At 67.6% G+C, this 55,125-nt stretch carries 59 protein-coding genes, 2 pseudogenes and 1 riboswitch (2 of these 62 cut by a window edge); of the genes and pseudogenes, 41 read left to right on the top strand and 20 right to left on the bottom strand.

Going from position 1 to position 55,125, the window contains the following annotated elements; genetic code table 11:
• Window positions 1-389, bottom strand: partial view of an MOSC domain-containing protein gene (locus OY559_RS06170; RefSeq protein WP_277729181.1) — the 5' portion only. Its footprint begins 103 nt before the window's first position; only the first 389 of its 492 coding nucleotides appear in the window; its start codon is at window positions 387-389; the stop codon falls past the left edge of the window.
• A 76-nt stretch (window positions 390-465) separates the two neighbouring features.
• Here OY559_RS06170 and OY559_RS06165 point away from each other — a divergent pair, with 76 nt between their 5' ends.
• From OY559_RS06165 to OY559_RS06145, 5 genes are all read left to right on the top strand, one after another.
• Window positions 466-1,047, top strand: a complete 582-nt coding sequence (locus OY559_RS06165) for an N-acetylmuramoyl-L-alanine amidase (RefSeq protein ID WP_277729180.1) — start codon at window positions 466-468, stop codon at window positions 1,045-1,047.
• Window positions 1,048-1,167: 120 nt separating this feature from the next.
• A complete protein-coding gene (gene tesB / locus OY559_RS06160; RefSeq protein ID WP_277729179.1) occupies window positions 1,168-2,085 on the top strand; it encodes an acyl-CoA thioesterase II in 918 nt (305 codons plus the stop codon).
• 10 nt (window positions 2,086-2,095) lie between these two features.
• Complete coding sequence (locus tag OY559_RS06155; RefSeq protein ID WP_277729178.1) at window positions 2,096-2,593, top strand: putative signal transducing protein; 498 nt, start codon at window positions 2,096-2,098, stop codon at window positions 2,591-2,593.
• 84 nt (window positions 2,594-2,677) lie between these two features.
• Window positions 2,678-3,892: an RNA polymerase sigma factor gene (locus OY559_RS06150; RefSeq protein ID WP_277729177.1), complete on the top strand. Its 1,215-nt coding sequence runs from the start codon at window positions 2,678-2,680 to the stop codon at window positions 3,890-3,892.
• A 112-nt stretch (window positions 3,893-4,004) separates the two neighbouring features.
• On the top strand, window positions 4,005-4,424 hold the full coding sequence (locus OY559_RS06145; protein WP_277729176.1) for a hypothetical protein: 420 nt from the start codon (window positions 4,005-4,007) through the stop codon (window positions 4,422-4,424).
• A 46-nt stretch (window positions 4,425-4,470) separates the two neighbouring features.
• Here OY559_RS06145 and OY559_RS06140 read toward each other — a convergent pair.
• A pseudogene (locus OY559_RS06140) lies at window positions 4,471-4,606 on the bottom strand (hypothetical protein); the annotation flags it as partial.
• A gap of 77 nt (window positions 4,607-4,683) precedes the next feature.
• Window positions 4,684-5,196: pseudogene (locus OY559_RS06135) on the bottom strand (calcium-binding protein); the annotation flags it as partial.
• 141 nt (window positions 5,197-5,337) lie between these two features.
• On the opposite strand from OY559_RS06135, the gene OY559_RS06130 reads away from it, so the two are divergent.
• The 4 genes from OY559_RS06130 (at window position 5,338) to OY559_RS06115 (ending at window position 8,468) form a co-directional block, all read left to right on the top strand.
• Window positions 5,338-5,922 carry a phosphatase PAP2 family protein gene (locus tag OY559_RS06130; protein ID WP_277729175.1) on the top strand — a complete coding sequence of 195 codons (585 nt, stop codon included), beginning with the start codon at window positions 5,338-5,340 and terminating at the stop codon, window positions 5,920-5,922.
• 1 nt (window position 5,923) lies between these two features.
• Window positions 5,924-6,646 (top strand): arginyltransferase, encoded by a 723-nt coding sequence (locus OY559_RS06125; RefSeq protein ID WP_277729174.1) that lies wholly within the window; start codon window positions 5,924-5,926, stop codon window positions 6,644-6,646.
• Window positions 6,647-6,785: 139 nt separating this feature from the next.
• Complete coding sequence (locus tag OY559_RS06120) at window positions 6,786-7,172, top strand: hypothetical protein (protein ID WP_277729173.1); 387 nt, start codon at window positions 6,786-6,788, stop codon at window positions 7,170-7,172.
• 123 nt (window positions 7,173-7,295) lie between these two features.
• Window positions 7,296-8,468 carry an endonuclease/exonuclease/phosphatase family protein gene (locus tag OY559_RS06115; protein ID WP_277729936.1) on the top strand — a complete coding sequence of 391 codons (1,173 nt, stop codon included), beginning with the start codon at window positions 7,296-7,298 and terminating at the stop codon, window positions 8,466-8,468.
• On the opposite strand, the gene OY559_RS06110 is transcribed toward OY559_RS06115, so the two are convergent.
• Window positions 8,458-8,763: a hypothetical protein gene (locus tag OY559_RS06110; protein ID WP_277729172.1), complete on the bottom strand. Its 306-nt coding sequence runs from the start codon at window positions 8,761-8,763 to the stop codon at window positions 8,458-8,460. The genes OY559_RS06115 and OY559_RS06110 overlap by 11 nt on opposite strands.
• Before the next feature lie 10 nt (window positions 8,764-8,773).
• Complete coding sequence (gene purT / locus OY559_RS06105) at window positions 8,774-9,958, bottom strand: formate-dependent phosphoribosylglycinamide formyltransferase (RefSeq protein WP_277729171.1); 1,185 nt, start codon at window positions 9,956-9,958, stop codon at window positions 8,774-8,776.
• Between the two features lie 119 nt (window positions 9,959-10,077).
• Between purT and OY559_RS06100 the strand changes: the two genes are divergently transcribed.
• Genes OY559_RS06100 through OY559_RS06065 form a run of 8 tightly spaced genes read left to right on the top strand, consistent with a single transcriptional unit; the run spans window position 10,078 to window position 14,544 of the window.
• Complete coding sequence (locus OY559_RS06100; protein WP_277729170.1) at window positions 10,078-10,941, top strand: SPFH domain-containing protein; 864 nt, start codon at window positions 10,078-10,080, stop codon at window positions 10,939-10,941.
• Between the two features lie 15 nt (window positions 10,942-10,956).
• Entirely contained in the window at window positions 10,957-11,232 is a 276-nt protein-coding gene (locus OY559_RS06095; protein ID WP_277729169.1) for a hypothetical protein, read from the top strand.
• The gene (locus OY559_RS06090; RefSeq protein WP_277729168.1) at window positions 11,229-11,426 is read left to right on the top strand and encodes a type II toxin-antitoxin system antitoxin; all 198 of its coding nucleotides are present in this window, start codon (window positions 11,229-11,231) and stop codon (window positions 11,424-11,426) included. Before OY559_RS06095 ends, OY559_RS06090 begins: the two co-directional genes overlap by 4 nt.
• On the top strand, window positions 11,423-11,602 hold the full coding sequence (locus tag OY559_RS06085; protein WP_277729167.1) for a DUF4177 domain-containing protein: 180 nt from the start codon (window positions 11,423-11,425) through the stop codon (window positions 11,600-11,602). The genes OY559_RS06090 and OY559_RS06085 overlap by 4 nt, the downstream gene beginning before the upstream one ends.
• 11 nt (window positions 11,603-11,613) lie before the next feature.
• On the top strand, window positions 11,614-12,414 hold the full coding sequence (locus tag OY559_RS06080) for an alpha/beta hydrolase (protein WP_277729166.1): 801 nt from the start codon (window positions 11,614-11,616) through the stop codon (window positions 12,412-12,414).
• 7 nt (window positions 12,415-12,421) lie between these two features.
• On the top strand, window positions 12,422-12,967 hold the full coding sequence (locus OY559_RS06075) for a PH domain-containing protein (RefSeq protein ID WP_277729165.1): 546 nt from the start codon (window positions 12,422-12,424) through the stop codon (window positions 12,965-12,967).
• A gap of 9 nt (window positions 12,968-12,976) precedes the next feature.
• Window positions 12,977-13,795: a M15 family metallopeptidase gene (locus tag OY559_RS06070; RefSeq protein WP_277729164.1), complete on the top strand. Its 819-nt coding sequence runs from the start codon at window positions 12,977-12,979 to the stop codon at window positions 13,793-13,795.
• Between the two features lie 29 nt (window positions 13,796-13,824).
• A complete protein-coding gene (locus OY559_RS06065; protein WP_277729163.1) occupies window positions 13,825-14,544 on the top strand; it encodes a DUF4328 domain-containing protein in 720 nt (239 codons plus the stop codon).
• Window position 14,545: 1 nt separating this feature from the next.
• On the opposite strand, the gene OY559_RS06060 is transcribed toward OY559_RS06065, so the two are convergent.
• From OY559_RS06060 to OY559_RS06040, 5 genes are all read right to left on the bottom strand, one after another.
• Window positions 14,546-15,220 carry a DNA-3-methyladenine glycosylase family protein gene (locus OY559_RS06060; RefSeq protein ID WP_277729162.1) on the bottom strand — a complete coding sequence of 225 codons (675 nt, stop codon included), beginning with the start codon at window positions 15,218-15,220 and terminating at the stop codon, window positions 14,546-14,548.
• Between the two features lie 4 nt (window positions 15,221-15,224).
• Entirely contained in the window at window positions 15,225-15,593 is a 369-nt protein-coding gene (locus OY559_RS06055; protein ID WP_277729161.1) for a DUF423 domain-containing protein, read from the bottom strand.
• Between the two features lie 145 nt (window positions 15,594-15,738).
• Complete coding sequence (locus OY559_RS06050; protein ID WP_277729160.1) at window positions 15,739-16,899, bottom strand: polyketide cyclase; 1,161 nt, start codon at window positions 16,897-16,899, stop codon at window positions 15,739-15,741.
• 185 nt (window positions 16,900-17,084) lie between these two features.
• Complete coding sequence (locus tag OY559_RS06045) at window positions 17,085-17,726, bottom strand: response regulator (protein WP_142123895.1); 642 nt, start codon at window positions 17,724-17,726, stop codon at window positions 17,085-17,087.
• On the bottom strand, window positions 17,723-18,964 hold the full coding sequence (locus tag OY559_RS06040) for a sensor histidine kinase (protein WP_277729159.1): 1,242 nt from the start codon (window positions 18,962-18,964) through the stop codon (window positions 17,723-17,725). Before OY559_RS06040 ends, OY559_RS06045 begins: the two co-directional genes overlap by 4 nt.
• 180 nt (window positions 18,965-19,144) lie before the next feature.
• Between OY559_RS06040 and OY559_RS06035 the strand changes: the two genes are divergently transcribed.
• The 8 genes from OY559_RS06035 (at window position 19,145) to OY559_RS06000 (ending at window position 26,662) form a co-directional block, all read left to right on the top strand.
• Window positions 19,145-19,741, top strand: coding sequence for a GNAT family N-acetyltransferase (locus tag OY559_RS06035; protein WP_277729158.1), 597 nt, complete (start codon window positions 19,145-19,147; stop codon window positions 19,739-19,741).
• Complete coding sequence (minC, locus tag OY559_RS06030; protein ID WP_277729157.1) at window positions 19,738-20,511, top strand: septum site-determining protein MinC; 774 nt, start codon at window positions 19,738-19,740, stop codon at window positions 20,509-20,511. The genes OY559_RS06035 and minC overlap by 4 nt, the downstream gene beginning before the upstream one ends.
• Before the next feature lie 45 nt (window positions 20,512-20,556).
• Window positions 20,557-21,366: a septum site-determining protein MinD gene (gene minD / locus OY559_RS06025; protein WP_277729156.1), complete on the top strand. Its 810-nt coding sequence runs from the start codon at window positions 20,557-20,559 to the stop codon at window positions 21,364-21,366.
• A gap of 2 nt (window positions 21,367-21,368) precedes the next feature.
• Window positions 21,369-21,623 carry a cell division topological specificity factor MinE gene (gene minE / locus OY559_RS06020; RefSeq protein WP_277729155.1) on the top strand — a complete coding sequence of 85 codons (255 nt, stop codon included), beginning with the start codon at window positions 21,369-21,371 and terminating at the stop codon, window positions 21,621-21,623.
• Between the two features lie 92 nt (window positions 21,624-21,715).
• Window positions 21,716-22,210: a hypothetical protein gene (locus OY559_RS06015; protein ID WP_277729154.1), complete on the top strand. Its 495-nt coding sequence runs from the start codon at window positions 21,716-21,718 to the stop codon at window positions 22,208-22,210.
• A 179-nt stretch (window positions 22,211-22,389) separates the two neighbouring features.
• The gene (locus OY559_RS06010) at window positions 22,390-24,372 is read left to right on the top strand and encodes a M2 family metallopeptidase (RefSeq protein ID WP_277729153.1); all 1,983 of its coding nucleotides are present in this window, start codon (window positions 22,390-22,392) and stop codon (window positions 24,370-24,372) included.
• 72 nt (window positions 24,373-24,444) lie between these two features.
• Window positions 24,445-26,001, top strand: coding sequence for a trypsin-like serine peptidase (locus OY559_RS06005; RefSeq protein WP_277729152.1), 1,557 nt, complete (start codon window positions 24,445-24,447; stop codon window positions 25,999-26,001).
• 130 nt (window positions 26,002-26,131) lie between these two features.
• Entirely contained in the window at window positions 26,132-26,662 is a 531-nt protein-coding gene (locus OY559_RS06000; RefSeq protein WP_277729151.1) for a metal-dependent hydrolase, read from the top strand.
• 156 nt (window positions 26,663-26,818) lie between these two features.
• Here OY559_RS06000 and OY559_RS05995 read toward each other — a convergent pair whose 3' ends face one another.
• A complete protein-coding gene (locus tag OY559_RS05995) occupies window positions 26,819-27,229 on the bottom strand; it encodes a hypothetical protein (protein ID WP_277729150.1) in 411 nt (136 codons plus the stop codon).
• Window positions 27,230-27,247: 18 nt separating this feature from the next.
• Window positions 27,248-28,501: a multidrug effflux MFS transporter gene (locus OY559_RS05990; protein ID WP_277729149.1), complete on the bottom strand. Its 1,254-nt coding sequence runs from the start codon at window positions 28,499-28,501 to the stop codon at window positions 27,248-27,250.
• A gap of 201 nt (window positions 28,502-28,702) precedes the next feature.
• Window positions 28,703-28,824: riboswitch (glycine riboswitch) on the top strand.
• A gap of 40 nt (window positions 28,825-28,864) precedes the next feature.
• Here OY559_RS05990 and gcvP point away from each other — a divergent pair.
• Window positions 28,865-31,768: an aminomethyl-transferring glycine dehydrogenase gene (gcvP, locus tag OY559_RS05985; RefSeq protein ID WP_277729148.1), complete on the top strand. Its 2,904-nt coding sequence runs from the start codon at window positions 28,865-28,867 to the stop codon at window positions 31,766-31,768.
• 161 nt (window positions 31,769-31,929) lie between these two features.
• Here the strand turns inward: gcvP and OY559_RS05980 are convergent, their stop codons facing one another.
• Window positions 31,930-32,835 carry a LysR family transcriptional regulator gene (locus tag OY559_RS05980; protein ID WP_277729147.1) on the bottom strand — a complete coding sequence of 302 codons (906 nt, stop codon included), beginning with the start codon at window positions 32,833-32,835 and terminating at the stop codon, window positions 31,930-31,932.
• A gap of 127 nt (window positions 32,836-32,962) precedes the next feature.
• On the opposite strand from OY559_RS05980, the gene OY559_RS05975 reads away from it, so the two are divergent.
• Window positions 32,963-33,727 (top strand): SDR family NAD(P)-dependent oxidoreductase, encoded by a 765-nt coding sequence (locus tag OY559_RS05975; RefSeq protein ID WP_277729146.1) that lies wholly within the window; start codon window positions 32,963-32,965, stop codon window positions 33,725-33,727.
• A 190-nt stretch (window positions 33,728-33,917) separates the two neighbouring features.
• Here the strand turns inward: OY559_RS05975 and OY559_RS05970 are convergent, their stop codons facing one another.
• Window positions 33,918-34,346 carry a VOC family protein gene (locus OY559_RS05970; protein WP_277729145.1) on the bottom strand — a complete coding sequence of 143 codons (429 nt, stop codon included), beginning with the start codon at window positions 34,344-34,346 and terminating at the stop codon, window positions 33,918-33,920.
• Between the two features lie 182 nt (window positions 34,347-34,528).
• Between OY559_RS05970 and OY559_RS05965 the strand changes: the two genes are divergently transcribed.
• From OY559_RS05965 to OY559_RS05905, 13 genes are all read left to right on the top strand, one after another.
• Window positions 34,529-36,622 carry a catalase gene (locus OY559_RS05965; protein ID WP_277729144.1) on the top strand — a complete coding sequence of 698 codons (2,094 nt, stop codon included), beginning with the start codon at window positions 34,529-34,531 and terminating at the stop codon, window positions 36,620-36,622.
• A gap of 38 nt (window positions 36,623-36,660) precedes the next feature.
• Window positions 36,661-37,119 (top strand): hemerythrin domain-containing protein, encoded by a 459-nt coding sequence (locus tag OY559_RS05960; RefSeq protein WP_277729143.1) that lies wholly within the window; start codon window positions 36,661-36,663, stop codon window positions 37,117-37,119.
• Window positions 37,120-37,158: 39 nt separating this feature from the next.
• Window positions 37,159-38,382, top strand: coding sequence for a helix-turn-helix domain-containing protein (locus OY559_RS05955; protein WP_277729142.1), 1,224 nt, complete (start codon window positions 37,159-37,161; stop codon window positions 38,380-38,382).
• Between the two features lie 34 nt (window positions 38,383-38,416).
• Window positions 38,417-39,091: a Vgb family protein gene (locus OY559_RS05950; RefSeq protein WP_277729141.1), complete on the top strand. Its 675-nt coding sequence runs from the start codon at window positions 38,417-38,419 to the stop codon at window positions 39,089-39,091.
• A 119-nt stretch (window positions 39,092-39,210) separates the two neighbouring features.
• Window positions 39,211-39,975: a DUF899 domain-containing protein gene (locus OY559_RS05945; protein ID WP_277729140.1), complete on the top strand. Its 765-nt coding sequence runs from the start codon at window positions 39,211-39,213 to the stop codon at window positions 39,973-39,975.
• 12 nt (window positions 39,976-39,987) lie between these two features.
• Complete coding sequence (locus tag OY559_RS05940) at window positions 39,988-40,623, top strand: hypothetical protein (protein WP_277729139.1); 636 nt, start codon at window positions 39,988-39,990, stop codon at window positions 40,621-40,623.
• Window positions 40,624-40,729: 106 nt separating this feature from the next.
• Window positions 40,730-41,170, top strand: a complete 441-nt coding sequence (locus OY559_RS05935; RefSeq protein WP_277729138.1) for a hypothetical protein — start codon at window positions 40,730-40,732, stop codon at window positions 41,168-41,170.
• A gap of 13 nt (window positions 41,171-41,183) precedes the next feature.
• On the top strand, window positions 41,184-41,624 hold the full coding sequence (locus tag OY559_RS05930) for a 3-dehydroquinate dehydratase (protein ID WP_277729137.1): 441 nt from the start codon (window positions 41,184-41,186) through the stop codon (window positions 41,622-41,624).
• Window positions 41,605-41,823, top strand: coding sequence for a hypothetical protein (locus OY559_RS05925; protein ID WP_277729136.1), 219 nt, complete (start codon window positions 41,605-41,607; stop codon window positions 41,821-41,823). The genes OY559_RS05930 and OY559_RS05925 overlap by 20 nt, the downstream gene beginning before the upstream one ends.
• A 75-nt stretch (window positions 41,824-41,898) precedes the next feature.
• Window positions 41,899-42,411 (top strand): RNA polymerase sigma factor, encoded by a 513-nt coding sequence (locus tag OY559_RS05920; protein ID WP_277729135.1) that lies wholly within the window; start codon window positions 41,899-41,901, stop codon window positions 42,409-42,411.
• Window positions 42,411-43,442: a FecR family protein gene (locus OY559_RS05915; RefSeq protein ID WP_277729134.1), complete on the top strand. Its 1,032-nt coding sequence runs from the start codon at window positions 42,411-42,413 to the stop codon at window positions 43,440-43,442. The genes OY559_RS05920 and OY559_RS05915 overlap by 1 nt, the downstream gene beginning before the upstream one ends.
• A gap of 121 nt (window positions 43,443-43,563) precedes the next feature.
• Window positions 43,564-46,602, top strand: coding sequence for a TonB-dependent receptor (locus tag OY559_RS05910; RefSeq protein WP_277729133.1), 3,039 nt, complete (start codon window positions 43,564-43,566; stop codon window positions 46,600-46,602).
• A gap of 95 nt (window positions 46,603-46,697) precedes the next feature.
• Window positions 46,698-48,098, top strand: coding sequence for a CehA/McbA family metallohydrolase domain-containing protein (locus OY559_RS05905; protein WP_277729132.1), 1,401 nt, complete (start codon window positions 46,698-46,700; stop codon window positions 48,096-48,098).
• Window positions 48,099-48,583: 485 nt separating this feature from the next.
• On the opposite strand, the gene OY559_RS05900 is transcribed toward OY559_RS05905, so the two are convergent.
• A complete protein-coding gene (locus OY559_RS05900) occupies window positions 48,584-48,889 on the bottom strand; it encodes a hypothetical protein (RefSeq protein ID WP_277729131.1) in 306 nt (101 codons plus the stop codon).
• Window positions 48,890-49,051: 162 nt separating this feature from the next.
• The gene (locus OY559_RS05895; RefSeq protein ID WP_277729130.1) at window positions 49,052-49,552 is read right to left on the bottom strand and encodes a pyridoxamine 5'-phosphate oxidase family protein; all 501 of its coding nucleotides are present in this window, start codon (window positions 49,550-49,552) and stop codon (window positions 49,052-49,054) included.
• A gap of 214 nt (window positions 49,553-49,766) precedes the next feature.
• Here OY559_RS05895 and OY559_RS05890 point away from each other — a divergent pair, with 214 nt between their 5' ends.
• The gene (locus tag OY559_RS05890; protein ID WP_277729129.1) at window positions 49,767-50,126 is read left to right on the top strand and encodes a glycine zipper 2TM domain-containing protein; all 360 of its coding nucleotides are present in this window, start codon (window positions 49,767-49,769) and stop codon (window positions 50,124-50,126) included.
• Between the two features lie 180 nt (window positions 50,127-50,306).
• On the opposite strand, the gene ispH is transcribed toward OY559_RS05890, so the two are convergent.
• From ispH to OY559_RS05870, 4 genes are all read right to left on the bottom strand, one after another.
• Window positions 50,307-51,257 (bottom strand): 4-hydroxy-3-methylbut-2-enyl diphosphate reductase, encoded by a 951-nt coding sequence (gene ispH, locus OY559_RS05885; protein WP_277729128.1) that lies wholly within the window; start codon window positions 51,255-51,257, stop codon window positions 50,307-50,309.
• A gap of 196 nt (window positions 51,258-51,453) precedes the next feature.
• A complete protein-coding gene (gene lspA / locus OY559_RS05880) occupies window positions 51,454-51,954 on the bottom strand; it encodes a signal peptidase II (protein WP_277729127.1) in 501 nt (166 codons plus the stop codon).
• An 84-nt stretch (window positions 51,955-52,038) separates the two neighbouring features.
• Complete coding sequence (gene ileS / locus OY559_RS05875) at window positions 52,039-54,870, bottom strand: isoleucine--tRNA ligase (protein WP_277729126.1); 2,832 nt, start codon at window positions 54,868-54,870, stop codon at window positions 52,039-52,041.
• Window positions 54,867-55,125: the 3' end of a bifunctional riboflavin kinase/FAD synthetase gene (locus OY559_RS05870; RefSeq protein ID WP_277729125.1), read on the bottom strand. Its footprint extends 689 nt past the window's final position; 259 of the gene's 948 nt are visible here — the last part of the coding sequence; its start codon lies beyond the right edge, outside the window — the gene reads right to left on this strand; the stop codon is at window positions 54,867-54,869. The genes ileS and OY559_RS05870 overlap by 4 nt, the downstream gene beginning before the upstream one ends.

Genomic DNA, 55,125 nt, shown 5'->3' with positions numbered 1-55,125 from the left:
AGTGCGTCTTCCATGCGCGAGCAGGGGTCGCATTCCTCGGTGCCCTCGAACACGGCGGTGCCGATGCGGAAGCGGCGCTCCTTCAATGCGACCAGTGGAATGCCCGACACCACCACGTTGCGGCGAAGCAGCGCCGCCTGCAGGTCATTGCGCTGTGCCAGCGCCGCGATCACCGGCAGGTGCTCGGCCTGGATCAGGGTGATGCCGCGCTTGCCGCTGCCGCCCTTGTAACGGTCCCCGACCAGCCCGCCGCCGGTGACGGCTTCGACGGCCTCGGTGGCGACCATGACCTCATCGCGTGCCGGCCGCAGGCCGATCCATTCCACCTGGCCGGCACGCGGCAGGGTGGCCATGAGCTTGGCCAGCGGGGATTCGGGGTTGAGCGGCATGGGGAACCGGCGCTGCGGAAAGGCCGCCAGTTTACCGGACCGGCCTGTTCCCCGCCCCGCCTGCTAGCATCCAGGCATGAGCACCGACCTGCCCGACTTCGCCCCCCGACTGGACCCGCTGCCGTACGAGGACAAGCTGGAGGCCCGCCCGCTGCAGCAGATCGACCTGGTCGTCATCCACTGCACGGAACTGCCCGACCTGGCGATGGCGCGGCACTACGGCGAACGCATCCTGCACGCCTCCGGCACCGGCAACAGCGGCCATTACTACATCGACCGGGACGGCAGCGTGCACGTCTACGTACGGCCGGAACGCATCGCCCACCATGTGCGTGGCTGCAACCCGCGCTCGGTCGGCATCGAACTGGTGAACACCGGCCGCTACCCGGACTGGCTGACCGTCGGCAGCCAGAAGATGGAAGAGCCCTATACCGACGCACAGATCGATGCGCTGACCACGCTGCTGGACCACCTGCGACAGGAGTTGCCTTCGCTGCGTTATATCGCCGGCCATGAGGATCTGGACACCGCGCGCGAACCCGCCAGCGACGACCCCACCATCACCGTGCCGCGCAAGATGGATCCAGGCCCGCTGTTCCCGTGGGATGCCGTGCTGCGTGCCATCCCGCTGGAGCGCCTGAAGCCCCATGCAGTGTAGGAGGGGCTTCAGCCCCGACGCTTTCGCTTTCGTCTGCACCCGGCGACAAGGCATCGGGGCTGAAGCCCCTCCTACAGGGTGATCGCTATAATTTGCCGGTCTTTGCCATAGGCGCCGCCCTTGCCCCCTGCTCCCGAACCCGTCGTCTCCGAACTGATCGAGCTGCTGTCGCTGGAGCGGCTGGAAGACAACCTGTTCCGCGGCCAGAGCCGCGACATCGGCACCAAGTACGTCTTCGGCGGCCAAGTGCTGGGCCAGGCGCTGTCGGCCGCACAGGCCACCGTGGATGGCAGCAGCGGCGAACGCCGCGCGCATTCGCTGCATGCCTACTTCCTGCGCGCCGGCAACATCGAGGCGCCGATCGTCTACGAAGTGGACCGCACGCGCGACGGCGGCAGCTTCTCGGTCCGCCGCGTCACCGCGATCCAGCACGGCCGCGTGATCTTCTTCTGCGCGGCCTCGTTCCAGGCCGGGGAAGACGGCGCGGAACATCAACTGTCGATGCCGGAAGTCCCGCAGCCGGAGGACATCGCCACCGCCCCGCCGGTGCCCGCCGAGGTGATGGCCACCCTGCCGCCGAAGGTGCAGCGCTGGATGTCGCGGCGCGGCCCGTTCGAGTTCCGCCATGTCTACCCCCGCGATGAACTGAATCCGCCCAAGCGCCCGCCGTTCCAGCAGGTCTGGTTCCGACTGAGCGAGCCGGTCGGCGACTCGCCCGAACTGCATCGCGCCCTGCTCGCCTACGCCTCCGATTTCCAACTGCTGGGCACCGCGACGTATCCGCATGGGATCAGCTACTACCAGCCGAACGTGCAGATGGCGTCGCTGGATCATGCGCTGTGGTTCCACCGCCCATTCCGCGCGGACGACTGGCTGCTGTATTCGATCGACAGCCCCAGCGCGAGCGGTTCGCGCGGACTGGCGCGCGGGCAGATCTTCGATCGCCAGGGCCGGCTGGTCGCCAGCACGGCGCAGGAAGGCCTGATCCGCGTAGTGCCGGACGCTGAAGCGGCCTCGCCCGTGCCGGCAAAGGACTGAGGACACACGCATGCGGCAAGTCTTTTCCAGCCAGCGCATCGAAACCGTCGAAGGCGTGGCCAAGATGCTGACCGAGGCGGGCATTCCCGTCTTCATCAGCAACGGCCGCTCCTACCACAGCAAGCGCGGCGGACAGTTCAGCTATACCGAACCGGTGAAGGCACAGCTTCAACCCGCGCTTTGGGTCCGCCATGCCGAGGACCAGCCCCGCGCCCGCGCCCTGCTGCGCGAAGCGGGCCTGCTGGAAACCACGCGCCCGGGCCAAGGGCCCACGCTGACGTTCCGCACCGACCAGGAAACGGACGCCACGCCGCAGCGGTCGTGGGCCTGGCGCATCCGTCTGATCCTGCTGGCGCTGATCGCCCTGGCTGCGGCCGTGATGTGGATGCGGCGCCCCGTGCCTGCGTCCGCACCTGTGCCGCAACCACAGGAAACACCCGCGCCCGCACCGGCGGATGAAGTCCCGGAAGAAGACCGTATCCGCATCCAGCCCGTCAGCGGCGGTTGAGCCTGCCACCTGCCGTGCCGGTTGCGGTCACATCCGCCCTCCCGGCCCGTCAGGGTCATCAGGCCACCCGATGACCCCGACCCGATGAATGCCCTTGCCCTCGACCTGATGCTGCAGACCGAGCTGCCCGCCGCCGCGCGCGGCAGCCACGACGCCTACGGCCGTATCGTCAACGCGTGCCAGAACACCGTCACCGCGATTGCGTTGGCGATCACCCGCGACGTGCAGGCGAGTGAAGACATCGCACAGGAAGCCTTCCTCAAGGCCTGGCAGCAGCTCGACAAGCTCAAGAACACCGCCAGTTTCCTGCCCTGGCTGCGCCAGATCACCCGCAACCTGGCCCGCGACTGGCTGCGTGCGCAGCACGGCCGCCCCATGTCGGGCGAAGTGGCCGAGATCGCGATCGGCATGGCGGCCGATCCCGACCCCACGCCAGCCGAACGGTTGCTGCAGACGGAAGAGGAAGTCGTCGCGAACGACATCATTTCGTCCCTGCCCGAAGACAGCCGCGAGGCGCTGCTGCTGTTCTATCGCGAAGGCCAGAGTTCACAACAGGTCGCCGAGCTGCTGGGACTCAGCGACGCCGCCGTGCGCAAGCGCCTGTCGCGCGCCCGCGCCTGCGTACGCGAAGAATTGCTGAAGCGCTTCAGCGACTTCGCGCGCACCACGGCGCCCGGCGCAGCCTTCACCATGATCGTGTTGGGCGGCCTGGTCGGCGCAATGCCAGCGGCAAGCGCGGCGACGGTCATCGGCTCCGGCGTGCTCGGCACCGGACTGGTGGGCAAGCTGGGCACCGGCGGCCTGACCACGGGCGGCGTCACCGGCGGCGTGGCCGGCGGCTCGCTGGGCGTGATCTTCGAACAGATCACCCAGCACCCGGCCGCCCTCGGCGGTGTCCTGGGCGGCGTGATCGGTGGCCTGGTCGGCTATGCCTTCACCTGGTGGTATCTCGCGCGCTTCTGCCAGACCGCGCAGGAACGCCAGCAGGTACGCCGCTTCATGGCCCTCAATGCGACCTCCGGCTCGGTGTGGCTGTTCTGTCTCATGCTGGCGACGGTCATCGCGACCGGCTGGGTGGCGATCGGCCTGGTCACGCTGGCGGGCATGTGCGTGATCAACTACCAGTACCTGGTCACCCTACCCCGGATCATGGACCCGATCCTCGCCCATCCAGCCAACACGCAACGGCGGCGGGGTTACGACTACGTGATCGGCAGGAAGGCCGTGGCACTGACCAGCGCACTCGCCATCGGCGCCATCCTGTATGCGCTCGTCAACAGCGGGCGACTGACGCTGTAGCACCCGGCCAGGCCAGGGTGGGTCACACATCGGGGCGCCGGTCGTCGTGCCTGCATGACCCGGAAGAATGGAGACACGATGGACGCCCTGGCGATTGGGAGGAACGGCAGGCGTGGCCGCACTGGGAACGCTCATCGGCATCAGTGCGGTGTGGTTCGGCATCCGCGAACCGCTGAAGGATCCGCTGGACGCACGCGAACGGCGGGATCTGGTGCGTTACGGCGTGTTCTGCACCGTACTGATCATCGCGTTCGTCGTGGGCATCGTCGTACTGACACAGGTGCGCGGATGGATACCGCACATGGGGCTGACGCTGGTCTACATGGGCGGCATCTGCTGGGCCAGCGCCCTCTGGTTGCCGCGCATCCTGAAGCGGCGGCAGGCGCGCGACGCGATGCGCGACCCGGAAGGCATGCGCCGGCAAATGGAACGCCAGCGCTTCTGGCGGCTCTGGAGTCTGGTGCTTGCCGTCGGACTCGCGAGCGCGGGCGTGTTCGCCGGATTGGTGGTGTCGGGCCGCCTTTCTTTCTGACGACCCGGCCCGTGCGCACCCGGAGACCCGGGTGCGCACGTGTTGCTCAGCGTCGGGACGGCTTGCCGGCGGCCAGTTCTTCCCGGGACAGGACGCCATCCTTGTTGCTGTCCAGCGCATCGAAACGACCGGCCAGGCGGCTGTTGTCCTTCACTTCATCGCGCGACAGGCGGCCATCCTTGTTCTTGTCCGCCGTGGCGAAACGCTCATCCATGCGGGCCTGCATGCGCTGCTGGAACTCGGCGCGGCGTTGCACGTCCGCCTGGTCGATCTCCGCACGGGTCAGCTTGCCGTCCTTGTCGGCATCGGCCTTGGCGAACCACTCGTCGCGACGTTGCTTGCCGCGCGCCTCACGGTCGGCGCGATCGATCACGCCATCCCGGTTCGCATCCATCGTGTCGAAGCGTTCGGCGAAACGCGGCTGCGCCGCGGCTTCGGCACGGCTGACCTTGCCGTCGCCATCGGTATCCAGCTTCCTGAAACCGTCGCCGTGACGCGATCCACCGTGACGACCATGTCCGCGCGCGCCCTTGTGCTGCGGGCGTTCGTCGGCAGTCAGCTTGCCATCGCCGTTCTTGTCCAGATCGGCGAAACGCTCGGCCAGGCGTGGATGCGCGGCCGCTTCGGCCTTGTCGATGGCACCATCGGCATTCCTGTCCAGACTCGCACGCGCCGGCTTCTGCGCGTCGCCAGCCTGTGTGGCGGCCAGCGCGGAGCCGGCGCCAAGGGCGGCCAGCACGGCCACGAAAAGCAGGGTCTTGCGGTTCATCATGTTCTCCTGGAGACGCGGCGCCGGTTGCGCCACTGACACCGAAAACGCGCCGCTGTCGCCCCCGTTGACGTGCCGACGGCCGTGTTCAGCCGGCGGACGGTCGCGATCCACGCGACACCGGCGCCGCAGTATGCTGACCGCATGCCTGCCCCACTCGCCCGCGCCCTCTCCATCTTCGGCCACCCGATGCTGGTGCTGCCGATGGCGGTGCTCGCCATCGCGCTGGCGCGGGGAGATCGCCGTACGGCGGTGTGGTCGGCACTGGGTTTCGGCGCATTCGCCGCGCTGGTGATGGGCTTCTCGTGGTGGCAGGTCCGTCGTGGCCGCTGGGGACACGTGGACGCCAGCGCGCGGCATGAGCGCAGCACCTTGAATCGCTTCCTGCTGGCCGCGCTGGCGGCCGGCGCCGTGCTGGTCGCATGGCGCGGTACGCTGCCGCTGCTTGCACTCGGGTTGGCGTTGTCGGCCTTCATGATCCTGGCGGCCATGCTCATGGCGCGCTGGTGCAAGCTGTCCCTGCATCTCGCGTTCGTTGTGTTCGCCGCACTCCTGCTGCACAAGGTGGGGACGGTGTGGATGGTCGTCGCGCTGGTGTTCGCCATCGCCATCGCATGGTCGCGTCTTGCGCTGGAACGCCACACACCTCGCGATCTCCTCGCAGGCGCGCTGGTGGGCGCAGTGGCGGGCCTTGCGTTCTGGCCACTCGCGGCACGCTGGGGAGGATGACGTGGGCGAGAACAACCAGCCTATCGACGACCTGCGCCTGTTCCATACCGGCGAGCATCCCTGCGGCTACTGGCCCGACCGCGTCGCGCGCGACCTGGTGCTGGATCCGCGCGACCCACGCCTGCCGCAGCTGTACCCCGATGCGCTGGGCTGGGGCTTCCGTCGCTCGGGCGATATCGTCTACCGCCCGCATTGCCGGCAATGCCGTGCATGCGTGGCGGTGCGGATCCCGGTGGACGACTTCGCCCCGGACCGCAGCCAGCGCCGCTGCGCGAGACGCAACGCGCGCGTGGAAACGCGGATCGTCGCCGCACTGCGTGGCGAAGAACACCTGGCGCTCTACCGGCGTTATCTTGCCGCCCGCCATCCCCTGGGCGGCATGGACGACCACGGGGCGACGGAGTTCGATCAGTTCCTGGTGGGCAGTTGGTCGCGTGGCCGCTTCGTGGAGTTGCGCGAGGACGGTCAATTGCTGGCAGTGGCGGTGACGGATGTCATTCCGGGCGCGCTGTCGGCGGTCTACACCTTCTACGACCCCGCGCTGGAAGCCCGCAGCCTGGGCACGCTCGCCATCCTGCGACAGATCGAATGGGCGCGCCGCGATGGTTACAAGCACCTGTACCTGGGTTACTGGATAGATGGCCATCGCAAGATGGACTACAAGCGGCGTTTCCAGCCGCTCGAATGCTTCGATGGTCGCGGCTGGGTGCGTGATCGCATGTAGCCCGTCGCAGCTCCTCGGCGGCGATGAATGTGAGATGCAAATGTGAATAGCCAGAACGTGACGGATGCCACAGAATCCGCTCGCCGACGCCTCTGCGCGGATCGGCGCTGATACATCCACACAACGCTCCGGAGCCTGCATGAAGTTCAACATCCTCGCCCTCGCGGCACTCGCCACCCTGTCGCTGGCCGCCTGCAAGCCTGCCGACGACACAGCATCCACTGCGGACGCTCCGGTAGTCGAAGACACCACTGCCGCAGCGGACGCCACCACCGCGCCCGCCCCGACGTCCGACACGGTCGATGCCGGTACCGGCGTTGCGGAATGCGACCAGTACCTGGAGAAGGTCTACGCCTGCATCAGCGACAAGGTGCCGGAAGCGCAGCGCGACATGATGAAGCAGGGCATCGAACAGTCGAAGGCCAGCTGGTCCGCCGTCGCCGACAAGACGGCGCTGGCCGCACAGTGCAAGACCGCGATGGACCAGGCCAAGACCGCGTACGCGGCGATGGGCTGCTCGTTCTGACGTTGTACCGGGCCGACCTCGTCGCTGGCCTGCGGCGCCCCGGTCTTCCGGGGCGTTTTTTTTACGCCTGTCACAGCGGCATGACAGAATCCACGCATGCGCACCCTTTTCCTGCTGCTGACGATGACGCTCACTGCCTGCCACTCACCCAAGAAGCCAGGCGAGCCTGCCGCCCGGCAGGCCGTGGCGATGCGCGTGGCGACCTACAACACGTCACTGTTCTCCGATGACGCAGGTGGCGTGATCCGGCAACTGGAAGGCGACAGCACGCATGCGCGCAAGATCGCAGCGGTGCTGCAGAAGGTGCGTCCGGACCTGGTGCTGCTCAACGAATTCGACTACGACGACGCACATCGCGCCGCCGACCTGTTCCAGCAGCGCTACCTCGAAGTCGCCCAGCCCAGCGGCGGCGAACCGCTTCGATATCCGTACCGATACCTCGCGCCGGTCAATACCGGCGTGTCCAGTGGGCTGGACCTGGACCGCAACGGCAGCGTTGGCGGCGTGGGACGCGAGCGCGGCAACGATGCCTGGGGTTACGGACTGCACCCCGGCCAGTACGGCATGCTGGTGCTGTCGCGTTTCCCGATCGACGAGGCCCAGGTGCGTACGTTCCAGTTGCTGCGCTGGAGCGCGCTGCCTGGCGCCGTCAATCCGGCGGATCCGACCACGGCCACGGCGTTCTATACGGACGCGACCTGGAAGCAGTTGCGGCTGTCGTCGAAATCGCACTGGGATGTGCCGGTGCGCACGCCGGGCGGCGTGATGCATTTCCTCGTCTCCCACCCCACGCCGCCGGTGTTCGACGGACCGGAGAACCGCAACGGCATCCGCAATGCGGACGAGATCCGGCTGTGGCGCGAATACCTGACGCCGGGCGATGCGCCCTGGCTCTGCGACGACCAGGGCCGCTGCGGTGGCCTGGCGGCCGACGCGCGCTTCGTCATCGCGGGCGATCTCAACAACGATCCGGCCGACGGCGACGGCCAACACGAGGCCATCATCGAGCTTTTGGAACACCCGCGCGTGATGCGCATGCCCACGCCGCGCAGCGAGGGCGGCGAGGAGACCGCGCTCGCCTACGCCGCCAAGGGCTTGCAGCGCCGCGGCGCACCCGCGCATGTCACCGGTGATTTCGGGCGTCGCAACGGCGCGCTGCGACTGGATTACGTGCTGCCGTCCACCGGCTTCACGTTGACCGGCAGCGGTGTGTTCTGGCCGAAGCAGGGCCAGCCGGACGCCGCCGTCGCCGATGGCAGCGACCATCACCTGGTATGGGTGGATCTCACGCTGTAGGCGTGGACGACGCGACCGCCGCCGCACGCGGCCCGAAACCGAATATCGATTCGTTCTGCGCCGAGACGATCATCCGGATCATGCTGCCCGGCACCATCAGTTCCACCTGTACGTCATGGCCTTCGGCGTCCTTGCCCACCAGCGTCATTTCGGTGAAGGCGCCGCCGGTATCGATCTCCCTGCAGAAGATGTGCGGGCCTTCGGGCTGGTTGGTCAGGTAGGGCTTGATCGCATCGCCCAGGGCCTCCAGCGCCTGCGGGAAGAAGAACACGGCATAGCCGGTGTTTCCGTTCATGGCGGGCGCCTTATTCCAGTTCGATGGTGATGGCGGCGGCGGCATCGCGTGCAACGGTCCGTGCCGCGTCGATGCTGTCCGCGCGCGCCAGCGTGACGCCCACGCGACGATGCCCTTCCACACGCGGCTTGCCGAACAGGCGAAGTGAAGTATCCGGCGTGGCCAGCGCAGCTTCCACGTTGCCGAACACCGGCACGCCATGGCCATGGGCCAGCATCGCGCAGGAGGCGGAAGGACCGTTCTGGCGGATCACCGGGAGCGGCAGGCCCAGGATGGCCCGCGCATGCAGTGCGAACTCCGAGAGTTCCTGCGACACCAGCGTGACCAGTCCGGTGTCGTGCGGCCGCGGCGAGACCTCGCTGAACCACACCTCATCGCCTTTCACGAACAGCTCCACGCCGAACAGGCCCCACCCACCGAGATCACCCGTCACCGCGCGGGCGATCTGCTGTGCGCGTTCCAGCGCGCGCGCCGACATGGGCTGCGGCTGCCAGCTCTCGCGGTAGTCGCCGTCCTTCTGCCAGTGCCCGATGGGGTCGCAGAACGAGGTGCCGCCGGCGTGGCGCACGGTCAGCAGGGTGATCTCGTAGTCGAAGTCGATGAAGCCCTCGACGATGCAGCGACCGGCACCGGCGCGACCACCGGTCTGGGCATAGTCCCAGGCCGTGTCGATGTCCACTTCGTTGCGCAGCGTGCTCTGGCCCTTGCCGGACGACGACATCACCGGCTTCACCACGCAGGGCAGGCCGATGGCTTTCACCGCATCGCGATACTCATCGAGCGTATCGACGAACCGGTAGGGCGAGGTCGGCAAGCCAAGGGTTTCCGCGGCCAGTCGGCGGATGCCTTCACGATCCATCGTCAGCCGTGCGGCCCGCGCGGTCGGAATGACGCGAGCGGCGCCCTCGGCTTCCAGTTCCACCAGCGTCTGCGTGTGGATGGCCTCGATCTCGGGCACCACGAGGTGGGGTTTTTCCCGTGCGATCAGCGCGCGGATCGCCGCCGGGTCCAGCATGTCCAGCACGTGCGAACGATGGGCCACCTGCATGGCCGGCGCATCGGCGTAGCGGTCGGCGGCGATGACTTCCACGCCCAGTCGCTGCAGCTCGATGGCCACTTCCTTGCCCAGTTCGCCGGAACCCAGCAGCAGGACGCGGGTGGCGTGGGGCGTAAGCGGGGTGCCGAGGGTCGTCATGCGCGGTGGTCCGTGGAAAGAGGGCGCCAGTTTACCGGGCGGGCCGACGGACGGCGGATGCAGCCGTTGACATCTGATATCAAATTGATATCTTTCAGGCTCTACCAAGGGGATGTGCCATGAGAGAAAACGCCAAGTCGTCGCTGCCCGGAATTCCGGTCCTGTTGGGAGTCCTGCTGCTGGCCCTGGGGGCCGCCGCCATCTTCATCACGGCCGCCGCCAACAAGCAGCCTGCCGGCCTGCTGCTGGGCGCCCTGCTCGGCGCCACCGCCATCTTCATCATGGCCGGGCTGTACAAGCTGGAGCCCAACCAGTCCGCCGTACTCAGCCTGTTCGGCAAGTACGTCGGCACGGTGAAGGACAACGGCCTGCGCTGGAACAACCCCTTCTTCACCAAGCGCAAGATCTCGCTGCGCATCCGCAACTTCGAAAGCAGCCGACTGAAGGTCAACGAGCTGGATGGCAGCCCTATCGAGATCGCCGCCGTGATCGTGTGGCAGGTCGTCGACTCGGCCGAAGCCGTATTCAACGTCGACGACTACGAGAGCTTCGTGCACATCCAGTCCGAATCCGCGCTGCGCGCGATGGCCTCCAGCTATCCCTACGACCAGCACGAAGATGGCCAGATCGCGCTGCGCAGCCATCCGCAGGAGATCTCGCAGCACCTGCAGGAGCAGATCGCCGAGCGTCTTGGCAAGGCCGGCGTCGACGTGATCGAAGCGCGCATCAGCCACCTCGCCTACGCGCCTGAAATCGCCCAGGCCATGCTGCAGCGCCAGCAGGCCAACGCGGTGATCGCCGCCCGCACCCGCATCGTCGCCGGCGCGGTGGGCATGGTGGAGATGGCGCTGGCCGAACTGCAGAAGAACGACGTGGTGAAGCTGGACGAGGAGCGCAAGGCGCAGATGGTCAGTAACCTGCTGGTCGTCCTGTGCGGCGAGCGCGGCACCCAGCCCATCGTCAACACCGGCTCCATCTACTGACGCGGGCGTACGCGCATGCACGCCCTCGTCCCGCTGATCCTTGCCGCCTCCGGTCTGCCCGCCCTGTTGATCGGCGCATGGATGAGCCGCGAACCCGATACCCGCTCGCGCGGCATGGCCCTGCACTGGGTGCTGGTGGGACTGGCGATCCAGGCCGGCGCCGTGGGCGTGTACTGGGCCGGCAACGACGATGGGCGGGTGCATGGCATCGTGATCGCGATGGTCGTGCTGGTGAATGCACTGATCGTGTCGATGCTGCTGCAACTGCGCCGCAACAGGAACAATCCGTGAGCGAGAAGCAGGACAAGAAGGCCTATCCGCTGCGCATCAATGCCGAGGTCCTGGCCGCGGCGCAGCGTTGGGCGGACGACGAACTGCGCTCACTCAATGCCCAGATCGAATACGTGCTGCGCGATGCATTGCGCAAGTCCGGACGGTTGCCGAAGGGCGATGCGTCCACCAACACCAGGAAGGAATCGCCATGAACCACCGCTGGAGCCACAAGGTCGTCGAGGTTCCCTACAAGATGTTCGCCGGCAAGCTCACCGACCGCATCCAGCAGGAGCTGGACAAGATGAGCACGCAGGGATGGGAACTGGTCAGCACCCTCTTCATCGAACATGAAGTGTCAGTGCGCCTGTTCTTCAGGAAGCCGGCCTGAGCGCCGACGCCGTGGCCGGGCTGGTTCGACGGATCAAGCGCATCTGGGTCGCGCTGGGCCTGGCAGCCACTGTCGTGTTCACCGTCTGGTGCCTGCTGGCGTACCGTGCGAATGCGGACGGCCGCCGCGCCTCACTGACCGACGATCGTGTTGCCGTAGTGCACGGCGATGGCCGTTGGGAGTTCAGGCCACGCGCCACATCCATGCATGCGACGGGACTGCTGTTCTTCTCCGGCGCACTGGTCGACCCTCGCGCCTACGCCCGACTGGCCCGGAATGCCGCCGAAGCCGGCTATCCCGCCGCCGTCATCGAATTGCCGCGCCGCGGCGCACTGGGGGGCGCGGAAGGGTCGCCCGTCCTGGAGCGGGGCCGCGCCGCCATGGCGGCCATGCCCGCGGTACGCTGCTGGATCATCGGCGGGCATTCGCGAGGAGGCGAAGTGGCGTCGCGCCATGTCCTCGCACATCCGGAACGCAGCACGGCGCTGCTGCTCGTGGCCACTTCGCATCCTCGCGATGTGGACCTGTCTGCATTGCAGCTGCCGGTCACCAAGCTCGTGGGCGGTCGCGATGGCCTAGCCACGCCCGCGCGCGTCGCACGCAACCGGCATCTGCTGCCGCCCGATACACGCTGGATTGAAATCGCGGGCGGCAACCATTCGCAGTTCGGCGACTATGGATTCCAGCCCGGGGATGGTATCGCGCGCGTGCCACGTCAGGTCCAGCAGCAGCGACTGGACGAAGAAGCCCTGCGGCTGCTGGCTGCCATCGACAGCCTCCACACCTGTACTCCCTTCACCGACGCGCACTAGGAACGCCATGCACCAGAAGCAGGAATTCGATGTCGCCCCGCTGCCGTCCCACGTCGCCTGGTGGCTGTGGCTGCCGGTGCTTGCCGCCGTCGGCGCGGTGATCGTGGCGATGACGATGGAATCACGCACCCCGCCGCCCTTGGTTGCGTGGCTGGCGGTGCCGTTCGTGCTGGCCGTCGGCCTGGTACTGACGTTCGCCCTGCGGCGCCGCCGGATCGTGCTGGACAACCGCGAGTTGCAGGTGCTGGCGACGTTCTATACCAGGAGGCTCGCCGTGGAAGCCTTCGACCTCGACAAGGCGCGCGTACTTAGTTTGGAAGAACACACCGACCTGGCTCCAATGCTCAAGACGAATGGCTTCAGCCTGCCCGGCTTCAAGGCGGGACATTTCCGCTTGCGCAACCTCACCAGATCCTTCTGCCTGATCACCGACCGGACCCGGGTCCTGCTGTTGCCGCAGCGTGATGGCAGCCTCCTGATGCTCAGCCCGACCCGCCCCGCGGAGGTGCTGGCACGCCTGCGCGAACTGGCGGCACCCACGCCGCGCCGCTAAGCTGCGGGCATGCACCGCCTGCCCTCCCGACCGCTGAAATCGATCCTGCTCAACACCGCGCAGATCGAACTATGGCCTGCCGACCTGCTGCGCGTGCGCAGCAACGCGGACGCGCGTGCTGTCGCGACCGCGCATACCGTATTGCGCCGCAAGCACGACGGCCGCTACCTGGCCGCGATCTCCCATCGCGCGTTGCAACCGCTCGTGCCATGCCTTCGTCGGGAACCGGGGCTGGATGACGCATGGGATGCGCTGGACAGGCTTGAAGCTGGCACGCGCGGTCCTGATGCGGGCGCGCCGGATTCGTTGCCACTGCATGCCCTGCAGGATCGTCTCCACGCACTGGGACTGGATGAGGCTTACGGCGAACGAACGGGATTGCCTCTGGTTGCGGAACCCGCTGCCCTCGCTTTCGCCGGGTTCGACCGCTACCGCCGGCCGCTGTGGCTGACCGCCGTTGCAGCACGAGCCTGGCGCGCAATGCAGGCGGCGGCCGCACGCGAGGACATATCGCTGGATGCGATCTCCGGTTATCGCAGCCACGACTACCAACTCGGCATCTTCGAACGGAAGCTGGCGCGCGGGCTGACCGTGGAGCAGATCCTGACCGTCAACGCCGCGCCCGGCTACAGCGAACACCATGGCGGCAATGCGCTCGACATCGGCACGCCAGGCGAACCACCGGCCGAGGAATCATTCGAGCGCACATCGGCGTTCGCATGGCTCACCCACCACGCCGGCGACTTCGGCTTCACCATGAGCTACCCGCGCCACAACCCTCATGGCATCGTCTACGAGCCGTGGCACTGGCGCCACGGCCTCGCGTGACGTCGCGGGAACCACCAGGGAACAGCACGATGGACCAGCCGTACCAACCTCCTGCCGCGGAACTCACCGAGGTCCCCGACGTCGCGCGCGGGCGTCCCTTCCGCGATGCCACCCTGCTTACGCGCATGGCCATGGCCCTGCTGCTCGCAGGCACTGCGATCTCGGTGGCCGCGATCATCGTCTATCTCCTGCAGAACGTGGTGCTGGATGAAGTCGTCGCGGGCACGCGCGAATACGACGACACGCCGTTGCCACTGCTGGCTGCGATGATCGGCACCGGCCTTTTGCAGATGCTGGTCATGCTGGCCAGTTACATCGTCATCGGCATGTGGCTCTACCGCATGTCCTGGAACGCGCACAGCCTGGCCGGCGCACGTCAGCTGACCGTGACGCCCCGCTGGGCAGTGCTCTGGTACTTCATTCCGTTCGCCAACTTGTGGATGCCGTTCGTGGCGATGCGCGAGACCTGGAAGGCCAGCGCATCTCCGCACGATGTGGCGAACGCACGCAGCCACCCGACACTCCCGCTGTGGTGGATATTGTGGCTGGCAACGGGCGTACTGTCGTGGGCTGCCATGCAGACCAGCCTGACCATCAAGGACGCGCGGGACGAGATCGACAGCAACGTCGCGATGATCGCCAGCGATGCGGGCAACATCGTGCTCAGCCTGGTGCTGCTGTATATCGTCGGTCGCCTCTGGCGGATGCAACAGGATGCGCACGCCCGGCGCAGGGCGGTAACAGCCTGACTCAGTCCTGCGAACGCTTCGTCGGCACCTTCGCCTCGACACCGAAGTCCGCGATCCGCCACAGGTACTGCGCTGCGTAGGTCCGGTAGGGACCCCATTTCTCGCCGCGCGCCGCCAACTCCTTCGGCGTCGGCATGGCGTCGAGCTTGTCGACGAACTGCGCGCCCTTGCGTACGCCAAGGTCGTCGATGGGCAATACGTCCGGTCGCCCCAAACGGAACATCAACATCATCTCCACCGTCCAGCGGCCAATGCCACGGATCGGCACCAGCGCGGCGACGATGTCGTCCTCATGCATCGTGGACATCTGCCGCAACGTGGGGATTTCGCCCCGCTGCTCACGCGCCGCGAGGTCGCGCAATGCCAGCGTCTTGTTGCCGGAAACGCCGCAGGCCCTCAGCGCGATGTCGTCGATGCGGCCCAACGTATCGAAGTGCAGGCGGCTGCTGCCGATGGCGGCCTCCACGCGTCCCACGATGGTGGCAGCGGCCTTGCCACTGAGCTGCTGATAGAGGATCGCCCTGGCCAGCGCATCGACCGGATCGAAGGTCTTCTTCCATGTGGGCTGTGGTTCGATGTAGCCGATCCGCTTCATCCATGCACCCAGCCTGCGGTCACGCCTGCTCAGGTGATCCCAGGCATGTTCCGTATCGAAGCCGCGCGCGTGACGGGGCATGGGGTCAGCGCCGGACCGCGTCCAATGCCCACAGCAACCAGCCCAGCATCAAGGTGATGCCGCCCGCCGGGGCGAGCCGGGTGCCGAGACCGCCCAACACGCTCGCCACCAGGCTGCCCGAAAAGAGCAGCGTGCCCAGCAGCAGCAGGCACAACGCCACTTTGCCCATGCGCCGCGTGGTGCCGGGCGCCAGCGCCGCCAGAGCGAGCCCATGCCCGAAGGCGAACAACGCGGCAGTCTGCAGGTGCGACTGCGCGAGTCCGGTACCCACGCCGTGCGAGGCGTACGCCGACAGGCCGACAGCCGCAGCGGCGAACACGGCCCCGGAAAACGCGAGGAAAGAAGGCTTGCGCTGGCGACGGTCGTAGTTCATGGGTGCTGGAGACCTCGTGGAAGGGCCGGCATCCTGCCAGGGGCGGAAAGAAGCGCGGGGATCCGCGCTCCCACAAACGCAACGCGCCGCATGAAGCGGCGCGTTGGCGTGGCACTCGTCATTGCGGACGATGGTCCGGGCAGTGTTACTGCTTGACCGCCCAGTAGATGTCGAACTTGCCGCCCGCCTCGAAGGAGCCATCGACCCCCGACTTCCAGGACTCGTACGGACGATCGACCACTTCGTGGCCGGCGGTGACGGCCCAGGCGCGCAGCGCATTGCGCTGGTTGTCGAGCTCGGCCATGTAGCCGGTGTAGCTGGCGAACGCCGACTTGCGGGCTTCGGTACGGACGTATTCGACCGGAGCGCCCGAGGGGATGGTGACCTTCAACTCGCCCGCGGAAGCGACCGGCGCAGGCGCATCGACAGGCGCTGCGTCACCTTCGGCGGCGGCCTCGGTCTTCGGCGCCGCGCTGCCCTTGCGGACCGGCTGCGCCACGTCGAACGCGTACTTCTCGGTGCCGAAGTCGGTGGTGATGATGCGCAGCGGACCGGCGGCGACCAGGCCGTTGGCCTCCATCACGCGCTTGATCCACTCCTGGTTCTGCTTGATCGACGCCTTGATGGCGTCGTTGGTGCGGTCGATGTTGCCGGCGTTGACGACCAGCAGGTCTTCGGCCGGCACCTCGACGACCTTCAGGTCGACCAGCGGGCTGCCTTCGGTGCGGTAATCGAAATTCGGCACGGTGGCCAGCATGTTGGTCAGCTTCGACAGGCCGGCCTTGACGGCGTCGCCGACATGGCGGCTCACGTACATGCCGGCGTAGCGGCCGATCAGGTTGAAGCCGTACTTCACCTCGTAACTCTGGGTGATCTTCACGTTGCGGTTGTTCTTGCCGCTCGGCTCCAGCGTGAAGACGCTGCGCTTGTCGCTGCCCATGCGCTTGTCGGTGATCGCGTACACGATCTTGCCGGTGCCACCGCTCGGTGCCGGACGCTCGCTCTCGACGATCTCCCAGCTGCCCTGGCCCCAGCCCGCATTGGCGGAGTTGAAGTCCACCTTCGCGCCGACGCCGGCGTTGTCTTCCCCGCCCGAGTAGCTCAGTTCGTTGGCCGCGCTCGGGATCAGCGGGTTCCAGTCCTTCAGTCGACGCACGTTGTTCAGCGTGTCGAACACGATGGTCATGCGACGGTTGGTCTCGACGCTTTCCTGCAACTCGCGCGAGGACGGCAGGACCAGGCCGATCACCAGAAACAGCGCCAGAACCAGCGCCAACGCAATCACGAACTCGATCAAACGGGTCATTCAGGAGTCTCCGGGGGCCGGTGCCTCGGCCGTGAAAAAAATGCAACGCGCATCCTAGCAGGGTTGGCAGCCTTCGGGCAGCCCACCTGACACCGGTTGGCCGCCCTATTCCGGGGCGTATGGAAAGAGGTCGTCGGCGGCCGCGGCGCACCTGTGCGCTGCAGCAATGGACCCTGCCGGCGGCCTCAGACCAACTGCAGTTCGAACGCCTTGAGCACCGCCCGCGTGCGGTCGCGCACGCCCAGCTTGGAGAGGATGTTGGAGACGTGGTTCTTGATGGTCCCCTCGGCCACGCCCAGCGAGTTGGCGATCTCCTTGTTGGAGAAGCCGCTGGCCATCAGCCGCAGGATCTCGGTCTCGCGGTCCGTCAACGGGTCCGGGCGGTCCAGGCTGACGAATTCGTTGCGCATGTGCTCCAGGCCGGACAGCAGGCGCTGGGTGACGGCCGGCTGCACCAGCGAGCCACCGCCGGCCACGGTGCGGATGGCGCCGACCAGTTGCTCCAACGACACGTCCTTCAGCAGGTAGCCCTTCGCGCCCGCCTTCAGCCCGGCAAGGACGAGCTGGTCGTCGTCGAACGTGGTCAGGATGATGGTGGGAGGAAGCTGGCCCGTCCTGGCCAGTGCCTGCAGCGCCTCCAGACCCGACATCACCGGCATGCGCATGTCCATCAGCACCACGTCGGGGTTGACCTGGGGCACCAGGTCGACGGCCTGTTTGCCGTCCGCGGCCTCGGCCACCACCTCGATGCCGTCGTCCAGCGCCAGCAGGGAACGGATGCCCTGGCGCACCAGGGTTTGGTCGTCGACCAGACAGACACGGATCACGGGGTTCCTCCGGAGCTGAGCTCGGGTGTGGGTTCGGGTTGGGGAAGGGAACGCGGTGCGAGGCCGGGAATGGCCTCGTTGACGGGCAACGCGATGTGCAGGCAGAAGCCGCGCCCGGGCTGTGTCTCGATGCGCAGGTCGCCACCGTACTGGGAAAGGCGCTCGCGCATGCCGGTCAGACCGTTGCCGGCGACCACCTGCCCACTGCCGGCACCGTCATCGCGGGCGTCGATCAGTATCCTGGCCCCATCGCGCCGACAATGCAGCCACAGGTTGCGGGCGTCGGCGTGGCGCACGGCATTGGTGATGATCTCCTGGGTGCACCGCAGCAACACATGGGCCCGGTGCGGATCTTCGAGGGTCAGGGGCTCCTCGATGTCCATATGGATGGCCAGTGAAGGGACCTTTTCGGCCAGCGGGACCAGCGCCGCCCCCAGGTCGATGGCGCCGCTGTCGCGAAGCTGGCTGACCGCCTCGCGCACGTCCGTCAACAGCAGGCGTGCCAGCGTGTGCGCCTGGCGCACATGTTCCTGCGCGCGCCCCTCGGTCATGTGGCCGGCCACCTCCAGATTCAGGCTCAGCGCGGTCAGGTGGTGCCCGAGCAGGTCATGCAGTTCGCGGGAAATCCGCGTGCGCTCGTTCACGCGGGCGCTTTCGGCCAGCAACACGCGGGTGGCACGCAGCTCCGCATTGAGCCGGCGCTGCTCTTCGCGCGCCTGGGCCTGCTGGCGCGCCACGTAGGTGGTGATCAGCACGAAGGCCGAAAACCCCACATAGAACATCGACTGGAACAGGGCCTCCCAGAAATTGAAATCGTCGCGCGCCATGAACGACGGCACCAGCAGGACGTGCGCGGCCAGCAGCCAGGCCACCGCGAAGCGCAGTTCCAGCAGCCAGGGCAGTACGCCGGCCATGATCAGCAGCAGCACGGCGCCCAGCCCGGTCTGGGTGTAGAACCCCACCCCGATCGCGGTTGCCGTCAGCACCATGGCCAACGGCACGTTCCATGCCACCGGCACGCCATCCCGGCGGCCATCCAGCGCGCGCGTCGCCAGCCAGTACACGACGCCAAACGTGAAGTAACACAATGCGGTCAGCGGCAGGTTCACGCCCTGCTCGTCCGTTCCACTGGACGGCGGCAGCACCCACACATTCAGGATGATGGGGATCCCCACCAGGGCCCACGTGTAGAGCCCGGCGGCGCGCAGCAGGCGGGTATGGCTGAGTCGTCCCAACATCCGGGCATCTTAGGCGGAATCGTGCGCGGCCATGTCCCAACTAAAGTCATGCCCGCGTTGGAACGGGGGAAGGCCGGGTTCATCCCCCGCTCACCCGCCGCCTCGCCCGTCGCTGCGGCACCATGCGATAATCCCCGCTTGGCCGTGCGCCACCCTGCAAGACCCGTTCGGAGTCAGGTAATGTCGATTGTCATCCGCGACGTGCGCGAGCACGAGCTGGATTCCGTCCTAGCCCTCAACAACAATGCCGGACTGGCGATCCTGCCGCTGGATTCGGCCAAGGTCCGCCGCTTCTACGAACAGGCCGAGTACTTCCGCGTCGCAGAACGCGACGGCAACCTCGCCGGTTTCCTGGTCGGCTTCGGCTCGGATGCCGGGCACGACAGCAGCAATTTCGCCTGGTTCCGCGAGCGCTATCCGCAATTCTTCTACATCGACCGCATCGTGGTGGCCAGCCGCCGCCGCGGCGGCGGCGTGGGCCGCGCGTTTTACGCCGACGTGCAGAGCTTCGCCGAGCTGCGCTATCCGCAACTGGCCTGCGAAGTCTTCCTCGACCACGGCGCCGATCCGGCCCTGCTCTTCCACGGCAGCTTCGGTTTCCGCGAAGTGGGCCAGAACGTGATGGCCGAGGCGGAAGTCCGCGCCAGCATGCTGATGAAGGAGCTCTGCAGCTACCCGTGGGTGCGCGACACGTACGGCGACGCCCTTCCCGATGTCCCGTGGGCCCGCACCCGCCTGCTGGCCGACGCCAGCGCGCAACGGCCGACGGGTACATGAGCGTGACGCGAGCCTCCATGGACTACGAACAGGCCGGCGAACTGAAGATCGGCCAGGTCGGCATCGCCAACCTCCGCATCCGCACCCTCGATGTCGACCAGTTGATCCGCGAGATGCGCGAGCGCGTGGAGCGCGCGCCCAAGCTGTTCGGCCGTGCGGCCGTGATCGTCGACTTCGGTGGCCTGACCCGGCTGCCGGACGAAGCAACCGCACGTGCATTGATCGACGGCCTGCGTGGTGCCGGCGTCCTGCCGGTGGCGCTGGCCTATGGCACGCGTGAAACCGAAACCCTCTCCGAACAGCTCGGCCTGCCCCTGCTGGCCAAGTTCCGCGCCCAGTACGAGCCGGTGGCGCAGGCCGCACCCGCACCCGCGCGGGCCCAACCAGAGCCCGCCCCCGCCAAGACGGCCCCGGCACCCACGGCGAAAGCCGCGGACACCAAACCCGGCCTGGTCCAGAAGACCCCCGTACGCTCCGGTCAGCAGCTGTATGCCGAGAACCGCGACCTGACCGTGCTCAGCACCGTGGGCGCCGGCGCGGAAGTCATCTCCGACGGCTCCATCCACATCTACGGCGCGCTCCGCGGCCGCGCCCTCGCCGGCGCACGCGGCAATGCCGATGCGCGCATTTTCTGCCGCGAGTTCCATGCCGAGCTGGTCGCCGTCGCCGGTCACTACAAGGTGATGGAGGAAGTACCCAAGGAACTGCGCGGCAAGGCCGTGCAGATCTGGCTGGACCAGGACCAACTCAAGATCGTCGCGCAGGAATGATGCGCGCCATTACCCCGAATAGAAGAACGACCAAGGAGAACACCGTTGGCTGAAATCATCGTAGTCACGTCCGGCAAGGGCGGCGTGGGCAAGACCACCACCAGCGCCAGCATCGCATGCGGCCTCGCCCGTCGCGGCAAGAAGGTCGCGGTCATCGACTTCGACGTCGGCCTGCGCAACCTCGACCTCATCATGGGCTGCGAACGCCGCGTCGTGTACGACTTCGTCAACGTCACCCAGGGCGAAGCCACCCTGAAGCAGGCCCTGATCAAGGACAAGCGCTTCGATACGCTGTACGTGCTGGCCGCCTCGCAGACCCGCGACAAGGACGCGCTGACCAAGGAAGGCGTGGAGAAGGTGCTGAAGGACCTGTCCGACGACGGTTTCGACTACGTCGTGTGCGACTCGCCGGCCGGCATCGAGAAGGGCGCGTTCCTGGCGATGTACTTCGCCGACCAGGCCATCGTGGTGGTCAACCCGGAAGTGTCCTCCGTGCGCGACTCCGACCGCATCCTCGGCCTGCTGGATTCCAAGACCCGCAAGGCCGAGAACGGCGAGACGCTGAAGGCCAACCTGCTGCTGACGCGCTACAACCCGGCGCGCGTGGAAGGCGGCGAGATGCTCAGCATCAAGGACGTGGAAGACGTGCTGGGGCTGAAGACCCTGGGCGTGATCCCCGAATCCGGCGATGTCCTGAATGCCTCCAACAAGGGCGAGCCGGTCATCCTCGACCTGGAGTCGCCGGCCGGCCAGGCCTACGACGACACCGTGGGCCGCCTGCTTGGCGAGGACCGCCCGATGCGCTTCATCTCCCTTGAAAAGAAGGGTTTCTTCACCAAGTTGTTCGGAGGTTGAACATGGGCCTGTTCGATTTCCTCAAGGCGAAGAAGAACACCGCCGAGACCGCGAAGAACCGCCTGCAGATCATCATTGCGCAGGAGCGCAGTTCGCGTGGCGCTCCCGACTACCTGCCGCTGCTGCGCCGCGAGCTGCTGGAAGTCATCAAGAAGTACGTCAACGTCGACGTCGATGCGGTCAAGGTCGACCTGATCAAGGACGGCGACCATGACGTGCTGGACATCTCGGTCGCGCTGCCGGAAGGCAATCCCTGACGCAGCCTACATGGTAGAGCGGAGCTCGCTCCGCTCGAACGACATCCGGTTGTTTCCAGAATGCAGCGGAGCAAGCTCCGCTCTACCCGTCCATGACGCCTGCCCCCGCTCCCGTCGCCATCGAAACCGTTGACGTGCTGCGGGTACGCGACCTGCCGTTCGACGCCGCCGATACACTGCTGTCCTCCTACGGACTACAGCTGCACCGCGTGGATGACGATGCGCCGATCCCCGGCAGCTTCTGGGGCGAGCCCGAAGCCGGCGTCATCGCCCACAACGTCTATGCGCGCGGCGATACGCCCGTGCATTCGATGCTGCACGAGGCCTGCCACCTGATCGTGCTTCCGCCCGAGCGGCGGGCGCTGGTGCATACCGATGCCACCGACTCGGTGATCGAGGAAGACGCCACCTGCTGCCTGCAGATCATTCTGGCCGACGCGCTGCCGGGCGTGGGTCGCGCGCGCCTGATGGCCGACATGGATGCCTGGGGCTACACCTACAGGCTCGGATCGACGCAGGCGTGGTTCGAGCAGGATGCCGAGGATGCCCGCGCGTTCCTGAAAGATCACGGATTGCCGCATCGCTGAAGCCGCTCCCCTGTAGGAGCGCCCTTGGGCGCGATGCTCCTGGCTTGTTGATGGATCTGTAGAAAGAGCATCGCGCCCAAGGGCGCTCCTACGGGGGAAATGCGCGCCGCACTTGCACCCCCTCCCCCGCTCTCACTACCCTTCCGGTTCCTGCGCCCGCGCACCCTGAAGGACGTCCCGTGAAGCATCGCCACCTCCTGCTCGCCCTCGCCGTCGGCGCGAGCATCGCCACGCTCGCTGCCTGCAAGAAGGATGAGCCTGCCACCGAAACGGCCACGCCTGCCGCGCCGAAAGGCGAGACCGCCGACCAGTTCATCGCGCGGGTCAACGACGAACTCAAGAAGATGTACCCGGAACTGACCGCTGCGCAGTGGCTGTCCAGCACCTACATCAACGACGACAGCCAGCTGCTGGCCGCGAAAGGCAACGAGCGCTACCTGACCCAGCTCAACAGCTGGATCGAGCAGGCGAAGAAGTTCGAAGGCCAGAAGATGTCGCCCGAGACCGCGCGCGCCATCCAGCTGCTGAAGCTGGCCACCGCGATGCCGGCGCCGAAGGATCCGGCCAAGCTGGCCGAGCTGACCCAGATCGCCACCAAGATGGAAGGCACCTACGGTGCGGGCACCTATTGCACCGGCGAAGGCGACGACAAGAAGTGCCGCCAGCTGGGCGAACTCGAGGATGTGCTGCGCAGCAGCCGCGACTATGACGCCCAGTTGGATGCGTGGCAGGGCTGGCACACCATCGCACAGCCGATGCGCACCGATTACACGCGCTTCGTCGAGCTGGTGAACGAAGGCTCGAAGGAAATGGGCTTCGCCGACGCCGGCGAGATGTGGCGCAGCGGCTACGACATGACGCCCGCCGAGATCGCCGCCGAAACCGACCGCCTCTGGGGCCAGGTCAAACCGCTGTACGAACAGCTGCACTGCTACACCCGCACCAAACTGCAGGCCACGTATGGCGTGGAGAAGGGCCAGGTCAACGGCCTGTTGCCGGCGCACCTGATGGGCAACATGTGGCAGCAGGACTGGGGCAACCTGTGGGACGTGCTGGAACCGTACAAGGGCGCCGGCAGCCTGGACATCACCGGCGCACTGGAGAAGCAGTACCAGGCCGACTACCAGGCCGCGCTCGGCAAGGCTGGCCCCGGCCCGGGCACCGACAAGCTGTTCCAGGCCGAGCGCGAGGCGCAGCTGCAGGTCGCCAAGCAGATGACCGAGCGCGCGCAGGAGTTCTACACCAGCCTCGGCATGCCCAAGCTGCCGGAGAGCTACTGGACCAAGACGCAGTTCATCAAGCCGATGGACCGCGACGTGGTCTGCCACGCCAGCGCGTGGGACATGAACATGGCCGGCGACGTGCGCACCAAGATGTGCATCAAGCCGAACGAGGAAGACTTCACCACCATCTACCATGAGCTGGGCCACGTCTATTACTATCTGGCCTACAACAAGCTGCCGCCGCTGTTCCAGACCGGCGCGCACGATGGTTTCCACGAAGCGATCGGCGACACCATGGTGCTGGCGATGACGCCGGACTACCTGAAGTCGATCGGCATGGTCGACGCACCGCAGCAGAGCAACGAGGCGCTGATCAATGCACAGATGCGCATGGCGCTGGCGAAGGTGTCGTTCATGCCATTCGGCCTGATGATCGACCGTTGGCGCTGGGGCGTGTTCGACGGCAGCATCAAGCCGGCCGACTACAACAAGGCCTGGTGGGAACTGAAGGCCAAGTACCAGGGCGTGGCACCGGCCACCGCGCGCGGCGAGGACTTCTTCGACCCGGGCGCGAAGTACCACGTGCCGGGCAACACGCCGTACACGCGCTACTTCCTCTCGCACGTGCTGCAGTTCCAGTTCTACAAGGGCCTGTGCGATGCGGCCGGCTACAAGGGCCCGCTGTACAACTGCAGCTTCTACGGCAACAAGGCGGCGGGCCAGAAGTTCTGGGCGATGCTGGAAAAGGGCGCGAGCCAGCCGTGGCAGTCCACGCTGAAGGAACTCACCGGCGGCGAGAAGATGGACGCCGGCGCGGTGCTGGAATACTTCGCCCCGCTGCAGGATTGGCTGAAGCAGCAGAACGAAGGGCAGACCTGCGGCTGGCAGGTACCTGCGGCGGCAGCGACACCGACGCCTGTGGCACCCGCGAAGTCGTAAGCTCCGGCAACGGGACGGGCCGGTGACGGCCCGTCTTTTTATTCAGAACACACGGCCACAAGGATGTCATTGATGAAAGCGCGCTACCCCCTGTCGACCCTGCTGCTTGTCTTGCTGGCCTCGCCTCACTGCGCCATCGCACAGACCAGTGCGCAGGTTGGCAGCGAAACCAGCCGCACGCCAACGTTGGCGCCATCGCAATGGAAGCTCGCCGCCTTCCCGTCACGCAGCGTCACTCCGCTGCGCTACCGGGAACTACCCATCAGCCGGTTGCTCGACGTGCAACGTAACAACACGGTCCAGCGCATCAAGGCCACCCAGATAGGCGTGGGCCGAGGGCTGGCGGGTGAAGGCGTCGACCGCACGACGCCAGTGCTGCGCTGGATTCCCCTGAAGACCGGCGGCGCGGTCGCACGCATGCAGGTCACTTCGCCGGATGCCCTCGGCCTGCGCGTGGGACTGCAACTGCAGGGACTGCATCCGCATGTCGAACTGCGCTTCGGCGGCTCCGACGCGCCTTCACAAGCGGTTGCGACGGTGGACGCATCCGAGGCCCAGCGACTGGTGGATGCGCAAGGCATCTACTGGACACCCGGCACCGACGGCGCCACCCAGATCATCGAGATCTATCGTCCCGCACACGTCAAGGCATTGCAGGCACGCCCGCAGGCACCGAAGCTGTCGCACTTGCTGACCAACAGCCGCAACGATTTCAAGCTGCTCAAATCGCTGGGCGACGCTGGAAGCTGCAACATCGACGTGGTCTGCAAGGTTGCCGAGTACGGCCCTGCCTTCGTGCAGGCGAAGAACGCCGTGGCCCACATGACCTTCGTCGAGAGCGACGGCAATGGCTATGTCTGCACCGGCACACTGCTCAACGACACCGTCCCCTCGACGCAGGTGCCCTACTTCTATACCGCGGCACATTGCATTTCCAGCCAGTCGGTAGCCAACACGCTCAACACCTATTGGGCGTACGAGAACTCCACCTGTGGCGGCGCGGATGGCGCGAGGCGCAACCCGGTCGTTGGCGGCGCGGACCTGCTGTATGCGAACGAAGACCTGGATGCGCTGTTGCTGCGCCTGAAGAATCCTGCTCCCGCCAATGCCACGTTCGCAGGTTGGGATGCCAGCACCCTGGCCACCAGCGCGGACGTCATCGCCATCCATCATCCCCAGGGCGACGCCAAGAAAGTATCCCGGGGCCAGCATGTCACCGATGCCTACGCCGAACTCTATACCGTGGCCTGGCTCGAAGGCACCACGGAAGGCGGCAGCAGCGGCTCGGGCCTGTTCACGCGCTACCGCGACAACAGCCTGCGCCTGCGGGGTGGCCTGCTGGGTGGCGATGCCCTGTGTTCCAACACCGGTTCCACCGGAAATGCCCTCAACCGCGACCACTACTCGCGGCTCGATCTGGTCTTTCCGCACATCAAACAATGGATAGCCTCGGAGCCGGTGCGCGAGAACAGCTCGCAGCCGCTGGTACGTTCCGCCAGTGCCGTCGCGCAGGGCCAGGGCTCACGCACCATCACTCCAACGGAAACCATGACAAGGCCGACAGCGCGGCCCGCCATCGAACGTCCCCGCGTGACAACCCCCACGCGACACTCGCTGCGCGAGCGCTGATCGCGGCGAGCAGGTGACGAAGAGGCCAGCGCATGCCGGCCTCTTGCTTTGCGGACCCTCACAGGCTTCATCGCCAGCACACATCGCGCGCGCAGGCTGGATGCGAACCGACCGAAGAGCATCCACCGCCATGCCGACCATCTTCACCCACGCCCTGATTCCCCTGGCCGCTGGCGTTGCCTTGGGGCGGACACGTCTTCCTCCGAAACTGGTCATTGCCGGCATGGTGGCCGCGATGCTGCCGGATGCCGACGTGGCGATGTTCAAGCTGGGGATCGAGTACGCGCATGATTTCGGCCATCGGGGCGCAAGCCACTCGCTTGCATTCGCCGTTTTCTGCGGCACGCTCACGGCGGGCTTCGCGCGATGGTTCAAAGTGCGCGCCGTCACCGCATTCCTGTTCATTGCGCTGTCCGTGGCATCGCACCCGCTGCTGGACATGCTGACCGATGGCGGCCTGGGCGTCGCGCTGTTCTGGCCGTGGTCCGACGCACGCCACTTCGCGCCCTGGCGGGTGATCGAAGTGTCGCCATTCGTGAATCGTTTCTTCAGCGCGCGTGGTGCGGAGGTACTGGCATCGGAACTGCGCTGGATCTGGGTGCCGGCGGGCGCAATGGCGGGCCTGGTGGCGTGGCTGCGCCGACGGTATGCGGCGCGGTAGGAGCGCGTCAGTCGCGACTGCACACTGGAGGAATCGAGTGCAACCAGGATGAGCACAGAGCGCGGCAGCGGAACGACGGCCGTCTCGTGATGCGTCGATGGCCAGTCCCGGTCCGCGGTCGCGACTGACGTCGCTCCTACAGGGAGACGGCGCGCCTCAGTTCACGTCCGGCGCCGGATCCGGCTTGCCCGCCTTCATCTGCTCGGCGAGCTGCGCTTCGAACTGTTCCAGCGTCAGCCCCTGCGTGGCGGCTTCGATCACGGCGGTGTCGCGCAGTTCGTCGGAATACACCAGTCGTACCGCATTGCCCTGTGCTTCATGCAGCACCGCCGCCTGCTTGATCATCGCCAGCACTTCGGCGGCGCTGTCGGAGGTGCCCGCGATGCGGCCGTCCATGCCCAGCACCCAGACGCCGGCCTGGCGCACCACGCCGGCGAGCAGTTCGCCTTCGGGATTGCGCAACTCGGCATGCGGCTCGATGGCGGGCGCGTTCGCCCGCGCCTGGTTGTGTGCCTTGGTCGCCTTGCGCTTCTTCGCCTCGCGGCGCGCCTTGGACTGGATGGACATGGACGGTCTCGCAGGAAGTCAGAGTTGATCGGTGGGTTCGAGCGCGGCGGGCTCGCGCGGGCAGCCAGGCAGGCGCCGGCTGGCGTTCGCCTCCCATTGCCACATCAGCCAGCCTGCCAGGACGAAGCCGGCCATGCCCAGCGCCAGATGGAGACCATGCTGGCTCAGCAGCGGCGAAAGCAGGCCGGCGATGATCGCGTTGATCACCAGGTTGCTGAAGGCCTGCAGCGACGACGCGGCGCCACGCTGGCGCGGATACATGTCCAGGATGGCCAGCGTCAGGATAGGGAACACCAGCGCCACGCCCAGCGCCGCCAGCATCATGGGCAGCACCGCCCAGGGCACGCGGATGTCTTCGCCCGCCCACGCGTTGTAGGCCACGTTCGCGACCATCGCCATCGCCATGCACGCATAGCCGATCTTCACCAGCCGCGCGCCTTCGACACGTCCCGCCGCGCGCCCGGACAGGAACGCGCCCAGCACCATGCCGCCGATGGTCGGCAGGAACAGCCACGCGAACTGCTGCTCGTTCAGATGCAGCAGATCCATCACGAACGCCGGCGCAGAGGCGATGTACAGGAACAGGCCACCGAAACTCAGCGAACCGGCCAGCGCCAGCCGCACGAAGCGCCGGTTGCGCACGATGCCCACGTAGTCGCGCAGCAGGCGGCGGGGCGAGACTTTCAGGCGCGCTTCCGGCGGATGCGTTTCCGGCAGCCAGCCCACCACCGCCACCAGCAACAGCAGCGAGAAGGCAGCGAGGAACCAGAAGATCATCGGCCACGCACTCCAGCCCAGGATCCAGCCGCCCACGATCGGTGCGATGGCCGGCGCGATGCCGAAGATCATGGAGACCTGGCTCATCAGACGCTGTGCATCGTCGCCGTGGCGGGCGTCGCGGATCACCGCGCGCCCGACGATGAAGCCCACGCCCGCCGACAGGCCCTGCACGGCGCGGAAGAACAGCAACGTGGCCATGTCGGTGGACAGCGCACAGCCCACCGACGCCAGCAGGAACACGATCAGCCCCCCCAGGATCACCCGCTTGCGGCCGAACGTGTCCGACAGCGGCCCGTGCACCAGGCTCATCAGCGCGTACGTCAGCAGGTACACGCTGATCGTCTGCTGCATGGCCACCTTGTCCGCACCCAGGTGCGCGCCCATGGCGGGGAACGCCGGGAAGATCGTGTCGATGGAGAACGGACCGAACATCGCCAGCCCACCCAGCAGGAGGGCCAGGCGGCGGTTGGAAATGGCGCGGGGAGCCGTCATTGCGGGGGAAAACTCCAGGCGGGCGCGGCCGGCATGCATGAACAGGCGGCGCAGGGCTGCACATGGTACGCCGAAACCGCCAGCGGCCCGCCGCGCCGCGCTATAATCGGGCGGCAAGACCCGGTGGGAGAAGCCCGTCGTCCGCGACGTGCTGCCGAAGGCGCAAACGCCCGTAATCGCTCAGGCCCGATACCACCACTGCAACGACACTCTGGAGAGACCGGCCGCCCTTGCGGCAGCGCCGGCGCCGAAGGGGCACGAAGCACGCGACCTCCTCGTCGGCGCGCTTCCAAACTCTCAGGCAAAAGGACAGAGGGGCACCCCACGTGCGGCTTCCGCACGCTGGCCCTATTGCCCTTCCGGATGCCTCCCATGTCGAACACCCCCTCCCTGCGCGAGCTTGAGCACCACGGCGCGTTCCTCGAACGCCACATCGGCCCCAACGACGCCGAGATCGCGCACATGCTGCGCGTGGTCGGCCATGACTCGCTGGAGGCGATGACCGACGCCATCGTGCCGGCCAGCATCAAGTCCGCGCAGCCGCTGGCCCTGCCCGCCCCGATCAAGGAGGAAGAAGCGCTGGCGAAGATCCGCGCCGTCGCCGACCGCAACCAGGTCTTCCGCAGCTTCATCGGCCAGGGCTACTACGGCACCCACACGCCGAAGGTCATCCTGCGCAACATCCTCGAGAACCCGGCCTGGTACACCGCCTACACGCCGTACCAGGCGGAGATCTCGCAGGGCCGCATGGAAGCGCTGATCAACTTCCAGACCATGGTCACCGACCTGACCGGCATGGAGATCGCCAGCGCCTCGCTGCTGGACGAAGCCACCGCCGCGGCCGAGGCGATGACGCTGGCCAAGCGCTCGGCCAAGTCGAAGTCGAACACCTTCCTGGTCGCCGGCGACACCCATCCGCAGACGCTGGAAGTGCTCGCGACCCGCGCCGAGCCGCTGGGCATCACCGTCGACGTGGTGCGTTCCACCGACGCCTTCCACGAGAAGCTCGCCGCCGGCGACTACTTCGGCGTGCTGGTGCAGTACCCCGCTTCCAGCGGCTGGGTCGAGGAATGGTCGAAGGACGCCGACACCATCCATGCGAACAACGCGCTGTTTGTCGTCGCCACCGACCTGCTGGCGCTGACGCTGCTGAAGCCGCCGGGCGAGATGGGCGCCGACATCGTCATCGGCAACTCGCAGCGCTTCGGCGTGCCGTTCGGTTTCGGCGGCCCGCACGCGGCCTTCATGGCCTGCCGCGACGCCTACAAGCGCAGCATGCCCGGCCGCCTGATCGGCGTGTCGGTCGATGCCGAAGGCAAGCCCGCCTACCGACTGACGCTGCAGACCCGCGAGCAGCACATCCGCCGCGAGAAGGCCACGTCCAACATCTGCACCGCGCAGGTGCTGCTGGCGGTGATGGCCAGCATGTACGCGGTCTACCACGGCCCGGAGGGCCTGGCGCGCATCGCCGGCCGCGTCGCCCGCCTCACCGCCATCCTCGCCGAGGGCCTGCGCACGCTCGGCTACCCGGCCGTGCACGCCAGCGCCTTCGACACGCTGTGCATCGAACCGGGCGACGCACGCGACGCCATCCTGGCGCGGGCCAAGGCGGCCCGCCTGAATCTGCGCATGCGCGGCAACGGTTCGCTGTGCATCTCGCTGGACGAAACCACCACCCGCGCCGACATCGATGCACTGTGGGGCGTGTTCGCCGGCGAAGGCGCCTCGCTGCCGTCGGTCGATGCGCTGGACGCCAGCGCGCCGTCGCTGATCCCGGCCGCCCTGCGCCGCACCAGCGACTTCCTGACCCACCCGGTGTTCAACACGCACCACAGCGAGCACGAACTGCTGCGCTACATGCGTGCGCTGTCGGACAAGGACCTGGCGCTGGACCGCACCATGATCCCGCTGGGCAGCTGCACCATGAAGCTCAACGCCACCGCGGAGATGATCCCGGTGACGTGGCCGGAATTCGGCAATATCCATCCGCTGGCGCCGGCCGAACAGGCCGCCGGCTACACGCAGCTGATCGACGAGCTGGAAGCCATGCTGGTCGAATGCACCGGCTACGACGCCGTCAGCCTGCAGCCGAACTCGGGCGCACAGGGCGAATACGCCGGCTTGCTGGCGATCCGCGCCTACCACCGCGCGCGTGGTGAAGCGCACCGCGACATCTGCCTGATCCCCGAGTCCGCGCACGGCACCAATCCGGCCAGCGCGCAGATGTGCGGCATGACCGTGGTGGTCACCAAGTGCGATGCCAACGGCAACGTCGACGTCGAGGACATCCGCCGCGCCGCCGAGAAGTACAGCGAGCGCCTGGCCGCGATCATGATCACCTACCCGTCCACGCACGGCGTGTTCGAGGAAGACGTGGTCGCCATCTGCGACATCGTCCACCAGCATGGTGGCCAGGTGTACACCGACGGCGCCAACATGAACGCACTGGTCGGCGTGGCCAAGCCCGGCAAGTGGGGCTCGGACGTGTCGCACCTCAACCTGCACAAGACGTTCTGCATTCCGCATGGCGGCGGCGGCCCCGGCGTGGGCCCGTGCGCGGTGAAGGCGCACCTGGCGCCGTACCTGCCGAAGAAGCTGGGCGGTGAAGGCGATGTCGGCATGGTCAGCGCGGCCAGTTTCGGCAGCGCCAGCATCCTGCCGATCAGCTGGATGTACATCACGCTGATGGGTGCGGCCGGCCTGCGCAAGGCCACGCAGGTGGCGCTGCTCAACGCCAACTACATCGCCAAGCGGCTGGAAGCGCACTACGAGACGCTCTACACCGGCCGCAACGGCCTGGTCGCGCACGAGTGCATCCTCGACCTGCGCCCGATCAAGGACCGCACCGGCATCAGCGCCGAGGACGTGGCCAAGCGCCTGATCGACTTCGGCTTCCACGCGCCCACCCTGAGCTTCCCGGTGGCAGGCACGTTGATGGTCGAGCCGACCGAGAGCGAATCGCAGCACGAGCTGGACCGCTTCATCGACGCGATGATCGAGATCCGCGAGGAAATCCGCGCGGTCGAGGACGACCGCCTGGACCGCGAGGACAACCCGCTGAAGAACGCCCCGCACACCGCCACGATGGTGATGGCCAGCGAGTGGACCCACGCCTACCCGCGCGAACTGGCCGCGTTCCCGCTGGCCACGCTGAAGCTGCAGAAGTACTGGCCGCCGGTCGCCCGCGTGGACAACGTCTACGGCGACAAGAACGTCATGTGCGCCTGCATTCCGGTGGATGCGTACAAGGAAGACGTCGAGGCCTGAGTCGCCAGCGCATCCTCAAGGGAAGGCCCCGCACTGCGGGGCCTTCTGCTTTCCGGCCCGGGATATTCCCTGTGGGAGCGACGTCAGTCGCGAAGCCTTTCGCCGTTCCCCTGAGACATCTTCGCGACCGACGTCGCTCCCACAAGAACAGCGGACACGCATCAGTCCGTTTGCAGGTGCGGCCGCACCGTCTCCGCCAGCCACGCCATGAACGCCTGCACGCGTTGCGGCAGGTGGCGACGGTGCGCGTACAGCAGCGCGACCGGCATCGGCTCGGCGGCGTACGTCGGCAACACTTCCGCCAGCAAGCCCTGATCCATCAACGTGCGCAGGCCCGCGACCGGCGCCTGGATCAGCCCAAGTCCTGCGATGCAGGCCGCTTCGTAGGCATCGGAGCTGTTCACCGTCAGCGCGCCTTCCATCGGCACGCTGGCATAGCGCGCGCCATCCCAGTACTCCCAGCCATCGGGTTTGCCGCCGAACTGGCTGGCGTAGTGGATCAGCCGATGCGCAGGCAGATCGTCCGGCGATTGCGGCACGCCATGCCGCTGCAGGTACTCCGGGCTGGCGCAGGTCACCACGCGCAACTGGCCCAGCGGTCGCGCGATCAGGCTGGTGTCGGCCAGCGTGCCCACGCGCAGCACGCAGTCGAACCCCTCGCGCACCACATCCACGCGACGGTCGGTGCAGCTCAGTTCCAGCGCGAGTTGCGGATGGTCGTGCAGGAACGCCGGCAGGTGCGGCAGCACGAAGTGCCGGGCGAAGCGCGCCGGCATGTCCACGCGCAGGCGCCCGCGCAGGGCCTGCGGCGAGCGCGCGAACAGGTGCTGCACCTCGTCCATGTCGGCCAGCAGATCCTGGCAGCGCTCGTAGAACGCCTGCCCATCCTGGGTCAGCTGCACGCGCCGCGTGGTCCGGTGCAACAGCTGCGTGCCCAGCCAGGCTTCCAACTGCTGCACGGCGGTGGACACGCTGGCCTTGGGCAGGCCCAGGCTCTCGGCCGCACGGGTGAAGCTGGCCATCTCGGCGACCCGGACGAAGGCCTGCATGGCATCGAGGCGGTTCATGGAGCGTCCGACGATTGTTCGCCATATGCGAACGGTCCAATCAGTCTAAGCCGATTTATCCACCTGCTCCCACCCAATACGGTGCCTCCACGGTGAATCCACCGCCTTCCCCGACCGGAGACCTGCCATGACCCCGACCTCATCCCCCCTCACCCTGATCACCGGCGGCAGCCGCGGCCTGGGCCGCAACATGGCCCTCGCCGTCGCCCGCCAGGGCCACGACGTGCTGATCACCTACCGCAGCCAGCAGGCCGAAGCGGCGGCGGTCGTCGCCGAGATCGAAGCGCTCGGCCAGCGCGCCGCGTCCCTGCCGCTGGACGTGGGCCAGAGTGAGAGCTTCGACGCTTTCGCCGACGCCGTGCGCGCGCAACTCGCCGCGTGGGGCCGTGACCGCTTCGACCATCTGGTCAACAACGCCGGGATGGGCGTGCACACCGGCTTCGCCGAGACCACGCGCGCGCAGTTCGACGCGTTGGTCGACGTACACCTGAAGGGACCGTTCTTCCTCACCCAGACGCTGCTGCCGCTGCTCGCCGATGGCGGCCGCATCATCAACATCTCGTCCGGCCTGGCGCGTTTCGCCCTGCCCGGCTATGCGGCGTACGCGGCGATGAAGGGCGCGATGGAAGTGCTGACGCGCTACCAGGCCAAGGAACTGGGCGCACGCGGCATCGCGGTGAACATCGTCGCGCCCGGCGCGATCGAGACCGATTTCGGTGGTGGCGCCGTGCGCGACAACGCGCAGCTCAATGCCTTCGTGGCTTCGCAGACCGCGCTCGGCCGCGTGGGGGTGCCCGACGACATCGGCGGCGTGGTCGCTTCGCTGCTCTCGCCGGCGAACCGCTGGGTCAATGCGCAGCGCATCGAGGCGTCGGGCGGGATGTTTCTGTAAGCAGTAGTCCCTTCTCCCCGCTCGGCGGGGAGAAGGTGCCCGGAGAGTCTGCCCCGTACTTGATACGGGTGCGGATGAGGGGCGAGCGCGAACGCGGAGGTGCCGCGGCGCTCACGTCCCCTGACTTCGTTCGCCCCTCACCCGCCTTCGGCACCCTCTCCCCGCTTGCGCAGGGAGAGGGGAGCATCCGTCAGAACTCCACCTTCACCGACGGCGCACTGCGCTTGGCTTCACCGTGGTACACCGCTTCGATGTTGTTGCCGTCAGGGTCGAGCACGAACGCGCCGTAGTAGCCGGGGTGGTAATCGCGCAGACCCGGCGCGCCGTTGTCCTTGCCGCCGTGCGCCAGCGCGACTTCGTGGAAGCGGTCCACCATCGCGCGGTCCTGGGCCTGGAACGCTATGTGGTGGCGTCCCGTGAGCTTGCCATCCGCCGCTTCACTGTCGGCGGTGGAGACGAACAACTCGTCGGCCCAGAAGTAATTGCCGCCCTCGCCCGCCATCGGAATGCCGAGCACGTCGAATACCGCCGCGTAGAACGTGCGGCTGGCGTCCAGGTCGCGCACGACCAGCTGGATATGGTCGATCAGGCGGCCGCGATGCAGTTCATTCGTTTCCATTGCGTCATCTCCAGAGGGAAAGGCGACAGTGATGCCACCGGATGCGGACAGCCAGTGTCCGCGACCGTGCGTTGGTCCGCCGTCAACGCTCCTAACGCGGCCTGCACGCGGGGACGCCGATGATGACGCGTGCCAAGGCCCTCCATCACGGAGTGGCCCCCACGTCGTCCAGGAGCCCCCCGATGGCTACGCGCAAATCCCCCGCGAAATCCTCCGCTCGTCCCACCGCCGACAACGCTGCGCGCGGTGAAGGCGGCGAACTGCATTTCAGTGCCGGCGGCAAGCATCCACTCCTGACCACCAACCAGGGCATCCCGGTCAGCGACAACCAGAACTCGCTGCGCGCGCACGACCGCGGGCCGACGCTGCTTGAAGACTTCATCCTGCGCGAGAAGATCACCCACTTCGACCACGAGCGCATCCCCGAGCGCATCGTGCATGCGCGCGGCTCGGGTGCGCATGGTTACTTCGAGTTGACGAAGTCGCTGAAGAAGTACACCACCGCACGTGTGCTGACCGAGACCGGCGTGCGTACGCCGGTGTTCTGCCGTTTCTCCACCGTGGCGGGCGGCGCGGGCTCGGTGGACACGCCGCGCGATGTGCGCGGCTTCGCGGTGAAGTTCTACACCCAGGAAGGCAACTGGGACCTGGTGGGCAACAACATCCCGGTGTTCTTCATCCAGGATGCGATGAAGTTCCCGGACCTGGTGCACTCGGTGAAGATGGAACCCGACCGCGCCTATCCGCAGGCCGGCAGCGCACACGACACGTTCTGGGATTTCATCTCGCTGACGCCGGAAGCCTTCCACATGATCATGTGGGCGATGAGCGACCGCGCGATCCCGCGTTCGCTGCGGATGATCGAAGGCTTCGGCGTGCACAGCTTCCGGCTGCTCGACGCGAAGGGCAACAGCACCTTCGTGAAGTTCCACTGGCGACCGAAGCTCGGCATCCAGTCGACCGTGTGGGACGAAGCGGTGAAACTGCAGGCCGCCGACAACGACTTCCACCGCCGCGACCTGTTCGAGGCCATCCAGAAGGGCGACTTCCCCGAATGGGAGCTGGCCGTGCAGCTGTTCACCGAAGAACAGGCCGATGCGTTCCCGTTCGACCACCTCGACCCCACCAAGCTGATCCCCGAAGAGCTGGTGCCGCTGACGGTGATCGGCCGCATGGTGCTGGACCGCTGGCCGGACAACTTCTTCGCCGAGACCGAACAGGTCGCCTACTGCCCGGCCAACATCGTGCCCGGCATCGACTTCAGCAACGATCCGCTGCTACAGGGCCGGTTGTTCTCCTACCTGGACACGCAGCTGTCGCGCCTGGGCGGGCCCAACTTCCACCAGATCCCGGTGAATGCGCCGAAGTGCCCCTTCGCCAACCTGCAGCGCGATGGCCACATGCAGATGCAGGTGCCCAAGGGCCGCGTGAACTACGAGCCCAGCAGCCTGCAGGGCGACACCCCGCGCGAAACGCCCGCCGGTTTCCGCAGCCACGCGAGCATCGCCGACGGCCACAAGGGACGCGTGCGGCCGGAGAGCTTCGCCGACCACTACAGCCAGGCGCGGTTGTTCTTCCGCAGCCAGACCGCACCGGAGCAGGCGCACATGGCGGCCGCACTGGTGTTCGAACTCTCGAAAGTGGAAACCCCGCACGTGCGCGAGGCGATCGTTGGCCACCTGCGCCACATCGACAGCGATCTCGCCCAGCGCGTCGCCGGCGGCCTCGGCCTGGAGACGCTGCCGCCCGCACCACCCACGACGGTGAAGCCGAAGGACATGCCGCCGTCGCCCGCGCTGCAGATCATCGGCAAGATGAAACCGACCCTGCGGGGCCGTTGCGTGGGCATCCTGGTGGACGATGGTTCGGACGCGGCGACGATCGCCGCGCTGCGCAAGGCAGCGGAAGCCGATGGCGCACAGGTCAAGATCGTTGCGCCGAAAATCGGCGGTGCGAAACTCGGCAACGGCAAGCGACTGCCGGCGGACGGACAACTCGCCGGCACGCCGTCGATGGTGTTCGACGCCGTGGCCGTGGTGCTGTCGGACGCCGCAGGCAAGGCCATGGCGACCGAGGCCGCCGCGGTCGACTGGGTGCGCGATGCGTTCGGGCACCTGAAGGCGATCGCCCATGACGATGGCGCGTCCGCCGTCATCAAGGCCGCCGGTATCGGCAAGGACGCGGGCGTGGTGAAGGCGTCGGAGACGGCGGCCTTCATCAAGGCCGCGCGCACCCGCCAGTACGCGCGCGAGCCCAAGGTGCGTACCCTGCCCTGACCGGCTCCCGTTGCGCGCCCTTCGCCAGGACATTGCCCATGCCCGAAACCATCTACGACGCGCTGCACGAAAGCCATGAAACCCAGCGCTCGCTGTGCCGCCGCCTGCTGCGGTCGAAACCGGGCACGCGCGAGCGGCTGGACCTGTTCACCGCCCTGCGCATCGAACTGGCGGCGCACGCCGCCGCGGAAGAACGGTTCCTCTACGTCCCGATCCTGATGGACGACCGCGGTCTGAATTCCTCGCGCCACGCGCTGCACGAGCACCACGAGATCGATGAACTGGTCGAAGACATCCAGTCGCTGGATCCTCGCCATGCCGCCTGGCTGAAGAAGGCGCGCGAGCTGTCGGGGAAGGTGCACCACCACCTGCGCGAAGAAGAAAAGAAGTTCTTCCAGGTGTCGGGCCGCATCCTCAGTGCGACGAAGAAAACGCAACTCGCGCGCCAGTACCGCCGCGACCATGCGCGCATGCGACGGGCACTGGCGGCGGACTGAATCCGCGACGGCGGCCCGTCGGCGCGGTAGGCTGCCGGCATGGACTCCCTGATCACCGCCGCCGGGCGCGCGCTTTCGTCCGGCGATGTCCTGGGTGCGCTCAACCACGTCGGCTGGCGCGACGATCCGCCCGCCCTGGCGCTGCGCGGCATCGCGATGGCACAGCTCGGCGATTACCCGCGCGCACGCGACCTGCTGCGTCGTGCCGCACGCGGTTTCGGCACGCGCGAACCGGTGTCGCGCGCGCGCTGCGTGATCGCCGAAGCGGAGGTCGCGCTAGCCCTGCGCGATTTCGGCACTGCGCCACGCGCGCTCGATGACGCCGCCCGCCTGCTCGCCGCCCGTGGCGACCACGCCAACGCCACGCACGCGCACCTGATCACCGTCCGCCGCCACCTGCTGCTGGGCCGCCTCGACGCGGCGGCCACCTCACTGCGCGCAACCCCTGGCATGGACACGGGTGCACCCGCGCACCAGGCGCTGGCCGCGCTTGCGCGCGCTGAGATCGCGCTGCGTTCGCTGCACCTGCGCGACGCCCGCCGCGCGCTGGCGCAGGCAAGGGCCGCCGCGGCGCAGGCAGGCATTCCCGCACTGGCCGCCGAAGTCGCGGACGTCGCCGCCATCCTGCAACGCCCCGCCGCCCGCCTCCTGCACGGGGGCCACGAGCAACCGGTGACGCTGGACGATGTGGACGCGTTGCTCGCCAGCGGCGCGCTGGTGGTCGACGCCGTGCGCCATGCGCTGCGGGAGGCGGATGCGACGCTGCCGCTCGCGCGACGCCCGGTGCTGTTCGCGCTGTTGCGCGCGCTCGCGGTCGGCTGGCCTGGCGACGTGGACCGCAACGCGCTGATCGCGCGCGTGTTCCGGACACGCGATCCGGATGAGACGCACCGCGGGCGCCTGCGCGTGGAAATCGGGCGCCTACGCCGCCTCATCGCGCCGCTGGCCGACATCACCGCCAGCGACCGCGGTTTCCTGCTGGTGCCGCATCACGCAGGCGCCGTCGCCGTGCTGGCGCCTCCGCTGGATGGCGAACAGGCCGCCCTGCAGGGCCTGCTGGCAGACGGCATGGCGTGGTCCACCTCGGCACTGGCGCTGGCCACTGGCATGGGCCAGCGCTCGGTGCAGCGCGCACTCGTTGCACTGGAAAGCGCCGGCCATGCGCATTCGGTGGGCCGTGCCCGCGCACAGCGCTGGCTGGCGCCGCCGCTGTCCGGATTCACGACCATCTTGTTACTCCCTGCCGTGTTGCCGGCTGCGTAGATTGGCCACACACCCACCGCATCCGGAGTTCCGCATGAACGACACCGCCTCCACCCCCCGCCATGCCGCACCGGCACGCACGGCGGAGATCGTCCGCGAATACGGACCATTCGAGGGTGCGCCCAGCATCCATGGCGTGACCCACGACGGCCACCATGTCTGGGCCGCCACCAGCGAACGCATCCTGGCCATCGAACCCGCCAGCGGCGACGTCGTCCGCAGCATCGACCGTCCCGGCGATGCCGGTACCGCCTTCGACGGCACGCATCTCTACCAGCTCGCCGAAGCCCGCATCGACAAGATCGACCCGGCCACCGGCGCCGTGGTGTCATCGATTCCCGCGCCCGGCGCAGGCCGCGACTCCGGCATGGCCTGGGCCGAAGGCAGCCTGTGGGTGGGCCAGTACCGCGATCGCTGCATCCACCAGATCGATCCGGACACCGGCAAGATCCTGCGCACCCTCGCGTCCGATCGCTTCGTCACCGGCGTTTCCTGGGTCGACGGCGACCTGTGGCACGCCACCTGGGATGGCGACGACAGCGACCTTCGCCGCATCGACCCGCGCGACGGACGCGTGCTGGAACGCCTCGACATGCCGGCGGGCGCGCACATCAGCGGCCTGGAATCCGACGGTGCCGACCTGTTCTATTGCGGCGGCGGCCCCAGCGGCAAGCTCCGCGCGGTGCGCAGGCCCGCACGCACCGCCTGACGCACCCGCCGCATCACGCGGCACATCGTTCTGTTCCGCAACCCGATGCCCCTCCGGCATCGGCAGGGGCGACGCATGCCGCGCCGCCCACCTCCCACCACCAGGACCGGAATCCCGCCATGGACACGCTTGCCCACGACACGCCCGCCATCGTCACCCGCGACGCATGGCGCACCGCCCGCCTCGCGCTGCTCACGCGCGAGAAGGAACTCACCCGCCTGCACGACCAGATCGCGCGCGAACGCCGTTCCCTGCCATGGGTGCATGTGGACACGCCCTACACGTTCGACACACCGCAGGGCACGCGCACGCTGGCCGACCTGTTCGACGGCCGCCGCCAGTTGATGGTGCAGCACTTCATGTTCGCGCCCGGCTGGGAACAGGGCTGCAAGAGCTGCTCCTTCATGGCCGACCACCACGCCGGCGCGCTCGTCCACCTCGCCCAGCGCGACCTCACCCTCGTCGCCGTCTCGCGCGCACCACTGGCCGATATCGAAGCCTTCCGCCATCGCATGGGCTGGACCTTCCCGTGGGTGTCCTCGCATGGCTCCACGTTCAACCACGACTTCGGCGTCAACTTCAGCCAGGAGGAAATGTCGCGCGGCATGGTGGACTACAACTACACGCGGCAACCGTTCCCGCACGAGGAAGCCCCCGGCATCAGTGTGTTCGTGCGCGACGACGCCGGCGAGGTCTTCCACACCTATTCGCGTTACGGCCGTGGCGTGGAAACGATGATGCACACCTACGCGCTGCTGGACCTCACCCCGCACGGGCGCAATGAAGACGCCGAGGACTACCCGATGGCCTGGGTGCGCCACCACGACCGCTACGATGCGGCGCCGCTCGGCGCGGCCGGCGGATGCTGCGCGGCGAAGCCCTGACGCCACGCCATCATGTCGCTGCCCGACGCCTGGTGGCCGTGGCTCGCCGTCGCCGGTCTCGGAGCGCTCCATGGCCTGAGTCCGGCGAACGGCTGGCTGTTCGCCGCGGCACAAGCGAGCCGCAGCGGCGATGCGCGCGACGTGCGGCGCGCGCTGCTGCCCATCGCCGCAGGACATGCGCTGTCGGTGGCGCTGGTCGTGGCACTGGTGATGCAGGGCGTGCGGCTGGCGCCACAGCGCATGCAGATCGTGGCGGGCGGATGTCTGCTTGCACTCGCGGCGTGGCGACTGATACGGCGTGCGCGCATCACATCCTCCCCTCCATCGCGGGTCGTCCGCCGATCACGCGTGGACCTGGCCGCCTGGTCCTGCCTGACGGGCGCCGCACACGGCAGCGGCTTCATGCTGGTGCCCGCACTGGTCCCGCTGTGCATGGCGGAAGCGCCTGCGCGCGCGATCACCGCCACCGGTTCGCTGTTGCTGATGTTGGCGGCCGTCGGCCTGCATCTGCTGGCCATGCTCGCGACCATCCAGCTCATCGCCACCGGTGTCTGCCGCGGCGCGTGGTGGCATCGCGCATGCACGTCCGACGCGGCATGGGCCGCGGCCTTGGCGCTGGCCGGCGCGATATTGATCGCGCAGCGCTGAAACGCTACGCGTTCTTTACGCACCCGGCGCCGAAGCGCATGGAGCCGTTACGCGGCACGGACCTATCGTGGCCCCACTGCACGCGATGTGCGCCACGACCCGATGCATGTCCATCCTGATCCTGCGTGGCCCGCATGCCGCGCTTCCCGACGCCTCCTCCCTCGACCCTCCGCTGCGCGAACGCGCGCATGCTGCCGGGCAGCGCCTGCGCTGCCGTACCTTCGCGACGATGCGCGACCTGCTGTCCTGCCTGCGTCGTGCGCACATCGCGCACAGCGACATGCTGCTGCTGGATATCGGCGACCTTGCGCTCGACGGCGTCACGCAGAGGCGGGCCCTGCGCGACGCGCTCGACGACCTGCCGTCGCCGTACATCGAAGTGCACGACGACGCCACGCATGCGCTGGAGCCCCGCGTGCACCCACGGCACGCACCGCTGGTCACCGTGATCCTGCGGGACGACCTGCCGCGCGCGTACGCATTGGCGCTCGACATCGCGCTGCGCCGCGCGGGCCATACGCACGCCGCGGAGCCCTTCCATGCCTGACCAGGAGCCTCTCATGTCCATTCTCGTCATCCGTGGTCCCGAGCGCCACGACAACCTCGCCTCGCCAGCGCGTCCTCTGCCACCGTCGGTGCTCGGCGCGCTGGTGCAGCGGGCCGGTTGCGCAGGCCAGACGCTGGCCGTGCGCAGTTGCGGCTCCATCACGGACGTGCTGACCGCGCTGCGCCTGGCGAACGAATGGGGTGTGCGCGCCACCCTGCTCGACCCCGGTGCGCTCACCGACCATCCGCTGCTGCAGCGTGCCGTGCAGGGCCTCGCCCATCCGTATGTGGAAGTGCATGACGATCTCGATGAGGGCAGCCTGCCCACCACCGCCGGCCGCCGTCTCGCGGTGGTCGACGGCTACGGCGCGCGCAGCTACGCCCTGGCATTGGAGATCGCACTGGAACAGCTTGGCTACGCAGAATGCGAGTGCGATGTGCACGTCGGCACCTGACCTGGTCGACGCCACGAAGACCCGCCACTATTTCGCCGACTACGAGGTCTACGACGCGGGCCAATGCATCGCCTGGGGCCAGGTGGCGCTGGCCTGCGCGACACCGGGCGCGGTCGTGCAGGCACTGCGCACGCTCGCGGCTGCACAGCAGGGCGTGGCCGCCGCCGCGATACGTCTGCGCAGCGTCAGCCGCCTCTGATGTCGGGCGCATGTCACCGAACCGTCATCCTCACCGCGTACCTTGCCGCCCTCTCCGACGGCGTGGGACGGGACCTTGGCCGAACACGCGCTCCGCGCACTCACCCGCGTGTTCACGGACCAGGCACCGGCGCTGCGTGGGTTCTTCGCCCGTCGCGGCGCTAACGACGAAGCCGAGGACCTGGTGCAGGAAACCTACCTGCGCCTGTTGCGTGCGCACCAGGGCCAGGGCGAGCAGATCGCCAACCCCGAGGCCTATCTGTTCACCGTGGCGCTGAACCTGGCGCGCGAACAGGCCGCGCGCCGGCAACGCACGCCCGTGCCGATGGAAGATGTCGAGCAGGTGGCGGCCCTGGTCACCCACGCGGAAGGCGTGGAAGACGCGACCGAACGCGCCCAGCGCCGGCAGCACATGCAGGCCCTGCTCGCGACCCTGCCGGCGCGCACGCGCGCCGTCCTCGTCATGCAGTACCGCGACGGCCTGACCTACCGCCAGATCGGCGAGCGCCTGGGCGTATCGCCGCACATGGTGAAGAAACACGTGGTGCGCGGCCTGGCCGTCTGCCGCCGCGCGATGGGGACCGCGTGATGGCCACGCCCCTGTTCCCGCCCGGCACGTCCGCCGCCACCCGCGAAGCCGCGCACTGGCACGTGATGCAGCGCGAGGGCGCGCTGGGCCCGGACGACCAGCAGCGTTTCATGGCATGGCTGGTGGCCTCGCCCGTGCACCTGCGCGAATACCTGGCCATCGCCCGGGTCGCCGCCGAGATCGGCGATGCCGTGCGTGGACTGCCGGCGGACGCCGCCGTACCGGGCGTACGCGACAACGTCGTTCCGCTGCCCCTGCGCCCGGCGCGTCCACGCGCCGCGCGCGCACCACCGCGGCGCCTGCCGCGCATCGCGACCGCCGCTGCCCTGCTGCTCGGCATCGGTATCGCGGTGCATGCGGCGCTGCCTTCGACGCGCCACTACATCGCCGCGCAGGGTGCCCCACGCATGGTCACGCTGGAAGACGGCACGGTGATGCACCTCAACGCGGAAAGCGACGTCACCGTGACCGTCGGCCTGTTGCGCCGGCGCATCGAACTGGCGCGCGGCCAGGCGAGTTTCGTGGTCGCCGCGGATCGCCGCCCGTTCACCGTGCACGCCGCCGGACTGGAAGTGCGCGACATCGGCACCACCTTCGACGTGTCGCTGCAGCGCGACCAGGCGCGCTTCGGCGTGGCCGAGGGCCGCATCCACGTGGTCGACCGCGCGGGCAAGGGACGGCTGCTCGCCGACCTCGCCGCCGGACAGTCCGCGCGCGTGGCCTATGCCGACCACCACGTCAGTGTGGTGCAGGAAGATGTCGCGGCCATGACGGCGTGGTGGCAACGGCGCGTCGTGTTCCGCGACGAACCGCTGCGCGACATCGCCGACCGCTTCAACCGCATGAACACCGTGCGGCTGCGCGTGGACGACAGCGAAGCCGGTGCGCTGCGCCTGACCGGCAACCTGCGCGCGGACGATCTTGCCTCGCTGCGCGCTTTCCTTGACGAACAACCCACGCTCACCGTGAGTGCCGATGCGCGCGAGATCCGCGTGCGTTCGCGCCGTGCGCCCGTGCACGGCCCGTGGTGATCCCGGCGCTGTAAGAAAAAATTCACGGAGAAAACGGTGCCCGATCGCCGCCGTGCACCCTCGTAGTGGAGGTGCGCGCGAGCGATCGCGCGCCACCACCCCACTCCACCCGGATCCCACGATGCGCCGAATCCTCGCCCTTTCCATTGCTCTTGCCCTGCAGGCTGCGACCGCCAACGTCGCCGCCCAGCAGGCGACCGTCGCGACCGACGCCATCCCGCCGCAATCGCTCGACAGTGCACTCAATGCACTCTCGCGCCAGACCGGCCTGCAGTTCGTCTACACCGCACAGGCCGGCAATCCCCGCACGCGCGCCGTGCCCGCCGGCCTGTCTTCGGACCAGGCGCTCGCGCAGTTGCTGCAGGGCACCGGCCTGCGCTACCGCTACCTCAACACCAGCACCGTCACCATCGAAGTCGACACCCCCGCAACGCCCGTCCCGTCGCCTGCGCCCGCGCCGGCTGCCGCAGCCCCTGCACCCACGCCGAGCGCGCAGGCGGTGGACGCGCAGGATCTGGAGAGCGTCACCGTGGTCGGCAGCTACAGCCGCAGCCTGGAACAGGCCGTCGACATCAAGCGCTACAACGTGGGTTTCTCCGATTCCATCGTCGCCACCGACGTGGCGGACTTTCCCGAGCAGAACCTCGCCGAAGCGCTGCAGCGCATGCCCGGCGTGACCATCGAGCGCAACAAGGGCATGGGCAGCAAGGTCAACGTGCGCGGCCTGCCTTCCGAATACACCCATGTCTCCATCAACGACCTGGCCACCGCCTCCGGCAGCGGCGGGCGCGATGTCGAATTCGACCTGTTCGCCTCGGAGATCATCCAGCAGGTCACCGTACAGAAATCGCCCACCGCCGCCGACGAGGAAGGCGGCATCGCCGGTTCGGTGAAGATCTCCACCGCGCGGCCCTTCGACTACAGCGATCGCAAGCTGGTGTTCTCCGCCGAGGGCGCGCATAACTCGATCTCCGAAGAAACCGACCCCAAGTTCGCCTTCCTGGCCAGCGACACCTGGGGCGACTGGGGCGCACTGGTCTCCTTCGCGCATGCGCAGCGCACCAACCGCACCGACTCCACCTCGGGCATCAACTTCCGCCCGCTGTCGCGCTTCCTGGGCGCCTCCGGCACCCGCGGCTCGCAGGCCGAGGCCGTGGTCGAGCGCGACACCGGCTGGACCATCGACAACCGCGCGGATACCGCAGAAAGCAACCTGATCATCTTCCAGGACAAGGTGGGCGACCGCGTCTACCTCAACGACCAGGAAAAGTGGGGCGCCACCGCCTCGTTGCAGTACCGGCCCAGCAGCACCTTCAGCCTGACGTTCGACGCGATGGTGGGTGGCTACGACACGACCGAAGACGAATACGACGCCGCCGCCTACTCCGCCTCCAGCCGCAGTACGCTGGAAACGATCCACGAGTACGACGACACCACCCTGTCCGAGTACGGCATGCTGGTGCTGCGCGACGTGTCCTACACCGCCACCCAGCATGAGTTCCTCAGCAAGGAGCGCATCAACAAGACCGACTACGGCCAGTACAGCCTGGCGCTGGACTGGAACAACGATCTCTGGGACGTGGAAGCGATGGCCGGCTACTCCGGTGCGGAGAAGACGCTGGACTATTCCAACCTGAAGCACGTCGCCTATGCGCCGTCGCGCACGCGCTGGACCGGCCGCAGCGGCGAGACCATTCCCAGTGCGAGTTCCGCCGGCTTCGACATGTACGCCTCGCCCGAGCGCTACCTGTTCGAGGCGTATGAAACCACGCTGGAGAAGATCGACGACGACAAGTACGCCGCCAAGCTCGACGTCACCCGCAAGCTCGACCTGCCGTTCCTGCCTGCGCTGCGCAGCGTGCAGTTCGGCGGCCGCTACACCGACCGCAGCAAGGAGCGCCAGTACGGCGAACTCAAGATCACCGGTCCGGGCCCCGGCGACACGTCCTGGGTCAATACGCGCACGCTGGCCGACAGCCCGCTGCAATGGATCGGCGACATCGTCCCCGGCGGTGCCTACAGCGTGAAGGACCTCGACTGGCAGCAGGTGTCCAACGACTTCGCCCGCGGCTACTTCCGGTACCCCGGTTTCGCCACGCCGTTCGACGACGCGCAGTACTACCGCGTGGACGAAGAGGTCGCCGCGCTGTACGCGATGACCAACTTCGACTTCACCCTTGGTCGTGTGCCGGTCACGGTGAACGCGGGCGCGCGCTACGTCGACACCTCGGTGGTGTCGTTCGGCTACCACCCGGTGCAGAACCCGGACGGCAGCACCGGCTATACCGACACGCCGGTGTCGAGCGACGGCGGCTACACCGACGTACTGCCCAGCTTCAACCTGACCGCCGAACTCGCCGACGGCCTGCTGCTGCGCGCCGCCGGCTCCGAGACGCTGATCCGTCCGGCACTGACCGACGTGGCCTACAAACGCACCGCCAGCTGGAGCTCGTTCCGCTTCACCGACGGCAACCCGGACCTGAAGCCCACTTACGCTAAACAGTGGGAAATCGGCCTGGAGAAGTACCTGGACAACGGCGGCCTGCTGGCGGCGTCGTACTTCCGCAAGAAGATCGACGGCGTGGTGGTGAACGCGCTGACCGGCGTGGTCGAGGACGTGGCCGTCTACAACGCCAACGGCACGCTCAACGGCTACTACGACTTCGACGTGTACCAGCCGGTGAATGCCAGCGGCTCGTACGACGTGGACGGCATCGAGCTGATCGCCAACCTGCCGCTGTCGGCGCTGCACGCATCCCTGGACGGCTTCGGCATCAATGCCAACTACACGATGCTGGACAGTTCGCTGGCCGGCGAATCCGACCTGGGCATCCGCACGCCGATGCCGGGCCTGGCGGAGAAGACCTGGAACCTGACCGCCTACTACGAGAACCAGCACTTCGATGCGCGCGTGTCGTACAACCACAAGGACGAGTACGTGGAGTCGATCGGCTACAACATGTACCCGATCTGGCGCGACGCCTACGGCCAGCTGGACGTATCGATCGGCTACCGCATCAGCGACCACCTGAAGCTGAGCCTGAAGGGCATCAACCTGACGGACGAAGTGACCAGCGGCTACACCATGGACCCGTCGTTCCCGACGATGTACGAGAAGTCGGGCCGCCGCATCAGCCTGGGCCTGCGCGCGGACTTCTGAGTACCTGCGCGCCGCCGGCGGATGCCCGCGGCGCGCTTCTTCTTCCCGCGATACCGCCGCACGCCGCGGCGGCATCCTGCTTCGCGAGGACTTCGATGCGCTTCCTCTTCCTGCCGGCCCTGTCGGCCCTCCTCCTTTCCGCCTGCGCCACCGATCCCCACGCCGGTCGCGGTTGGCAAGCCGGCGACCACCACGTGCACAGCGAGTGGAGCGTGGACTGGGATCGCAGTACCTCACCGCCCACGCCCATCCGCGGTGGCGACTCGCCGTACACGCGCAGCCGCAACGCACGGCAGGCGCTGGCGTTCGGCCTCACCTGGATGGTGCATACCGATCATGGCGGCCCCGGTCACTCCGCCGTGACCCGCGACCACGCCTGGCCAGCGCTGGAACAGGCGCGCAGGGACGTGCCGGCGCTGATCCAGTTCAACGGCATGGAGTTCGACGTACCGGCCGCCGAACACGCCTCGCTGATCATCCCTCCGGGCCCGCGCGAGCGCGATCAACTGGTCGAGATCGAACGCCGCTTCAGCCGCAACGAACCCACCGACGGTGTGCAGCGCGACGACACGCAAACCATGCTCGATGCGCTGGTGCACATGCGCACCCTGCCCGCGCCGCCGCTGATGTTCGTCAACCACCCCTCGCGCACCGCCACCGGCGTGGGCCAGTGGGGCGAGGTGGAACCGGCCGAACTGCGCGCCTGGCATGACGCCGCGCCGCACGTCCTGGTGGGCATGGAAGGCGCGCCCGGCCACCAGGCCACGCGCACCGAGCGCGGCCTGTACCGCAACGCCGCCGCGCCGACGTTCGGCGGCTTCGACCAGATGACCACGCAGGTGGGCGGCGTGTGGGACACCTTGCTCGCGGAGGGCCGTCGTTTCTGGATCACCGCCACCTCCGACTCGCACCACAACCTGCGCGACGGCGGACGCGATTACGATCCGGGCGAATACAGCAAGACCTACGTGTGGGCACGGCGCGATGCCGGCGACATCCTCGACGGCCTGCGCGAGGGCCGCATGTTCGCCGTCACCGGCGACCTGATCGATGCACTGGAACTGAAGGTGCGCAGCACCGACGGCGCTGCACACGTCGCAACCCTGGGCGACACGCTCGTGCTCCCGGCGGCCAGCACGATGCGTATCGAGCTGCGCGTACGGCAACCGGCAACTCCGAATGCCCATGGCGAACGCCCCCTGCTGGCGCAGATGGAGCTGATCGTCGGCACGCCCGGCGACGACGGCATCCCGGTCATGCAGACGCGCCGTTGGGGCGCGGGCACCTGGCGGCGCGACGGCGACTGGCTGTCCGTCACGTGGGAGGTGCCGGTACCCGCTCGCGGCGCATTCGTGCGCGCGCGTGGCAGCAGCACGCACGAGGCGACGGCGCAGGCGGATGTGCCCGGCGAGGATCCTTGGCAGGACCTGTGGTTCTATTCCAACCCTGTCTTCATCGACGTCACCGGCACCTCGTCGCAGACAGCCACGCACTGATGCGCAAGACAGCACGCGTTCACGCCGCGGTGTGACCCGGCCCGCACTTCAGGCCGATTCGGCCCCGCGCGTTGACGTGGTCTTTGCGAATCGCGCGCGACACTGCACGCGTGGTCGATGCCGCAGCAGCGGCCTGCCGGATCCGGTGAAACAGCCACGGCGACCACGCGGGTACCGTTGTGCGAAGCCCTAGCTTCGCCCAGCTTGGCTGCAAGTGCGTCCCCGTCGAAGGATCGCTGGCGCGGTACCCTCTTCCTGATGCAGTGCATCGCGAAGTCCCTTCTCCCCGCATTGCGGGGAGAAGGTGGCCGAAGGCCGGAGGAGGGGCGAGCGCGATGCATCCGGCGCAGCTACCGCGCCCATCGCCACCACCGCCACAGCCAGCAGGCCTGCGGCGCGCAGGGGTGTCAGCGCGGGGGCACTACCTTCGCAATGGCGGCGCGTGCGCAGTACGCGACGGCGGCCAGCATCAGGCGAGGCGCGCCTCATACGTTGGGCGGCAACGGCATGCGCACGCGCGGCGCGCCATCGGCGGGCGCGGCCAGCGATTGCAGTTGGCAGAACGTGGCGTCGTAGGCAGCCACCTCCTCCTGGTACTGGCACAGCGCACGGAATGGGCTGCATGCGGACAATGCCTGTGCGGTGGCGCGCAGGCGTTCACCGTCGGGATGGGTCTGTACCAGCGCCGCCACCCACACGGTGAGCGCTTCGAGTTGGCCGGTGGTACGGGCGTCGCTGGTTTCCAGTCGGTCCAGCAGGTTGTGCAGATGGGTTTGCGAATACAACAACATGGGGCATGACATCCGGTGAGTGATCACCGCGGCCTGGCCCCTGTTCCAGCGCGTTGGTTTTCCCTGTTCACGGGCGTCACAACGCGCGCCGGCCAAACCGGCGCGGCCGGAGTCAGGCGCCGTTGGGGAAGGCGTGACTTCCGGCCTATCGATGCCCCCGGATCACGCCGGGTGCGTACGCAGGTCCACGTCGGCCACTTTGTCCTGGTAGTCCTCCTTGGGGTCCACACCGAACAGCAGCTTCACCCCGGCCAGCAGGCTCTGCTCGTTGAGCCATATCTCCGCATGTTCGGCATCGAAGCGCAGCAGCGCCAGCTTGGGATCATTCTTGCCGCCCTCGTACCATGCGGCGACGAAGGGGTTCCACAAGCGATCGATCACCGCGCGATCATCATCGCGAACCAACATGCCTTGCAGGCTGGCGAACACATCGTGTCCCATCGACGCGAACGTGGCCAATGCGCGCTGCGGGGATCGCGTGCGCTGGGCAAGCTGGTTGTCGGTGGCGGTGAAGATCCACAGCGGACCACGGCCTTCATGTTCCAGCAGCGCGGTCATCGGCCGCGTATGGCCCGCCTCCGCACCATCGAGCCCCAGCATCAAGGTGCGATCGGACTTGATTGCTTTCCAGAGCTTCTTTTCCAGTTCTTCGGGGGTATGCATGGGCGCGACTCCTCTCGTCTCGTTGCCTGCAACGTAAGGCGGCCGGTGTGGTGCGTACGTCAATATCGCCCGCCATCCGTCAGCCCGCCGTCATGTTTGTGGCGGGATCGTCACGCACAGCGAACCGGGGCATGAACGCGCAACGCGGATTTCACTTGTCGTTCGCGACGGGCCGCGCAGGCTCGCATGGCGATACCCACCAAGGAGATTCGCCATGAACACCCCTCGCCTCCTGCTGTCGCTGGGCCTGATGTCGATGATGTCGGCCACTGCAGCGCAGACGTATGGCCCGGAAGACGAAGGCCGCCGTTTCAACGACGGCAGCAAGGTCGTCTGCAAGAACGTGGAAGTGCAGAAGAACAGCAAGGACCCCAATCGCGTGGCGGGCACCGCCATCGGCGCGGTCGTGGGCGGCCTGCTGGGCAATCAGGTCGGCAGTGGCAGCGGCAAGAAAGTCGCCACTGTCGGCGGCGCTGTGGCCGGCGGCGCCATCGGCCGCAAGGTGCAGGGCAACAGCCAGGAAGACAAGGGCGACCGCATCGTGGAACGCCGTTGCGAGCGCGTGTACCGCTAAGCGCACCTGCCCCGGGACAGGTGCCGGCTGGCGCCCGCGGTGACGAGGCCGCGGGCGCTTTCCTGTCTCTCATCCGGGCGCGGTCGCACGGAGAGTACGCTCCTCGCATGGCGGGTTTGAAGCCGCTGCGTTCTTCGCGGCTCCATTCCCCGGTCCGTCCGGGGCCGGCGCCAGGAGCCGTCAGGACACCAGTTGCAGCCGCAGTTCCTTGGGCAGTGCGAAGACCATGTTCTCGGGCTCGCCTGCGAGTTCGCTGACACCACCCGCGCCCAGGTCGCGCAGGCGCTGGATGACCCCTTCGATCAGCACATCGGGCGCGGACGCACCGGCGGTCACGCCGACGCGCTGCTTGCCCTCGACCCAGCGCGGATCGATCTCGTGCGCGCCATCGATCAGGTACGACTCCACGCCATCACGTTCGGCCAGCTCGCGCAGGCGGTTGGAGTTGGAGCTGTTGGGCGAACCCACGACCAGCACGAGATCGCATTCCTTGGCCAGATCGCGCACGGCGTCCTGGCGGTTCTGGGTGGCGTAGCAGATGTCATCGTTCTTCGGCCCCTGGATGGCCGGGAACCGCCCCTGCAGCGCCTGGATGATGCCGACCGTGTCGTCCACCGACAGCGTGGTCTGGGTGGTGTAGAACAGGTTTTCGGGTTGGCTCACGTCCAGCGTGGCCACCTGCTCGATGTCTTCCACCAGGTAGATGTGGCCGTCGCCGCCCTCGCGGCTCCACTGGCCCATCGTGCCTTCCACCTCGGGGTGGCCGGCGTGGCCGATCAGCACCACATCGCGGCCGGCACGGCAATGACGCGCCACTTCGAGGTGCACCTTGGTGACCAGCGGGCAGGTGGCGTCGAACACCTTCAGGCCACGGCTTTCAGCCTCGTTGCGCACGGCCTTGGACACGCCATGCGCACTGAAGATGACCGTGGCGCCGTCGGGCACTTCGTCGAGTTCTTCCACGAAGATCGCGCCGCGCTGCTTGAGGTCATCGACGACGAAGCGGTTGTGCACCACTTCATGCCGCACGTAGATCGGCGCGCCCAGCGTCTCGATGGCGCGCTTGACGATCTCGATGGCGCGGTCGACGCCGGCACAGAAACCACGGGGATTGGCGAGCAGGACGTCCATAGAATCCGATAATACCGAAGGCAGGAAAATGAAACGCTAAACGTGTTGCCGGTGCCTATTCCGCATGGCGCCTACGCCCCTCTCCCGCCCGCGGGAGAGGGGAGCGGGGTGAGGGCAAACCGCCGCGATGCGCCCCGTAGGGTGCGCCCTGGCCCACCGTAGGGGTGTGTCACCGAGCGGCGGGCCGGGGCCCGCCCTACGCGGCCTTCTTCTTGCCGTCGAACAGGCCGAACAGCGCAATGCCAATGGCGCCGCCGACCACCGCGCAATCGGCGATGTTAAACGCGGGCCATTCCTTGCCGGGCCAGTAGTACCACTGGATGAAGTCGATCACGTGCCCGTGGATCTGGCGGTCGATGACATTGCCCAGTGCACCGCCGATGACCAGTGCGTACGGCAGCGCCTGGCGCCAGTCGCCGCGCGCAGTGCGCGACAGCCAGAAGCCCAGCAGGCTGCTGATGCCCACCGCCAGCACGGTGAAGAACCACAACTGCCAGCCGCCGGCATCGGCGAGGAAGCTGAAGGCCGCGCCGGTGTTGTAGGTGCGATACCAGTTCCAGAAGCCTTCGATCACCGGGATGGCGGTGTATTCCGGCAGCGAGGCCAGCACCCATGCCTTGGACCACTGGTCAAGGCCGATCACCACCACCGACAGCAGCAGCCAGATGAGTGCGTTTGGTTTGGGGTGTTTGTTCATCGCATTCCTGTTGGAAGAAACCTGTAGGAGGGGCTTCAGCCCCGATGCCTCGATCGGGACTAAAGCCCCTCCTACAGAGGAAACTCAGAACCAGCGGCGGTCTTCGCCAGCACCATCGATGTTGCTGACGCAGCGGCCGCACAGTTCCGGATGCCCGGCATGCGCGCCGACATCGGCGCGGTAGTGCCAGCAGCGCACGCACTTGCTCTTGGTGGTCGGCGTAGCCAGCACGAAGACCTCGTCGGCGCTGACTTCGGATACGGTGACGTCGCCGCTGATGAACAGGAAGCGCAGCTCTTCGGCCAGCGGCTGCCACTTCACCGCAGTGGCGGCATTCACCGACACCGTGATCTCGGCTTCCAGCGCGGCGCCGATCAGGCCGTTGGCGCGCATCGGCTCAAGCACCTTGGCGACCTGCTCGCGCAGCGCCAGCAGTTCGTCGAAGTCGGCAGCATTCAACGCGGCATCTTCCGGCAGCGGCACCAGGCCGTCGTACCAGGTGGCGAACAACACGTTGCCGGCGCGTTCGCCGGGCAGATAGCCCCACATCTCCTCGGCGGTGAAGCTGAGCACCGGCGCGATCCAGCGCACGAAGGCTTCGGCGATATGGAACATCGCCGTCTGCGCGCTGCGGCGCCCGCGCGAATCCTCGCGCATGGTGTACAGGCGGTCCTTGGTGACGTCCAGGTACAGCGAGCCCAGGTCGACGCTGCAGAAGTTCAGCAGCGCCTGCACGATCTCGGCGAAGTCGTAGCGGTCGTAGGCGGCCTTGATCTTCTCCTGCACCTCGTAGGCGCGATGCACGATCCAGCGGTCCAGCGCGACCATGTCGGCCGGGGCCACCCGATCGCGCGCGGGATCGAAGCCGTTGAGATTGCTGAGCAGGAAGCGCGCGGTGTTCCGCAGGCGCCGGTAGGCGTCGGCGTTGCGCTTCAGGATTTCCTGCGACAGCGACATCTCGTTGCTGTAGTCGGCGCTGGCGATCCACAGGCGCAGGATGTCCGCGCCCAGGGTCTTCATGATGTCCTGCGGCTCGATGCCGTTGCCCAGCGACTTGGACATCTTGCGGCCGTGCTCGTCCACGGTGAAGCCGTGGGTGAGGCACTGCTTGTACGGCGCCGCCTTGTCGATCGCCACGCCGGTCAGCAGCGAGGACTGGAACCAGCCGCGATGCTGGTCCGAGCCTTCCAGGTAGAGGTCGGCCGGCTTGCCGATGCCACGGTCCAGCAGCACCGCTTCGTGGGTGACGCCGGAATCGAACCAGACATCGAGGATGTCGGTGATCCTGTCGTAGTCCTTCGCTTCGTCGCCCAGCAGTTCGGCGGCGTCCAGCGTGTACCAGACATCGACGCCGCCCTGCTCCACCTTGTCCGCCACTGCACGCATCAGCTCGACGCTGCGCGGGTGCGGCTCGCCGGTTTCGCGGTGCACGAACAGCGCGATCGGCACGCCCCAGGTGCGCTGGCGCGAGATGGTCCAGTCCGGACGGCCATCGACCATGCCGGCGATGCGGGCTTCGCCCCACTGCGGGAACCAGCCGACCTGCTTGATCGCCTCGAGCGCGTCGGCGCGCAGGTTGGCCTGTTCCATCGAGATGAACCACTGCGGCGTGGCACGGAACGCGATGGGCGTCTTGTGGCGCCAGCAGTGCGGGTAGCTGTGTTCCATCTTGCTGAAAGCGAGCAGCGTACCGTCCTGCTTCAGCACGTCGATGATGATGTCGTTGGCCTTCCAGATATGCAGGCCGGCGAGCTCCACGCCACGCGCGGCCGGCGTGGACGGCAGGTACACGCCACGGCCATCGACCGGGTTGAGCTGCGCGGCGGTGTACGTGTCCAGCAGGCCGTACTGCTTGCTGACGACATAGTCCTCCTGGCCGTGGCCGGGCGCGGTGTGCACGGCGCCGGTACCGTCTTCGGCCGACACGTGGTCGCCCAGCAGCACCGGGATGTCGCGCGTGTCGTAGAACGGATGCGCGAACAGCACGCCTTCCAGCGCACTGCCCTTCACACGTGCATGCACGACCACGTCGGTGACGCCGTATCGCTGCAGCGCGCGCGCGGCCAGCGCATCGGCCAGCACCAGCCAGCGGCGCTTGCCGTCGTGCGCGGGACCTTCGACCAGGGCGTATTCCAGATCGCCGCCGATGGAGATCGCCAGCGAGGCCGGCAGCGTCCACGGCGTGGTAGTCCAGATCGGCAGCGCGACCTCGACATCGGCAGGCACGGTGGCGCCGAACGCCCTCGCCACTGCCTGCGCATCGCGCGCGGCGTAGGCGACGTCGACGGCGGGCGAGACCTTGTCGGCGTATTCGATCTCCGCCTCGGCCAGCGCCGAGCCGCAGTCGAAGCACCAGTGCACCGGCTTCACGCCGCGCGTCAGGTGGCCGTTGGCGACGATCTTGGCCAGCGCGCGGATCTCGTTGGCCTCGAAGCGAAAATCCAGCGTCTTGTACGGGTTGTCCCAGTCGCCGATCACGCCCAGGCGCTTGAAGTCCTTGCGCTGGATGTCGATCTGCGACTCGGCGTATTCACGGCACTTCTGCCGGAACTCGACCGCATCGAGCTTCACGCCGACCTTGCCGTACTTCTTCTCGATGGCGATCTCGATCGGCAGGCCATGGCAGTCCCAGCCCGGGATGTAAGGCGCATCGAAGCCGGCCAGGTACTTCGACTTGACGATGATGTCCTTCAGGATCTTGTTGACCGCGTGACCGAGGTGGATGGCCCCGTTGGCGTACGGCGGGCCGTCGTGCAGCACGAACAGCGGGCGGCCCTTGGCGTTGTCGCGCAACTGCGCATACAGGCCCTGGCTTTCCCAGCGCGCCAGCGTGTCGGGTTCGCGCTTGGGCAGGTCGCCGCGCATCGGGAAATCCGTGGCGGGCAGATGGAGGGTCGCTTTGTAGTCCTGGCTCACGCCGTCGCTCGTTCTTTGTGTTCGGAAAGGAGTGCGCGCGCCTGCTCGGCATCGCGATGCATCTGCTCGGTGAGGCTGGGCAGATCGGGGAATTTCAGTTCGTCGCGCAGCTTGGCGACGAATTCGACTTCGATATGGCGCCCGTAGAGGTCGCCGGCGAAATCGAACAGGTGGGCTTCAAGTAACGGCTCCACGCCTTCGACGGTCGGCCGCGTGCCGAAGCTGGACACCGACGGCCAGGGCTGGTCGCCCACG

Source organism: Pseudoxanthomonas sp. SE1, assembly GCF_029542205.1.
In the GTDB taxonomy this organism is placed as follows: Bacteria; Pseudomonadota; Gammaproteobacteria; order Xanthomonadales; family Xanthomonadaceae; genus Pseudoxanthomonas_A.
The sequence above is the reverse complement of the archived record's forward strand: the minus strand, read 5'-3'. Positions and strand labels throughout refer to the sequence as shown.

Bases quoted from the DNA above. Each gene is read 5' to 3' on its own strand.
- lspA (WP_277729127.1), bottom strand. From the start codon at position 51,954: ATGAACAAACACCCCAAACCAAACGCACTCATCTGGCTGCTGCTGTCG.
- OY559_RS05915 (WP_277729134.1), top strand. From the start codon at position 42,411: ATGGCCACGCCCCTGTTCCCGCCCGGCACGTCCGCCGCCACCCGCGAA.
- OY559_RS06055 (WP_277729161.1), bottom strand. From the start codon at position 15,593: ATGAACTACGACCGTCGCCAGCGCAAGCCTTCTTTCCTCGCGTTTTCC.
- OY559_RS05935 (WP_277729138.1), top strand. From the start codon at position 40,730: ATGTCCATCCTGATCCTGCGTGGCCCGCATGCCGCGCTTCCCGACGCC.
- OY559_RS05945 (WP_277729140.1), top strand. From the start codon at position 39,211: ATGGACACGCTTGCCCACGACACGCCCGCCATCGTCACCCGCGACGCA.
- OY559_RS06000 (WP_277729151.1), top strand. From the start codon at position 26,132: ATGCCGACCATCTTCACCCACGCCCTGATTCCCCTGGCCGCTGGCGTT.
- OY559_RS06095 (WP_277729169.1), top strand. From the start codon at position 10,957: ATGCACGCCCTCGTCCCGCTGATCCTTGCCGCCTCCGGTCTGCCCGCC.
- OY559_RS05995 (WP_277729150.1), bottom strand. From the start codon at position 27,229: ATGTCCATCCAGTCCAAGGCGCGCCGCGAGGCGAAGAAGCGCAAGGCG.
- OY559_RS05950 (WP_277729141.1), top strand. From the start codon at position 38,417: ATGAACGACACCGCCTCCACCCCCCGCCATGCCGCACCGGCACGCACG.
- OY559_RS06070 (WP_277729164.1), top strand. From the start codon at position 12,977: ATGCACCGCCTGCCCTCCCGACCGCTGAAATCGATCCTGCTCAACACC.
- OY559_RS05895 (WP_277729130.1), bottom strand. From the start codon at position 49,552: ATGCATACCCCCGAAGAACTGGAAAAGAAGCTCTGGAAAGCAATCAAG.
- OY559_RS05990 (WP_277729149.1), bottom strand. From the start codon at position 28,501: ATGACGGCTCCCCGCGCCATTTCCAACCGCCGCCTGGCCCTCCTGCTG.
- OY559_RS06005 (WP_277729152.1), top strand. From the start codon at position 24,445: ATGAAAGCGCGCTACCCCCTGTCGACCCTGCTGCTTGTCTTGCTGGCC.
- OY559_RS05890 (WP_277729129.1), top strand. From the start codon at position 49,767: ATGAACACCCCTCGCCTCCTGCTGTCGCTGGGCCTGATGTCGATGATG.
- OY559_RS05925 (WP_277729136.1), top strand. From the start codon at position 41,605: ATGTGCACGTCGGCACCTGACCTGGTCGACGCCACGAAGACCCGCCAC.
- OY559_RS06065 (WP_277729163.1), top strand. From the start codon at position 13,825: ATGGACCAGCCGTACCAACCTCCTGCCGCGGAACTCACCGAGGTCCCC.
- OY559_RS06035 (WP_277729158.1), top strand. From the start codon at position 19,145: ATGTCGATTGTCATCCGCGACGTGCGCGAGCACGAGCTGGATTCCGTC.
- OY559_RS05930 (WP_277729137.1), top strand. From the start codon at position 41,184: ATGTCCATTCTCGTCATCCGTGGTCCCGAGCGCCACGACAACCTCGCC.
- gcvP (WP_277729148.1), top strand. From the start codon at position 28,865: ATGCCTCCCATGTCGAACACCCCCTCCCTGCGCGAGCTTGAGCACCAC.
- OY559_RS05970 (WP_277729145.1), bottom strand. From the start codon at position 34,346: ATGGAAACGAATGAACTGCATCGCGGCCGCCTGATCGACCATATCCAG.
- ispH (WP_277729128.1), bottom strand. From the start codon at position 51,257: ATGGACGTCCTGCTCGCCAATCCCCGTGGTTTCTGTGCCGGCGTCGAC.
- purT (WP_277729171.1), bottom strand. From the start codon at position 9,958: ATGACGACCCTCGGCACCCCGCTTACGCCCCACGCCACCCGCGTCCTG.
- OY559_RS05975 (WP_277729146.1), top strand. From the start codon at position 32,963: ATGACCCCGACCTCATCCCCCCTCACCCTGATCACCGGCGGCAGCCGC.
- OY559_RS05910 (WP_277729133.1), top strand. From the start codon at position 43,564: ATGCGCCGAATCCTCGCCCTTTCCATTGCTCTTGCCCTGCAGGCTGCG.
- OY559_RS05965 (WP_277729144.1), top strand. From the start codon at position 34,529: ATGGCTACGCGCAAATCCCCCGCGAAATCCTCCGCTCGTCCCACCGCC.
- OY559_RS05905 (WP_277729132.1), top strand. From the start codon at position 46,698: ATGCGCTTCCTCTTCCTGCCGGCCCTGTCGGCCCTCCTCCTTTCCGCC.
- OY559_RS06100 (WP_277729170.1), top strand. From the start codon at position 10,078: ATGAGAGAAAACGCCAAGTCGTCGCTGCCCGGAATTCCGGTCCTGTTG.
- OY559_RS06040 (WP_277729159.1), bottom strand. From the start codon at position 18,964: ATGTTGGGACGACTCAGCCATACCCGCCTGCTGCGCGCCGCCGGGCTC.
- OY559_RS05900 (WP_277729131.1), bottom strand. From the start codon at position 48,889: ATGTTGTTGTATTCGCAAACCCATCTGCACAACCTGCTGGACCGACTG.
- OY559_RS06150 (WP_277729177.1), top strand. From the start codon at position 2,678: ATGAATGCCCTTGCCCTCGACCTGATGCTGCAGACCGAGCTGCCCGCC.
- OY559_RS06085 (WP_277729167.1), top strand. From the start codon at position 11,423: ATGAACCACCGCTGGAGCCACAAGGTCGTCGAGGTTCCCTACAAGATG.
- OY559_RS06060 (WP_277729162.1), bottom strand. From the start codon at position 15,220: ATGCCCCGTCACGCGCGCGGCTTCGATACGGAACATGCCTGGGATCAC.
- OY559_RS06075 (WP_277729165.1), top strand. From the start codon at position 12,422: ATGCACCAGAAGCAGGAATTCGATGTCGCCCCGCTGCCGTCCCACGTC.
- OY559_RS06165 (WP_277729180.1), top strand. From the start codon at position 466: ATGAGCACCGACCTGCCCGACTTCGCCCCCCGACTGGACCCGCTGCCG.
- OY559_RS06115 (WP_277729936.1), top strand. From the start codon at position 7,296: ATGACGCTCACTGCCTGCCACTCACCCAAGAAGCCAGGCGAGCCTGCC.
- OY559_RS06120 (WP_277729173.1), top strand. From the start codon at position 6,786: ATGAAGTTCAACATCCTCGCCCTCGCGGCACTCGCCACCCTGTCGCTG.
- minE (WP_277729155.1), top strand. From the start codon at position 21,369: ATGGGCCTGTTCGATTTCCTCAAGGCGAAGAAGAACACCGCCGAGACC.
- minC (WP_277729157.1), top strand. From the start codon at position 19,738: ATGAGCGTGACGCGAGCCTCCATGGACTACGAACAGGCCGGCGAACTG.
- OY559_RS05955 (WP_277729142.1), top strand. From the start codon at position 37,159: ATGGACTCCCTGATCACCGCCGCCGGGCGCGCGCTTTCGTCCGGCGAT.
- OY559_RS06110 (WP_277729172.1), bottom strand. From the start codon at position 8,763: ATGAACGGAAACACCGGCTATGCCGTGTTCTTCTTCCCGCAGGCGCTG.
- OY559_RS05940 (WP_277729139.1), top strand. From the start codon at position 39,988: ATGTCGCTGCCCGACGCCTGGTGGCCGTGGCTCGCCGTCGCCGGTCTC.
- OY559_RS06015 (WP_277729154.1), top strand. From the start codon at position 21,716: ATGACGCCTGCCCCCGCTCCCGTCGCCATCGAAACCGTTGACGTGCTG.
- OY559_RS06050 (WP_277729160.1), bottom strand. From the start codon at position 16,899: ATGACCCGTTTGATCGAGTTCGTGATTGCGTTGGCGCTGGTTCTGGCG.
- OY559_RS05980 (WP_277729147.1), bottom strand. From the start codon at position 32,835: ATGAACCGCCTCGATGCCATGCAGGCCTTCGTCCGGGTCGCCGAGATG.
- OY559_RS06155 (WP_277729178.1), top strand. From the start codon at position 2,096: ATGCGGCAAGTCTTTTCCAGCCAGCGCATCGAAACCGTCGAAGGCGTG.
- OY559_RS06130 (WP_277729175.1), top strand. From the start codon at position 5,338: ATGCCTGCCCCACTCGCCCGCGCCCTCTCCATCTTCGGCCACCCGATG.
- OY559_RS05960 (WP_277729143.1), top strand. From the start codon at position 36,661: ATGCCCGAAACCATCTACGACGCGCTGCACGAAAGCCATGAAACCCAG.